The sequence below is a fragment of the Actinoplanes sp. NPDC049681 genome (assembly GCF_044465265.1).
GTDB lineage: Bacteria > Actinomycetota > Actinomycetes > Mycobacteriales > Micromonosporaceae > Actinoplanes.
On record NZ_JBITLP010000004.1, the window covers coordinates 661,955 to 718,165 of the forward strand.

Below are 56,211 nucleotides of genomic sequence, written 5' to 3' on the forward strand. Positions count from 1 at the left end.
GAAGGCCGTCATCGACGCCAAGCGCGGCAAGATGTTCGCCAAGCTGATCAAGAACGTCGAGGTGGCGGCCCGCGTCGGCGGCGGTGACCCGGCCGGTAACCCCACGCTCTACGACGCCATCCAGAAGGCGAAGAAGAGCTCCGTCCCCAACGACAACATCGACCGGGCGGTCAAGCGCGGCTCCGGCCTCGAGGCCGGCGGTGCCGACTGGCAGACGATCATGTACGAGGGCTACGGCCCCAACGGCGTGGCGATGCTGATCGAGTGCCTCACCGACAACCGCAACCGCGCGGCGACCGAGGTCCGCACCGCGCTGACCCGCAACGGCGGCACCTTCGCTGACGCCGGCTCGGTGTCGTACCTGTTCAACCGCAAGGGCGTGGTGATCGTCCCCAAGGGCTCGCTCTCCGAGGACGACGTCATGCTCGCCGTCCTGGACGCGGGCGCCGAGGAGATCAACGACCTGGGCGACTCGTTCGAGGTGGTCAGCGAGCCGGGCGACCTGGTGGCGGTCCGCACCGCCCTGCAGGACGCCGGCATCGACTACGACTCGGCCGAGTCGTCGCTGGTGCCGACGATGACCGTGCCGGTCGACGAGGAGGCCGCCCGCAAGGTCTTCAAGCTGATCGACGTGCTCGAGGACTGCGACGACGTCCAGAACATCTTCGCCAACTTCGACGTCAGCGACGAGGTCATGGCGGCGCTCGACGCCTGAGAACGTCAGCTGGGAAGGGCCGCCCCGGGGCGGCCCTTTCTGCTATCCCGATCCGGACGCCTGCGACATGACCTGGATCAAGCCGCCGACGAGCAGGGCACCGCCGCCGAAGAGGCGGACATAGCGATGCCAGACGTGCCTTCGATACGCGTGCACCCAGGCGATCTCCGCCTCGGCCACGACGCCCGCCTCGTCGCGTACCGTCGTCGGCAGCAGCGGTGCGAGCTGCTGAGCGACCGTCGCCGGCGCCGGCCGGGCATATGCCGCCGGCGGCGGCAGGAATGCAACTTCGACGGGGTAGATCTGCTCCTCGCGCCACTGCTCGGTCCGTTTCGCCAGGCGGCGGACCAGATACTCGCCGCGCACGTCGCGGTGCCGCATCCGGCTCTCCCAGCGCAGGCGGCGCCAATGCCCGGCCACGTCGGTGAGCACGTCCATGGCCAGCGACGTCGCGGACCGGTCGCCGCCGCAGAGCCGCATCGCCTCCCGGTGCAGCAGCTCCAGGCGCGCGGCGACGAAAGCGATGAAGTCCGCCGGCGGCTCGTCGTCCATCGGCGGGAACAAGTACGCCACGATCCCATCGTGCGAGTGACGGCGCTCACCGCACAAGGGTTCGATGTGCGTGTGTCGCTCGAGGCACGCGGGGCTGCTCGTACTAGGGTGTCGAACACACGTCCGAGGAGAAGGGGGCGCTCGTGCGGGTGCTCGGCATCGACCCCGGCCTCACCCGGTGCGGCGTCGGGGTGGTCGAGGGTGAGCCCGGACGCCCCTGCAAGCTCGTCGGCTACTACGTCGTCTACACCGAGCCGGACGAGGACATCGCCCTGCGCCTGCTGCACCTCGACCGCTCGCTCGCCGAGCTCGTGGCCGAGCACCGGCCGGACAGCGTCGCGGTCGAGAGGGTCTTCAGCCAGCACAACACCCAGACCGTCACGGGTACGGCCCAAGCCAGCGGCATCGGCATCCTCGCCGGCGCGCGGGCGGGACTGCCGGTGCAGACGTACACGCCCAGCGAGGTCAAGGCGGCCGTGACCGGCTCCGGAACCGCCGGCAAGGCCCAGGTCACCAGCATGGTGACCCGCCTGCTCGGCCTGGACGGGCCGCCCCGCCCGGCCGACGCGGCCGACGCTCTCGCCATCGCCATCTGCCACATCTGGCGCGGCGGCACCCGCGCCCGCCTCCAGGCCGCCGCCGTGAAGGCCGCCGCCCGCACCTCTCGCAGGACAGGAGCCCGTTGATGATCGCCAGCGTGCGCGGTGTGGTCGCCGCGATCGCCCCGGACAGCGCCGTCATCGAGGTCGGCGGCGTCGGGCTCGCCGTGCAGTGCGCCCCCGGCACCCTCGCCGGGCTCCGGACCGGCACCAAGACCCGGCTCGCGACCAGCCTCGTCGTGCGCGAGGACTCGCTGACCCTCTACGGCTTCGCCGACGACGACGAGAAGCACCTGTTCGAGCTCCTCCAGACCGCCAGCGGCGTCGGCCCGCGCCTCGCCCAGGCCGTCCTCGCCGTGCACCAGCCCGAGGCCGTACGCCGAGCCATCTCCTCCGGCGACATCGCGACCCTGACCCGGGTCCCCGGCATCGGCAAGAAAGGCGCCGAACGCATGGTCCTGGAACTGCGCGACCGCATCGGCGCCGTCTCGACCGGCCCGGACGGCGTGGCCGGCACGCTCAGCGGCGGCTGGCAGGATCAGGTCCGCCAGGGCGTCCTCGCGCTCGGCTGGTCCACCCAGCAGGCCGACCAGGCGGTGGCCGCGATCGCCGAGACCCTCGACGGCGAGACGCCCCCGGTGCCCGTCCTGCTGCGGCAGGCCATCCGCCTGCTGGGCCGGACCCGATGACCGACGACCTGGTCTCCCCGTACGCGGAGGACGCCGACCTGGACGCGGAGGCCAGCGTCCGGCCCCGCCGCCTCGCCGACTTCATCGCCCAGCACCGCGTCCGCGACCAGCTGGAACTCCTCCTCAAGGGAGCGATGGGCCGCGGCACCCCACCCGACCACATCCTCCTCTCCGGGCCGCCCGGCTTGGGTAAGCCGGTGTCGGTGGACGCGCTCGTCCTGATGGCGGACGGCACCCGGCGCCGGCTGGGCGAGGTCGAAGCGGGTGACTTCGTGATCACCCGTACCGGAGACCCCGCCGAGGTGCAGGCGGTGCACGAGCAGGGTGAGCTCGACACCGTCCGGATCCGGACGGCGTCGGGCCGCGAGGTGGTCGCCGCGCCGGACCACCCGTTCTGGACGACCGGGGGTTGGGTCAAGGCCGGTGACCTCACCGTCGAGGACGTGGTCGCCAATGTGTTGTGCGCCGCCACCGTTGCCGATGGCACGGAGACGACCGACGAGTTCCGGCTGGCGGGTTATCTCGTCGGTGACGGGTGCACGAGCAACCAGGTGACGTTCACCGGCGGAGACCCCGCGGTGCTGGACGACTTCCGCGCGACCTGTGACCGCCTCGGCCATCGCTACACGACTCGTCCGAACTCTGCGCGCAGCTCCCTCATCCGGGTGTCCGACCTGAAGCCGTGGCTGCGCGAGACGGGGCTGCTCGACAAGACGGCGGGGACCAAGCGTGTCCCCGAGTTCGTGTATCGCGGTGACACCTGGCAGGTCAGCGCGTTCCTGGCGGCGTATTTCGCCTGCGACGGCACGGTGAGCCGGCGTGGGAGGGACCGCTACGACGTGGTGATCGAGTTCTACAGCGTCTCTCGGGGCCTGCTCGAGGACACGCAGCACCTGCTGCTTCGGCTCGGGATCCAGTCGCGCTTGAAGCTCGAGCGAGGGCGGTTTCAGGGCCGGCCGCACGAGTCCTGGCGGCTGAGCATCACCAGCCAGGATGATGCGGCCCGGTTCGTGGAGCGGGTGAGCCCGATCGGACAGCGCGGCGAACGGCTGCGGGAGTGGGCGCCCCGCCGCGACCGCTTCGACGAGGCACTGGCGCCCGACCGCGTCGTGTCGGTCGAGCCTGCCGGCTTGCACGAGTGCCGCTGTCTCACGGTGGCCGGTGATCACACCTTCACCGTGAACGACCTCGTCGTGCACAACACGACGCTGGCGAACATCGTCGCGGCCGAGCTGGGCACCGGGATCCGGACGACCAGCGGCCCGGTGATCGAGCGGTCCGGGGACCTCGCGGCGATCCTGACCGGCCTGGCCGAGGGCGACGTGCTCTTCATCGACGAGATCCACCGGATCGCCAAGCCGGCCGAGGAGCTGCTCTACAGCGCCATGGAGGACTTCCGGGTCGACGTGGTGGTGGGCAAGGGCCCGGGCGCCACCGCGATCCCGCTGGACGTCGAGCCGTTCACCCTGGTCGGGGCCACGACCCGGGCCGGGTTGCTGTCCGGGCCGATGCGGGACCGGTTCGGGTTCGTCGCCCACCTGGACTTCTACTCGCCCGCCGATCTCGATGCGCTGCTGCACCGGTCGGCGCGGATCCTCGGGGTGCCGATCACGCCCGAGGGTGCGGCGGAGATCGCCGGGCGGTCGCGGGGCACCCCTCGCATCGCCAACCGGCTGCTGCGGCGGGTGCGGGACTACGCCGAGGTGCGTGGCGACGGGATCGTCGACGAACAGACCGCGAAGGCCGCCCTCACCGTGTACGACGTGGACCAGCTCGGCCTGGACCGGCTGGACCGCGCGGTGCTGCGAGCGCTCGTCGACTCGTTCCGGGGTGGTCCGGTCGGCCTGTCGACGCTGGCCGTGGCGGTGGGGGAGCAGTCCGACACCGTCGAGGAGATGTGCGAGCCTTTCCTGGTCAGGGCCGGTCTGCTCGCGCGTACGCCGCGGGGCCGGGTCGCCACGGATGCGGGCTGGCGCCACCTCGGCAGGACGCCGCCGGAGGGCCGGCCCGGGATGCCGCAGCAGCCCGACCTGTTCGCGCGGGACGAGGATTCCTCCCCGTAATGTGAACGTGACGTGTGCCGCTCCGTGACTTCCCAGTAAGAGGGATTAGACTCGCCGCCGTCCAGCGGGATGTATATATCGCCACACCGCGCGCGCCGAGCCGCGGCGGTGGCCCCACGGAAGGTTCTTCCACGTGTTCTACGCAGCTCCGCAGCAGGGTGGCGGCAGTTTCATGCCACTGCTGCTGATCGTCCTGCTTTTCGGCGTCATGTATTTCATGATGATCCGCCCGCAGCAGAAGCGGCGCCGTGAGGCGCAGGCCATGCAGTCGGCGCTGGGTCCCGGCGACGAGATCGTGACCATCGGCGGCCTGCACGCCACGGTCGTCGCGGTCGACGACGAGGTCGTCACGGTGGAGATCGCGCCCGGCGTCAACGCCCGTTTCGCGCGGCCCGCCATCGCCCGGGTGGCCAGGCAGGAGTCCGTGGACCTGGCCGAGGAGCCCGTCGTGGCGGAGCCGGTGGCCGAGGAGCCGGTGCAGAGCCCGGTCGTCGAGACCCGCAAGAACAAGGACTGACGTTCCGTGGCCCGCCGCCGGCGGGCCACGGCGTCGCGGATTGGCAACGGGCCGCGGGGCGGGGCACCCGGACGGCCCGTTGTTGTGAATAATCGTCGCCGGGCAAATCGGCCGGAAGTCCTCTGCCGGTCCGGCGCCGCATGCCCCGCCCTTTCCCCACCTGCGGCCGCGCTCCCGCGGCAGCTCTCAGCACGAGGAGATCGACAGTCGTGGCACGACCACCACAGGGACAACCGCATCCCGGGCGGCAACTCGCCGTGCTCGGTCTCCTCTTCGCGATCCTCTACGTGCTGGTGTTCTGGGGCCCCGGCACCAAGGGGCTCGGCTATCAGGACCGCCTGCACCCGAAGCTCGGCCTGGACCTGATCGGCGGCACCCAGGCGACGTACGTCGCCTCGCTGGCCAACGGTCAGGCGCCGAGCCGGGAGAGCATGGAGGAGTCCCGGAAGATCATCGACCAGCGGGTCAACGCGCTGGGCGTCGCCGAGGCCGAGGTCGTCGTCGAGGGCAACCGCAACATCGTGGTGTCCGTCGCCGGTGAGGCGAACGACCAGCTCAAGAACGTCGGCCAGGCGGCGCAGATGCGCTTCCGCAAGGTGCTCAAGGCGACCGGCGACACGGCGGCCGTGGCGGTGAACCCGCCCGCGGTCACGCCGAGCGCGGCCCCGAGCGGCAGCGCGGCGCCGAAGCCGAGCGCCTCGGCGGGCAAGAAGGCGCCGGCCGTCACGGGCAGCGCCACGCCGGCGAAGTCGACCGGCGGCCAGGGCGGCGGCGAGCGGGCTCCCGCGCCGAGCGCCAGCGCGTCCGCCCCGGCGGCGGCACCGTCCGCCCAGCCGGCCCCGGCACCGTCCGCGTCGGCGGCCGTACCGGTCACCGCGGACATCAAGGAGCGGCGCGCCGCGATCGAGAAGAAGGTCGGGGCCGAAGCGTGGGCCGCGGCCGAGAAGCTCACCGACCCGGTGGACCTGTCCAGCAATCCCAAGGCCGGGCTGCCGTTCAAGGCGTTCAGCACGCTCAGCGGCGACGAGGTCAACGCGCTGACCCCGGAAATGCAGTTCAACGTACCGACGATCAGCTGCGAGCAGCTCGACAAGCGGCCGGCCGGCGCGATCGACAACGAGAAGTCCAAGGTCGTCGCCTGCCAGAGCGGCGCGAAGATGTACCTCGACGTCGCCAAGGTGGTCGGCACGGACATCGACACCGCGACGCCGCAGCTGGACCAGCAGCAGGGGCAGTGGGTCGTTTCCCTGGACTTCAAGAGCGAAGGCCAGAGCAAGTGGACGGCGCTGACGCGCGAGGCGTTCCAGCCCGCTTCCAACGACACCTGCCTGACCGCCGCCCAGGCGCTGTCGACGGGTGCCACGCACTGCCTGGTGGCCGTGGTCCTCGACAAGGAGGTCATCTCGGCGCCGGAGATCCAGGGCGTGCTCAGCGGCCAGTCGCAGATCACCGGCCAGTTCGACGCCGCCTCGGCGCGACAGCTCGCCGACCAGATCAAGTACGGCGCCCTGCCGGTCACCTTCGAGCCGGGCACCACCCAGACGGTCTCCGCGACGCTGGGCATCGCGCAGCTCCAGGCAGGTCTGATCGCCGCCGCGATCGGCATGGGCCTGGTGGCGATCTACGCGTTCTTCTACTACCGCCTGCTGGGCTCGGTGATCTTCCTGAGCCTGCTGCTGTCCGGTCTGCTGACCTTCGGCGCGCTGGTCGTGCTCGGCCGCACCACGGGCTTCACGCTGACGCTCGCCGGCATCGCGGGTTTCATCGTGTCCCTCGGTGTGGCAGCCGACTCGTTCGTCATCTACTTCGAACGTCTCAAGGACGAGATCCACGAGGGGCGCAGCGCTCGTAGCGCCGTACCCCGGGCGTGGGCGCGTGCGCGGCGTACCATCATCTCCGCCAACACCATCACCATCATGGCGGCCTTGGTGCTGTACATCGTGTCGATCGGCGCGGTGCGGGGCTTCGCGTTCGCGCTGGGCCTCTCCACGGTGCTGGACCTCGTCGTGGTGTTCCTCTTCCGCCACCCGATCATGACGATGTTCGCGAACACGAAGGCGTTCCTGTCGCCGCGGGTCAGCGGCCTCGGCCGCGCCCTGAAGCGGACCCCGACCGAGAAGGAGGCCTGACATGGCCAAGGGCCTTGCCGAACGCCTCTACATGGGCGAGGCGAACCTCAACATCGTCGGCCGCCGCAAGATGTGGTTCGCCATCGCCGGCGCGCTGGTGGTCCTCGCCATCGGCAGCTTCCTGATCCGGGGCTTCGAGCTCGGCATCGAGTTCTCCGGCGGCACGCAGTTCGTGCTGCCGGCGAGCGTCGGCAGCGCCGAGCGGGCGCACGACGCCGTCGAGAAGGCGGTGACCACCGCGGGCGTCGCCGAGAAGGCGAACGTCGGCGCGGCGCAGCAGGTCGGCTCCGGCGGTTCCGAGACCTACAACGTCCGGACCGCCGCGCTGAAGCAGGACGAGGCGAACGCGGTGAAGGACGCGCTCGTCAAGGATCTGGGCGTGCCCGCCGAGAAGATCAGCGACGACCGGGTCTCCGCCGCCTGGGGTGGCCAGGTCACCCAGCAGGCGCTGCTCGGTCTCGGCATCTTCCTGGTGCTGGTGCTGGGCTATCTGGTGATCCGCTTCGAATGGCGGATGGCGGTCGCGGCGGTGTCGTCGCTGCTGCTCGACCTGGTGCTGACGGCCGGCGTCTATTCGCTGGTCGGCTTCGAGGTCACCCCCTCGACGGTGATCGGCTTCCTCACCATCCTCGGTTTCTCGCTGTACGACGTCGTCGTGGTGTTCGACAAGGTGCAGGAGAACACCCGCGGCATCACGGCCGGCAGCACGAGGACGTACAGCGAGGCCACCAACCTCGCGGTCAACCAGACCCTGATGCGGTCGATCAACACCGGCCTGGTGGCGCTGCTGCCCGTCGGTGGCCTGCTCTTCATCGGCGCCGGCCTGCTCGGTGCCGGCACGCTGAAGGACCTCGGCCTGGTCCTGTTCGTCGGCATGGGCCTCGGCGTGCTCTCCTCGATCGTGTTCGCCTCGCCGATGCTGGCCGCGCTCAAGGACCAGGAGCCGCGGATCAAGTCGCACAACGCCCGCGTGCTGAACCGCCGTGCGGCGGCCCGCTCCGGCGACGTCGCCCGGGGCGAGCGGGGCCGTGCCGCCAACGTGACCGCCTCCGACGAGGTTCCGGCGCTGGCCGGCAGCACGCCCGGCACGCCGCGTCCGGGTTCGCGCCCCGCCGGCAAGCGCGGCTCGAACCGTGGCGGTGGCGCGGGCAACCGCCCGAGCGGCGGCCAGAAGCGCCGCTGAGCATCGCGGGACGGCCCGCCACCGGCGTCGGTGGCGGGCCGTCGCCATGTCTAGGCTGTGCCACGTGACGTTTACTGCTGCACAGGTACGCGGGGACAGCGGCCCGGAGATGGCGGCGCTGGTCGCCGCCCAGGTCGTGGACGTGCCCGACTTCCCCAAGCCCGGCATCGCGTTCAAGGACCTGACGCCGCTGTTCGCCGACGGCCCGGCGTTCCGCGAGGTCGTCGAGGGGATCGTGGCCCACCACGGCGCGGACTCCTTCGATGTCGTGGCCGGCATCGAGGCGCGCGGGTTCGTGCTCGCCGCGGCCATCGCGTACGCCACCGGCACGGGCGTCGTCCCGATCCGCAAGGCCGGCAAGCTGCCCCGGGAGACGTTCTCCGCCTCGTACGCGCTGGAGTACGGCGAGGCGACGCTGGAGGTGCACCGGGACGCGTTCGGGGCCGGGCAACGTGTGCTGGTGGTCGACGACGTGCTCGCCACCGGGGGGACCGCCGGGGCGGCCCTGGACCTCGTCGAACGGGCCGGCGGCGCGATCGCCGGCTTCACGGTGGTGATGGAGCTGGGGTTCCTGAAGGGGCGGGAGCGGCTCGAGTCGCGTCCTGTGCATGCCCTGCTGACCGTTTGATACCTTTCGCCGGTCATAGCGGAACTCTTTCGGACTTTCGGGCCGGGCCATCGGGGAACCCTGGGCGGGTAGGATGGCGTTTCCAATCAGGTGAGCAGTAGCGACGTGAGGAGGCCGGTGTCCAGCGACGTCGCCCCTCCGACGGAGGGCACGGTGCAGCCGACCGACGCGACCAGGGCTTCCACCACGCCGCCGAGCGACTCGGCGGCGGCGAAGTCCGACGCAGCTTCACCGACCAAGCCCGGCGCGGCCCCGAACGGGGTGGCCGCGGGTGAGAAGTCGTCCCAGTGCCCGGCCGCGGCCGGTAAGGAAACCCCGGCCGCGGGCGCCGCAGCTAACGGCGCCGCGCCCGCGCGTGCGGCCGCCGACGGCAAGGGCCCACGGCCGGACGTCCGGCCGGCCCCGATCGATGCCGAGGCCACCCAGCCGCTGACGCCGGGCGACGATTCCGCCGGCGGTTTCGGCCTCGCGAGCGCCCCGACCGGGCGGCGGGTGCGGGCGCGCCTGGCGCGGTTCAACGCGCCGTGGCAGAGCACCCAGGTCAGCGAGGTTCTCGAGCCGCTGATCGCGACGCACCGCGCCAGCCACCCGAAGGCCGACGGCCGGGCGTTGCAGCGTGCGTTCGACGTCGCCGCACGCTGGCACTCGGGGCAGTATCGCAAGTCCGGCGACCCGTACATCACCCATCCGCTCGCGGTCGCCACGATCCTGGCGAACCTGGGGATGGACACCACCACGCTGGTGGCGGCGCTGCTGCACGACACCATCGAGGACACCGACTACGGGCTGGACCAGATGCGCGCCGACTTCGGCGGCGAGGTCGCGTTGCTCGTCGACGGCGTGACGAAGCTCGACCGGGTCAAGCTCGGCGACGCCGCCAAGGCAGAGACCATCCGCAAGATGGTCGTCGCGATGGCCAAGGACCCGCGGGTGCTGGTCATCAAGCTGGCCGACCGGCTGCACAACATGCGCACCCTGACCTTCTTGCCCCGCGCCAAGCAGGAGCAGAAGGCTAAGGAGACGCTGGAGATCCTGGCGCCGCTGGCCCACCGGCTCGGTATGAACACGATCAAGTGGGAGCTCGAGGACCTCGCCTTCGGCACGCTGTTCCCGAAGCGGTTCGAAGAGATCAACCGGCTGATCGGCGAGCACCAGCCGCAGCGCGAGGCACTGCTGCGGCAGGTGACCAACCGCGTCCAGCTGGATCTGAAGTCCGCGAAGATCAAGGCCGAGGTCACCGGACGGCCGAAGCACCTCTACTCGATCTATCAGAAGATGATCGTGCGGGGCCGCGACTTCAACGACATCTACGACCTGGTCGGCGTGCGGATCCTGGTCGACACGGTGCGCGACTGCTACGCGGCGCTGGGCGTGATCCACGCCAACTGGCAGCCGGTGCCGGGCCGGTTCAAGGACTACATCGCGATGCCGAAGTTCAACATGTACCAGTCGTTGCACACGACGGTCATCGGGCCGACCGGCAAGCCGGTCGAGATGCAGATCCGCACGTTCGCCATGCACCGCACGGCGGAGTTCGGCATCGCCGCGCACTGGAAGTACAAGGAGCAGAAGGGCGCCACGATCGTGGGCCCGCCGGCGCACATCGACGAGATGACGTGGCTGCGCCAGCTGCTCGACTGGCAGCGCGAGGCGAGCGACCCCAGCGAGTTCCTGGACGCGCTGCGCTTCGACCTGTCCAGCCAGGAGGTGTACGTCTTCACGCCCAAGGGCGACGTCATCCCGCTGCCGACCGGTTCGACGCCGGTGGACTTCGCGTACGCGGTGCACACCGAGGTGGGCCACAAGACGATCGGCGCGCGGGTCAACGGCAAACTGGTGCCGCTGGAGTCGACGCTGTCCAACGGCGACGTCATCGAGATCTTCACGTCGAAGTCCGCGACGGCCGGCCCGACGCAGGACTGGCTCGGCTTCGTCAAGAGCCCGCGGGCGCGTACGAAGATCCGCCAGTTCTTCAACAAGGAGCGCCGCGAGGAGGCGATCGAGGCCGGCAAGGAGGCGATCGTCAAGGCGATGCGCAAGCAGGGCCTGCCCCTGCAGCGCATGCTGACCAGCGAGAACCTCACCACCATCGCCCGCGATCTGCATCTGGCGGACGTGTCCTCGCTGTACGCGGCCGTCGGCGAGAACACGGTCTCGGCGCAGTCGGTCGTGCAGAAGCTGGTGGCCGGCTTCGGCGGCGAGGAGGGCGCGGTCGAGGACATCGCCGAGACCGCCGTCGCCACCCGCCCGCCGCGCAACCGCAGCACCGCCAACGACCCCGGCGTCGTCGTCAAGGACGTCAGCGACGTGTGGGTGAAGCTCGCCCGCTGCTGCACCCCGGTGCCGGGCGACGCGGTCTTCGGCTTCGTCACCCGTTCCGGCGGCGTCAGCGTGCACCGCGAGGACTGTGCCAACGCCGAGGACCTGCGCGAGCAGAGCGAACGCGTGGTCGAGGTGAGCTGGAAGCCGACCTCGGCGTCGACGTTCCTGGTGGCGATCCAGGTGGAGGCGCTCGACCGGCACAAGCTGCTGGCCGACGTCACCCGGGTGCTGTCCGAGGAGCGGGTCAACATCCTGTCGGCGACGGTCACGACGACCCGGGACCGGGTGGCGGTCAGCCGCTTCACCTTCGAGATGGCCGACCCGAAGCACCTGGGACACCTGGTGGCCGCCGTGCGCAAGGTCGACGGTGTGTTCGACGCCTACCGGGTGACCTCGGGCGCCTGACGCGGAGACGACTGAGGGGCGGGCCCGTCCGGGCCCGCCCCTCAGCAACCGGTGATCAGGCGGCGCTCATCGTCAGCGTCTTGATGTCGACTTCCTTCTTCGGGTGGCCGTCACCCTTGCCGTTGGCGTTGTCGCTGCCCGCCTTGGCGACACTCTCCACGATGTCCAGACCCTTGGTGATGGTGCCGAGGACCGTGTAGTCGGCGGGGAGGTCGGTGTCTTCGTACACGATGAAGAACTGGCTGCCGGTGGTGCTGGGAGCCTGGGTCTTGGCCATCGCGATCGTGCCCTTGGGGTACGCCGGCTTCGCGTTGGTGGGGAGGTTCTCCTCCGGGTACTTGAAGTTGGGGCCGCCCTGGCCGTCGGTGTCGCGGTAGCCCTTGCCCGAGGCGGAGGGGTCGCCGCACTGCAGCACCTTGATCCCCTCGGTGGTGAGCCGGTGGCACTTGGTGTTGTCCCAGAACTTCTTGCCGGCCAGGTACGTGAACGCCGCCCCGGTGCAGGGGGCCTTCGCGAGGTCCACCGTCGCCGTGATGGCGCCCAGGTTGGTGTCCATGGTCAGCGTGCTCTTGCCGGTGTTGGGCACGTTGGCCGGTGGCAGGCCGCCGGTGTCCTTGATCTTGGCGCCGCTGCTGCCGTCCTCCGGGATCCAGTTGCACGCCACGGTGCCGGGCGGCGGCGGCGGGGCCGCGGCCGGGGTCTTCTTGTCGTCGTCGTTGCCGAGTGCGGCCACGATCCAGACCGCCGCACCGGCGATCACGACGACCGCGAGGGCCGAGCCGATGACGGCCTGGCGCTGCCGGCGCTTCTTGGCAGCGGCGGCCCGCTCGGCCATCTCCTTCTCCAGGCGGGCCCGCGCCGCCGCGCGCTGCCTGTCCTTGATCGACGACACGGTGTTCCTCCTGATATGCCTGCGTGCGGTGAGGGGCTGCGGTCGGGTGCTCCGGAAAACTTAGGACTGACTGGACGCCGAGGGTGCCGCGGCCGACGGGGTCGCGACGGGTGCGGTGCCGGGCTCGCCGACGGTGATGCTCCGGACGGTGATCTTCTCCTTCGGCTTCACCTTGTCGCCCGCGTCGTTGGCCACGGTCGCGATCTTGCCGATCGCCGCGACCGTCTCCATGCCGCCGGTGACCTTGCCGACGATCGGGTACTGCGGGGCGCCCTTGGGCGTGAAGTCCTTGAAGAAGATGAGGAACTGGCTGCCGTTGGTGCCGGGCGGGTCGCCGATGAGCGCCACCGTGCCCTTCGGGTACACCGGCGCCGCAGGCTTCTTGGACGGGGCGGCCGAGGCGCTGGGGGTCGGCTCCGGCGCCGCCGGCAGGTTCTCGTTGTAGACGCTGTACGTCGGCCCGCCCTGACCCGTGCCGCTGGGGTCGCCGCAGCGGATCGCGCCCTCGGTCGTGATCTCGTGGCAGGTCGTGTTGTCGTAGAACTGCTTGCCCGCCAGGTAAGACAGGTCGGCCGCGCTGCACGGCGCGTTCGTCAGGTCGAGGCTCACCACGATCGGGGCGCCCTTGTCGGTGGTGATCGTCATCGGCCGGGTGCCCTCGGTGGGGATGCCGGAGGTCGGCGGCTCGCCGACGTCCTTGAGGCTCGTGTTCGACTCCGCGTTCTGCGTCGTCCACGCGCAGACGTCGGTGTCGCCGGCGGCGTCCGTCGTCTTGTCGTCGCCGTCGAACGCGCCGCCGAGCCAGGCGATGCCGCCCACGATGAGGATCAGGGCCACGGCCGCGCCGACCCCGGCCTGGATCTGCCGCCGCCTGCGCTCCCTGGCGGCCCGGCGGGCCAACTGGCGATCAAGCTTCTCCCGCGCCAGCTTCCGCGCCCGATCCTTGCTGGAGACCACCTAGGGCTTCCTTCCTCACCTTGCGCACTCCGTGCGCCACGCCACACGCCCGCAAGAGTGTACGGGTAACGCCTGAGAAAGTGGTGTGCGAGGTTGCGTGCCGGTGTGTACGGTGCGTCCGGCTAGGCTTTCGGGGGAATGCGACCGCTAGAGAGGGGTGCGGAGTGCTCGTCACCGGCTTTCCGGCCGATGCCTTCGGCACCAACTGCTACGTCGTGGCCGCGGGCCCGGGCGAGCAGTGCGTGGTGGTCGACCCCGGCGTCGGCGTGCTGAACCGGCTCGACGAGGTGCTCGCGCAGCACCGGCTGCACCCGGCCGCGGTGCTGCTGACCCACGGCCACCTCGACCACACCTTCTCCGTCGCGCCGGTCTGCGGCGCCCGGGGCATCACCGCGTACGTGCACCCCGCCGATCGTGAGCTGCTGGCCGACCCCGGCAAGGGCCTCGGGGTGAGCCTGGACGAGCTGTTCGGCGGCCGGTTCACCTATGCCGAGCCGGAGGACGTCGCCGAGCTGACCGACGGCGCCACGCTGAGCCTCGCCGGTCTGGAGATCACCGTCGACCATGCGCCCGGCCATACCGGCGGGTCGGTGCTGTTCCGGCTGCCCGGCGCGGGCACGTCGTGGGAGGCGGAGCAGATCTGCCTCTCCGGCGATGTGCTCTTCGCCGGCTCCATCGGACGCACCGACCTGCCGGGCGGCAACACCGAGACGATGCTGACCAGCTTGCGGGAGAAGATCCTGCCGCTGGCCGACGACACCGTCGTGCTGCCCGGCCACGGACCCGAGACGACGATCGGCCGCGAGCGCTCGGTCAACCCGTATCTGCGGGAGCTGACCGGAGCGCCCAGCCGAGGCCTCTAGACCCTCGCTAGGAGAACCGCACCATGAGCAAGCCCACGCCCCTCTCCGGGTTCCCGGAATGGCTACCCGCCCAGCGGATGATCGAACAGAACGTCATCGCGAGGATCCGCGACACCTTCGAGCTGTACGGCTTCGCGCCGCTGGAGACCCGCGCCGTCGAGCCGCTGGACCAGCTGCTGCGCAAGGGGGAGACCTCCAAGGAGGTGTACGTCCTGCGCCGCCTGCAGGAGGATCCCGCGTCCGGAGGCGGCGACGACGCCCTCGGCCTGCACTTCGATCTGACCGTACCGTTCGCCCGCTTCGTCCTGGAGAACAGCGGCAAGCTGCAGTTCCCGTTCCGGCGCTACCAGATCCAGAAGGTGTGGCGCGGCGAGCGCCCGCAGGAGGGCCGCTATCGCGAGTTCCTCCAGGCCGACATCGACGTGGTGGACCGGGACACGCTGCCGTTCCACTACGACACCGAGATGCCCCTGGTCATCGGCGACGCGTTCCGGTCCCTGCCCATCCCGCCGGCCACGATCCTGGTGAACAACCGCAAGGTGTGCGAGGGCTTCTACCGCGGGCTCGGCCTGGAGGATCCGGACCAGGTGCTGCGTACCGTGGACAAGCTCGACAAGATCGGCCCGGAGAAGGTCGCCGCCCTGCTGGTGGAGACGGCGGGCGCCACCGACGCTCAGGCCGCCGCCTGTCTGAAGCTGGCGGAGATCGCGGCGGAGGACGCGTCCTTCGTGGACGCCGTGCGGGCACTGGGGGTCGACAACGCGTTGCTCGACGAGGGCCTGGACGAGCTGGTCCGCGTCGTCGACACCGCCGCCGAGCACGCGCCGGGACTGATCCGCGCCGAGCTCAAGATCGCCCGCGGGCTCGACTACTACACCGGTACGGTCTACGAGACGCAGCTGCGCGGATACGAGCGCTTCGGCTCGATCTGCTCCGGCGGCCGGTACGAGAACCTCGCGTCCTCGGGCACCGAGCGCTTCCCCGGCGTGGGCATCTCGATCGGCGTGTCCCGGATGCTCGGCCTGCTGTTCGGCCACAACGCGCTCACCGTCTCGCGAAGCGTGCCGACATGCGTCGTGGTCGCACTGCCCAATGAGGACCTGCGGGGGCGCTGCGACCGGATCGCTCAGGCGTTGCGGGCGCGGCGGATCAGCACGGAGGTCGCGCCGTCGGCGGCCAAGTTCGGCAAGCAGATCCGCTTCGCCGAGCGGCGCGGCATCCCGTACGTCTGGTTCCCGGGCGCGGACGGGGAGCCGGACACCATCAAGGACATCCGGTCGGGGGAGCAGGTCGAGGCGGATGCCGCGACGTGGACGCCGCCGGCGGACGACCTGCACTCGCTGATCGCCGCGGAGTAGCCGCGAGCAGGCGCCCGCCGCCGGATTGCGGCGACGGTCAGTGCGGCGTGGTGGTGGTCGGCGAGTTTGCCGGCGGCCAGCACCACGCCGCGCTGTTGCTTCAGCCGGCTGACGCAGCGTTCTGCCACGCTGCGCTGTCGTCCGTCCCAGGAGCCGAGTTCGGAAGTGCGGCTTGATCGGAACCCACATGTCACCCGGGCGTCCGGCCAGAGAACCATCTCCGAATGTTAAGTCTACTTGACGTCAAGGAGACTTAACGTCAGGATTGACGCATGACGATGACCGCGGCGTCCGGGGGACGCATCGCCATGACGGAGCGCATCGCACGCTGGGCGCTCGACCCGGATGGCGACATGTACGGCGACGAGCGGGAGCGGCTGCGCTGGTACGAGGGCATCTCCACTGCCGCCGGCATCCAGTGGCTGGCCGTGCCGTGGGCCGCCGCCGTCGGGGTCTGGATCTACGGTCGGCCCGTCGTCGCCGCGCTGACTGCGGTCCTGCTGGTGATGTACGTGCCCTGCGTACTGTGCACCGCCTACGTTCGCCGGCGGCGCGTGGACACCACACCCAGGAGCTGGTCGCGCAAGCGAATCCTCGTGACCCTTTTGAGCGTCCTGCCGTATCTGCTCTTCACCTTCGGCGCCGCGCACGCCATGGACAGCGACGGCTCTGCCACGGCCGGCGCCGGCGTGGGTTTGGTCATCGGCGGTGGACTGGCTGCCCTGTGGTGGGTCTTCCAGAGGAGCCGGCGCCGTCGGCAGGAGGCTGCCGGACTCCAGGACGCCGACTGATGGCTCCTCCGGCCGGCCCTGTGCGGTCGAGTACACACGACGGGGCAGCCGGTGCACGCATACGCAGCATCCGCCGAGAGGGCGGTCTCACCCAGCAGGATCTCGCGACTGCCGTACAGGTCAGCAGGCAGACGGTCATCGCGATGGAGACGGGAGACTACGCCCCATCGGTGTACCTCGCCCTCAAGGTCGCGAGAACCCTCGGGGTGACAGTCGAAGAGCTGTGGGGGGCGTCAGCGTCCTGAGCCGGTGGCCGCCACGGGGGCGGCCAATGCTCGAGATCTGCCCGGGTCCGTCGGTTTCGCGGTCTCCGTTCCGGCCGCGCCTCCGGTTGCGCGCCGCACTTCCTAGGCGCCCGGCACCTCGAAGATCATGCAGCTGGAGGTGGCGTGCGCGACCAGCCGGCCGGCGCTGTCGGTCATCCGGGCCTCGGCCAGGGCCGTGCGCCGGCCTCGCTGCAGCACCGAGCCGGTCGTCTGCAGGCGGCCGGACTCCACCGTCACCGGGCGCAGGAACTTCACGGTCAGGTCGAGGCTGGTGTAGCCGACCCCGGCCGGCAGCGTCGAGTGCACGGAGCAGGCGGCGGCGGTGTCCAGCAGCGTGGAGAGCACGCCGCCGTGCACCGTGCCGAGCGGGTTGTAGTGGAACTCCTGCGGGTCGAGGTAGACCGTCACGCTGCCCTCGGCCACGTCCATGCCGGCCATGTCGAGCAGGTGCATGACCGGGGGAGCGGGCAGCTCGCCGGCCGCCATGGCCCGGAGCAGCTCGAGGCCGGACCGGTGCCCGAGCAGGCTCGCGTGCAGGGCGGGATCGGTCCACTCGAAGGTCCGCGAGCGAGCTCCGGTCTGAGTCTGTGTCATAGACGCAGGCTGTCACCCGCTTGCTGCGTCTGTCAACGAGACCTAGCCTCTAGGGTTATGAGCCCCGCCACAACGCGTCCCGAGGCCCTGGACTGGTCCATGGAGACCTGCACGATCGGCCGCGCCATGGCCGTGCTCGGCGAGAAGTGGACGTTCGTGGTGCTGCGCGAGGTGTTCAACGGCGTCCGGCGCTTCGCCGACATGCGCGAGCACACCGGCATGCCCCGGCAGGTGCTGACCCACCGGCTGGCGTCGCTCGTGGAGCACGGCGTGCTGCGCCGTGAGCCCTACCAGGAGCCCGGCGCACGGGTGCGCCACGAGTACCGCCTGACCCGCAAGGGCTTCGACCTCTACCCGGTCCTGGTCGCGGTGAAGGAGTGGGGCGACCGCTACCTCGCCGAGCCGGAGGGCCCGCCGCTGATCATGACGCACCGGGACTGCGGCGCCGAGATCCGCACCGAGCTGCACTGCGCGGACGGCCACCCGGTGGCGGAGAACCGCGAAGTCGTGCCCCGTCCCGGGCCGGGAGCCCGCCGCCGGTGAGCCCCGGTCCACCGGTGCGCTGATTAGCCAGATGTTTCGGATTTGTTCCGTTTAACCTCATAGCTGAGCCGCTTTCCCCGCAGCGCCTTCCCGGCCCCACGGCCGGCGACGGGCCGCCGCAACGCCCCCGGCGACCCCGCCGGCGACGGATCCGTAGCAGCGGCGCGCGGAGGAGGTGGAACGTGGCGGCCCGGTTGCTGATCATCGGCGGCGCCGAGCGCCACGGTACCGGCGGGACGGCCATCCTGCGCCGCTTCGTCGAGATGGCCGGTGGGCCCGCCGCCGACATCGTGATCATCGCGACGGCCAGCGGCGAGCCGGACGTCCTCGAGGCGGAGTACGCGCAGCTCTTCACCGGGCTGGGCGCCGGCAAGGTCCGCGGCCTGCGGATCGCGAGCCGGGCCGAGGCCAACGAGCCTGCGGTCGTACCGGCCCTCGCGACCGCCACCGGCGTGTTCTTCACCGGTGGCGACCAGACCCGGCTGACCACCGTCCTCGGCGGCACCCTCACCGACTCCGCCCTGCAGCGGCTCGTGCAGGGCGGCAGCATCGTGCTCGGCGGCACCAGCGCCGGCGCCGCCATGATGTCCGGGACGATGATCCTCGGCGGCGCCGCCCCCGGTGTGACCAGGGCCGCGGTGCGTACCGGCCCGGGCCTCGAGTTCCTGCCCGGGGTGGTCATCGACATGCACTTCGCCGAGCGGGGCCGGCTCAACCGGCTGCTCACCGCCATCGCGCTCTACCCGCACGAACTCGGCCTCGGCATCGACGAGGACACCGCGATCCTCGCCGCCGACGACCGCTTCGAGGTGATCGGCTCGGGCGCCGTCACGGTCGTCGACGCCGGTGGTGCCACCGACATCCGGGTGCCCGCCCAAGGACCCATCGCGCTGACCGGCGCGCGCATCCACGTGCTTCCCGCGGGGAGCACTTTCGAACTGTCCAGCCGCCGCCCCTCCATCGCGGACGGGGCAGCCGGGGAACGGGGAGCCGCACGATGAAGATCCTCAGCCTGCGTCACCTGCGCGGCCCCAACGTCCACCTGTCCCGGCCCGCCGTGGTGGCCCGGCTCCGTCTCGACGACCTCACCGGGCGGGAGACCAGCGACATCGCGGGCTTCCCCGAGCGGTTGCTGCGGGCGCTGCCGGGGCTGGCCGAGCACCACTGCGCGGCCGGCGTCCCGGGCGGCTTCGTGAGCCGGATGCGCGGCGGCACCTACTTCGGGCACGTCACCGAGCACGTGATGATCGAGCTGTCGCAGCGGATCGGGCGGGACGTCAGCTTCGGGCGTACCGTATCGGCCGGCGAGCCCGGGCTCTACGACCTGATCGTGGAATGCCCGCGGGACGAGTCGCCGGATTCGACCCTGCCGGCCCGGCTGCTGGAGGCGGCCGTCGACCTGGTGACCCGGGTGGCCGCCGGAGCCTGTGTCACCGCGGCCGAGCTGCGGGAACCCCTCACCGTGCTGAGTGCGCTGGCCGAGCGGGAGGCCACCGGCCCCAGCACGACGGCGATCATCACCGCGGCCCGGCGTCGCGGCATCCCGGTCGAACGGTACGGCGACCTGAGCCTGCTGCGTCTCGGCTGGGGCACCCGCCGCCGGCTGGCGTGGGCGGCGATGACCGACCGGACCGGCGGGGTGGGCATCGACATCGCCGCCGACAAGCAGGTCACCCGCCGGCTGCTGACCGACGCCGGCATCCCGGTCGCGCCCGGCGGCGCGGCGCGTGGACCCGAGGAAGCCGTACGCCTGCTCGCCGAGCTGGGCGCGCCCGTCGTGGTCAAGCCGCGGTGCGGGCGCCAGGGCGAGCACGTGGCGCTGAACCTGCGTACCCGGGAAGAGGTCGAAGCCGCCTGCGCGGCCGCCGGCGGCGACGTGGTCGTGGAGCGGCAGCTGCCGGGGCGTGACTACCGGGTCCTGGTCGTGGCGGGTGAGGTGGTCGCCGTCGCCGAGCGGATCGCGGCACACGTCGTGGGCGACGGCGAGAGCACGATCGCGGAGCTCGTGGACCGTACGAACGCCGACCCGAGGCGCGGCGAGGGCCACTCGCGGGTGCTGACCCGGATCACCCTCGACGACCTCACCGACGCGGTGCTGGCCCGCCAGGACTGCACCCTCGACACCGTGCCCGCCGCCGGGATGACCGTCTGGCTGCGCGACAACGCCAACCTCTCGTCCGGCGGTACCGGCCGCGACGTCACCGACCGCCTGCATCCCGATGTGGCACGGCTCTGCCTGCGGGTTGCCGGGCTGGTCGGGCTCGACATCGCCGGCATCGACCTGCGGCTGCCGGACATCGCGGCCCCTGTCCCGCCCACCGGCGACCCCGACGAGATCACCGCCGGCGTCATCGAGGTGAACGCCGTACCCGGGCTGCGGATGCACCTCGCGCCGGTTCAGGGCCGCTCCCGCGACGTGGGCGACGCGATCGTGCGTGCCATGTTCCCCGGTGGCTCCGACGGGCGCATCCCGGTCGCCGCGGTCACCGGGACCAACGGCAAGACGTCGGTCGCCCGGATGGCGGCCTACCTGCTCTCGGGCAGCGGCCTGCGGGTCGGGCTGACCACCACCGACGGGGTCTCGCTGGACGGCCGGACGGTCTACCGCGGCGACGCCACCGGCCCGCGCTCGGCCCAGATGGTGCTCGGGGACCCGCTGGTCCAGGCGGCGGTCCTGGAGACCGCCCGCGGCGGCACGCTCCGTCGTGGACTCGGGTACGACTGGAGCGACGTCGGCGTGGTCACGAACATCACCGCCGACCACCTGGGCCAGGACGGGCTGGAGTCGATCGAGGACATCGCCCACGTCAAGGCGCTGGTGGCCGAGCGGGTCCGCGACGGCGGCACGCTCGTGCTCAACGCCGACGACCCCTGGGTGCGCAGCCTGGCCGAGCGGCCCCGGGTACGCGCGGACCGCAAGCGCGTCGTGTGGGTGGGCGCCGACCCGCATCAGCCGGTGCTCGCGCATCACCTCGCCCGGGGCGGTTCGGCGTACCTGCTGCAGGACGGCTGGCTGGTGCAGGCGACCGGGGCGCGCCGTACGCCGTTGCTGCGGGTCGCCGAGGTGCCCGGGACGTTCGGAGGCGCGGCGCCGTACGCGGCCGTCAACGCCCTCGCCGCGATCGCCGCCGCCCGCGCGATGGGCGCGCCCTCCGACCTGGTTACCGAGCGCCTGCTGGACTTCGACCCGCGGGTGCACAACCCCGGCCGGGGCACCGTGCTGCGGCTGCGCGACGTCACGCTGTTCGTCGACTACGCCCACAACCCGGCGGCGCTCGCTGCGGTGCTGCGTACCCTCGAACGCCTCTACGGCCGCGACCGCTGTGTCGCGGCGGTGACGCTGCCGGGTGACCGCCGCGACGACCTGCTGGCCGCGTCGGCGCAGGTGATCGCGGACGGCGTGACCCGCGCGGTGCTCTACGACGACGAGGATCTTCGCGGCCGCGAGCCCGGTGAGGTCTCCGCCCTGGTCGAGCGCGAGATGCGCGGCCGTCGGCCGAATCTGCGCGCGGTACGCGCGGACTGCTACCGGACGGCGGTGGACGAGGCGCTGCGCCTGGCCGCGCCCGGCGACGTGGTGCTGGTCCTCTACGAGAAGCTGACGCCGATGCTGACCCACCTCGAGGAGCTGGGCGCCGTGCCGGTCGCGGCGCCGCCGGTCGGTGGTCTGCGTCCCGCACCGGTCCGGCTCGCCGGCATCACGCGGCCCGGGGTCCTCGATCCCGCCGCGGGGTGAGCTGACCCGGTTTGTCCCACGTTTCGGTGAGCGTGACCAACAAAGCATGATCGTTGGCCAACATTCATCCGATCGGGCAGGGTGACCCAGGTCATTGCCTTTCGGCAAGGAAGGGCGAGCACCGTGCGTGAGCAAGGCTCACGAACGGTCCAATGTCACCGCAGCGTGATGCAAGAGCCACTGCACGTGCAGAATCCCTTGTAGATGCGCCCCCATCGGGGGATACCCGCAAGTTCCGACGAAAGTGGGCAATAACCGCGCCGACCGCCCACCACGATCATCTATCCGCTCGTGACCAGGGCTTTCGTTCGCGCGTACCGATGCACACCGCTGGCGCATGGCGCGAAACGGACCGTGACGAGCCGCAGGTCATCCGCGCCCTCGATCAGTCGAGACAGAGGCCGGATGTCGGCTACGATCCTCGCCGTCGATGGGGAACGCCCGGTCCGAACGGCGGACCGGGAACCGTCCCGGCACCTGGACACATGGCGGTGTGCTTCCGGTGTTCATCCGATCGCGCATGTGGGGGCACATGAGCACGACGGACCTGCCCGGTTCGAGTCTGCTGGCCGGTCGCTACCGACTGGTCGAGCGGCTCGGCGCCGGCGGGATGTCAGTGGTGTGGAGGGGCTTCGACGAGGTCCTCGGGCGGCAGGTGGCGGTCAAGGTGCTGCCCCCGTCGACGAGCGCCGATCCCTCCTTCAGGCGGCGCCTGCGCGCGGAGGCCCAGGCCGCCGCGCGTCTCAGCCACCCGCACATCACCAACGTGTACGACTACGGCGAGGCCACCACCGTCGACGGCGAGCCGGTCCCGTACGTCGTGATGGAACTGGTCGACGGCGAGTCCCTCGCGGCCGTCCTGGCCCGCGTCCGGCGCCTGCCCTGGCCGGCGGCCGTACGCATCTGCTCGGAGGTCTCCGCGGCCCTGGCCGCCGCGCACGCCCGCGGCATCGTGCACCGCGACGTGACCCCGGCCAACGTCATGCTGACGCCGGCGGGCGCCAAGGTCGTCGACTTCGGCATCTCGGCCCTCATCGGCGAGAACGACATCGACCCCGACGGCAGCCTGCTCGGCACCCCGGCCTACCTCGCGCCGGAGCGCCTCGAGGGCGGCCAGGTCAGCCCGGCCACCGACGTGTACGCCGTCGGCCTGCTGATCTACCGCACCCTCATCGGCCAGCTCCCGTGGGACGTCGGCACCACGACCGCGCTGCTGCGCGCCCACCAGTACACCGAGCCCGAGCCCATGCCGCCGGTCGAGGGCCTGCCGTCCGCCGTGTCGGCGCTGATCGCCCGGTGCCTGGAGAAGCGACCCTCGGACCGGCCGTCGAGCGCCGAGCTGGCCCACGTGCTGGGCACCGTGTCGGCCGGGGTGCCGGCGGCGCGCGCGTTCGTGCCGGACTGGGCGGACAACGGCGAGGACACGACGATTCTGCCGTCGGCGCGGTCGTACACCGACGGCCTCGGCCGGCTTCGGCCCGGTCACGCTCGCGTGGCCGATTCCGCGCCGCCCGGCCGCGGGGTCGCTTCGGTCCCGGGTACGGCTGGTGGTGCCGCGGCGGCGGGTGGCCTTTCAGCCGCCGGTGGATCGGCCGCCGGTGGGCTTGCCGCGGCCGGTGGTCACGCGGCAGGTGGCCTGGCGGCGGCTGGTCATGCGGCTCCTGACTACGCGGCGCGCGGCCATGCCGCGCCTGGTGGGGTCGCCGCGGGTGGCTACGCTGCGGCGGCCGGTGGCGGCGCGTCCGTTGCGGAGATGTCGCCGGAGGCTGACGCCCCGGTCTCGCCCGCACCCGGGAGCCCGGCCCACGCGGTGTCGGTCGACGAGGTCGAAGCCGCAGTCGGTGCGGCCGCGCAGCCGGTCGCGAACAGCGCACCCTCCGTCCCGCTCGCGCCGCCGCAGCGCGGTGGACGCAACAGCCGCTTCGGACCGGTTCCGCCCGCGGCGCCGGTGCCCTCCGGCCTGGCCGGTCCCGGCGCCGGTACCCACGGCCCGGCCGGTTCGGACGGCAGTGGCGACGACGCTCCTGCGCTCCGCTCCGCGCTCGGTGCGGGTCCGGCCGGACCGCCGGCACGGGCCGACGAGGCCGGTGCGCCACCGTCCCGCGCGGCCGGCGTGCCGCCCCTCCAGCGCCCGCCGGGAGCGCCGCCCGCCGGTGCCACCCGGCCCGGCGGCCGGGCGGGCACGACCAAGCGCCGAGCACTGATCATCGCCGCCGGCTCGGCCGCGCTGGTCGTCGGCGGCGGCGCCTGGGCCCTCGCCCAGGGCGACAACTCTGCGCGTACGGTCGTTCCCGACGCCGTCGGCACCCAGCCGGCGCAGCTGGTCGGGGCCAACAAGTGCGTGGTCAGCTACGCGGTCTGGTCAGACGACGGCGGCCGGTTCAAGGCGGCCGTCACGATCGCCAACCGCGACATCAAGGCGGTCCGCAACTGGAAGCTCTGGTTCCTCATGCCGGGCGACCAAGTGGTTTCCGGCAACGGCAAGCTGAAGCTCGACCAGCAGGCCCGCGCCGTCACCGTGGACACCGGCCGCACACTGAACCCGCAGGCGACCGAGACCATGCAGTTCACCGGCCGCTACAAGGCCAGCAACGCCGCTCCGATGGTGTTCCAGCTCGACGGGCAGACCTGCGAGACGTTCGTGTCGCCCAAGCCCGGTGAGCCGTCACGCCCGGTCGAGCGCCTGAGCAACGGCACGGTACGCCTCGGCCCGGTGCCCACCCGCGACACCCCGCTGCCCGGCATATCCATCGACCCGAGCGGCGTGGTCGTGCCGGTGCCCGTGAAGCCGGGTACGGGCAGCGCGCCCCCCGGCTCGCCCCCGCCGACGTCGGGCCCGCCCGCCATCGACCCGCCGCCGAACACCGACGACCAGGACGACGACGACCCGCCGGCGCCCGAGCCTCCGACGACGCCGCCGTCGTCCTCGGCGAGCCCGAGCACCGATCAGAGCACCGGCACCAACTCGCCGCCGCCCGTGGACACGACGTCACCGGACCCCGTGGACCAGGATTCGCCGCCCGCGAACTTCGGGTAACGGCGTCGGCCGCGTTCCGCGGAGCGGGACAGCCACCGTCAGAATCTGGACAGAACACGCTTTTACGCCAGGCGGTCGACCGGAGTACCGGTCGGCCGCCTGGGCGCGCGTTAGAGTCGAAACGGATGCCGCAGGCATATTCGTCCCCGGCAGGGACGCGCCGCCCCGGATGGACGGGGCGGTCGCCGGAGACGTGCGAAGCGGAAAAATGCATTCCGCCCCGGCGTGCCTGCGGGCCGGCGCCGCGCTCGTGAGGAAGATGGTTGATACCGGTCCGCAACCTGAGCGGGACCGGCCCGCACCGCCGCGAGCGTTAGCTGGATCTCGAGCAAGTCGTCGTACATCGGGGAGTCCGACATGATCAGCACCGTTCAGGAACTGGCTGCGGAGGCATTGTTCGTCTCCCACCTCCAGCCGTCCGAGTGCCCGAGCCGCAAGGCGGTGGAAGAGGCGGTCACCGCCATGATCCTGCGCCACGGCAGCGACGGGTGCGCGGCGGGCGTCGCGGAGGAGTTCGGCGACCACCCCGAGGTGGCGGTCCGCCGGATGCACTGGGTCCGTGAGGAACTCAGCAACGTGATGGCGGCTCAGCGCAGCCCGCACTTCGCCAGCTGATTCGCAGCCGTAAAGACCGGTCCCGGTGTTACAGGGGCCATCGGCGCGGGCGGTATGTCCTGCGCCACGCGCCGCGGGGGATGCCCGGGCCATAACGACCGCCGCGGGCGATGCCCGCGCCATTAAGGGACCGCCTTGGCCTATGTCGCGCCATTGAGCGACTGCCCTGAGCTAGATCGCGCCGTGCCGCGACTGCCCTGAGCTAGATCGCGCCGTGCCGCGACTGCCCTGAGCTAGATCGCGCCGTGCCGCGACTGCCCTGAGCTAGATCGCGCCGTGCAGCGACTGCCCTGAGCTAGATCGCGCCGTGCAGCGACCGCCCTGAGCTAGGCCGCGCGCGGGAGCGATCGCCGTCGGTTCGCGTCAAGCATGACCGCCATCGGCAGGCCCTGCGTCCCATGATCGCCATGTGTGACGGCCTTCCCACTCCATGACTCCGATGAGGCCCGCGCTCAGGAAACTGTTTCGGGCTGGGTTTGCGCCGTCCTGCGCAGGGCAATTTGACCGTATTGCTCCGGGCCTGCCCGGCACGCCGCGACGCCTTGCTTGCGGGCCGAGCCGAGTGTCGGCCGAGGAGAGCGCCGAGCCGCTCGTCGGCCGACTCGAGCAGACGACCGGTCAAGCCGCTCGCCGGCCGGGCCGTCCGTCGGCTGGGCCGTCCGTCGGCTGGGCCGTCCGTCGGCTGGGCCGTCCGTCGGCTGGGCCGCTCGCCCGCCGGCTAGGCCGTCGGCCGGCTGGGCCGCTCGGCCGCCGACTGGCCCGTCGGCCGGCTGGGCCGCTTGTCGGCCGCCCGCGGGCCGCTCGCGGGCTGGGCCGTCCGTCGGCTGAGCCGCTCGCCCGCCGGGGCCGCCGGCGCCAGAACCCTGCACCGAGGGCGGGAACGCCTCCCAGCACCTGAGCCTTTTCATGAAAAAACTCCATAAAAGCAACCGAGTTCGGCCACCACTGCACCCGTAGGCCGCAAATGTCTTCCTCATCGGCCGGTTCACCTACCGGCCCTGTACGAGCGAGGAGGACCACGTGACCGCCACGACCGAACTCCCCGCCGCCATCGGCACGACCCACGACGCGCCGTCCGCGCGCGACATCGAGGACCTCGTCCGCGAACACATGCCGATGGTGGGCCATCTGGTCCGGGAGCTGCTCAACCGCGTGCCCGGCCATGTCCACTCCGACGACTTGTCGTCCGCCGGGTTCGCAGCGCTCCTCGGGGCCGCGCGCTCCTTCGATCCGAGCCGCGGGATTCCCTTTCACCGGTTCGCCGCCGTGCGGATCCGGGGTGCGTTGCTCGACGAGCTGCGAGGGCAGGACTGGGCGAGTCGTTCCGTACGCGCCCGGGCCCGCAAGACCGCGCAGGCTCGTCAGGAGCTCACGGCCGCGCTGGGGCGGACCCCGACCGAGGCCGAGGTTGCCGAGATGCTCGGTATCGGGGTGGCCGAGCTCGCCGCCGTCGAGGACGACGTGCAGAAGGCGGCCCTGTTGAGCCTGCAGGGGTTCCCTACGGGCGCGGCCGAGGAGATGGTGCCGGAGCTCTCCGAGGGGCCCGAGGACCTGCTTCTGAAGCGGGAACGCCTCGGCTATCTGCACCAGGCGATCCAGGCGCTGCCGGAGCGGCTGCGCATGGTCGTCACCCAGTCGTTCCTGCAGGAGCAGCCGCTCAGCGAGGTGGCCGCCGAGCTGGGGGTGACCGAGTCCCGGATCTCCCAGCTGCGCACCGAGGCGTTGCGGCTGCTGCGGGAGGGGCTGAACAGTTCGCTGGCGCCGGAGCTGCTGACGGTGGCCGCGGGGGGCCCGCGTACGCGCAAGGGCTGCCTTCAGCGCCGCCGCACCGAGTATTTCGCCCGGGTGGCGGAGCAGGGCAATCTGCACACCCGGCTGGCGCTGACCGACAGTCACGGCGTACCGATCGCGTTCGCTGCCTGACCCGGGACGGCCGCATGGTCCGCAGTGACCATGCGGCCGTTTCGTCAGGCGAAGACGTCCTGCTGGTAGCGGCCGCCGGCTTCGAGTTCACGCAGCCACTCGTCGGCCTGCTCGGCTGTCCCGCCGGTCCGGCGCCGGTGCAGGGCCATCAGTTCGGCCCGGACCGCCGGAGCCATGAAAGCCCCGTCGCCGCACAGGTAGACGTGGCCGCCGGCCTCGATCAGCTCCCACACCTCGTCCCCGGCGGCGGCCAGCGCGTCCTGGACGAAGCGGTGCGGGTGGTCGGGCACCGCCGAGAACGCCAGGTGCAGGTCCACCACCCCTGACTCGGCCCAGCCGCGCATCTCGTCGGCGTACAGCCAGTCGTGCTGGGGGTGGCGGCAGCCGTAGAAGAGCAGTGACCGGCCGTGGTCCGGTTGCAGCGCCCGTTCCTGGAGGAAGGCGCGCAGCGGGGCGAAGCCCGTGCCCGGTCCGATGAGGATCATCGGGGTGCGGGGGTCGGCCGGCGGCCGGAACGGGGGTGCCGGTACGCGGACATGGCCGTAGATCGTGTCACCGGGCCGCAGCCGTGCCAGGTACTGCGAGCACATTCCGCGGTAGCGGCCGCGGCCGGTCAGGGCGGGCCCGTCCACGAGCCCGACGGTGAGCGTGACCAGGCCGGGGTCCAGCAGCGGCGACGACGAGATCGAGTAGAACCGGGGCTTGATCGTGCCGGCCAGCGACAGGAACACGCCGAACGGCAGCTCGATCGCCGGGAAGCGTTCGAGCAGGCTCAGCACGGACACGCGCTTGGCGAGAATCTCGTCCGCATACGCCTCGTCCGTGTCGCCGGTCCACTGGCGCAGCTGCCCGGTGGTCCACGGGCAGTCGGTGTGCTGCGCGAGCACGGTCAGCTGGTGCCGCGTTGCCGGCTCCTGCAGCTCCACGAACTCGGTGAGCAGCAGTTCCGCCGTCACGGGTACGCCGATCGGCAGCGAGCTCGGGCGGTCGCCGTCCTGGCTCAGCCGGATCACCCGGTCGCGGGGCATGCGCAGGCAGTCGAGCGCCCACGCGACCAGCTCGGGATCGTTCTTCGCGTAGACGGCGAGGTGGTCGCCGGCGTGGTATTCGACGCCCTCGGGCAGGCGTACGGTGACGGCCTTGACGCCCGGGCGCGGTGCCTCGCGGCGGAAGTCCCAGAGCCCGGCGGGGTCGCTGACCAGTTCCTCCACCGAGACCACGGTCATCGGGTACGCCTGTGCCGACACGACCGCGGGCCGCACCTGGTCCTCGCCGAGCACCTCCACCCCGTAGCGCTCGCCCGCCGGGGTGTCGGCGGCGCCGGCGCCGTAGGCCTCCGCCAGGGCGGACCAGAGCCGGTCGAGCCAGGCGGTGGCCATGCCGTCGAAGTCGCCGGCCGCGTCCGTCTCGCCGCGCGGCACGACGGCCGTCGCGCCGGCCGCGGCGAGCGCCGCGTCGACCCGCTTGGGGAATGCCTGGTAGGTCGCCCACTGCGTGTTGCCGTTCCCCAGGACCGCATACCGTACGCCGGTGAGCGCGCCGGCCGGGATCTCGAGGTCGTCGAACCGCCGGGCGTTGTCCGGTGCCTTGCCGTTGTAGCTGGAGGTCACCACCGCCAGCAGGCCGTCGGCGGGCAGGTCGCCGGCCAGCTCGTCGAGGCTCTGCACGGTGGCGTCGAAGCCGGAGCGGCGGGCGCGGTCGGCGAGCTGCTGGGCGAGGTCCTCGGAGGTGCCCAGGTTCGAGCCGTACGCGACGCGCATCCGTACCCCCGCCGCGGCGACCTCGGCCGCCGACGGCACGGACTCGGTCTCCGGGCCGGCCACGACGGACAGCCGCTCGTGTTTCTGCCGGGGCCGCACCCGCAGGGTGAGGCCGTCCGGCTTGATGGTCAGGGTCTGCTTGATGCGCAGCTGGTGGCCCTCCGGGTCGGAGATCGCGAAGCGCTGCAGGATCATCGCGAGGGCCAGCCGCGCCTCGGTGAGCGCGAACTGGCGGCCGATGCAGGCGCGTTCCCCGTTGCCGAACGGCTTGTACGCGTGCGGGTGGTGCGCCGCCTTGCGCTCGGGCAGCCAGCGGTCGATGTCGAAGGCGAGCGGATCGGGCCAGGCCCCCGGGTGGGTGTGCAGGGGTTTGAGCAGCAGCCCCACCTTCTGGTTGCGGGCCACGGGGTACCTGCCGCCGATGACCGTCGCCTCGCGCGCCTTGAGGCCGAAGCCGGGGATGGGGGAGAGCAGGCGCAGCGTCTCGTCGAGGATCCGCGGGATGACGTCCAGCTTCATGATCGTGTCGTACGTCGGCACGGTGTCACCGGGCAGCATCCGGTCCACCTCGGCGTACGCCTGGGCCAGCACGTGCGGGTTGCGCATCAGCAGGTGCAGCGCGAAGGAGAGGGTGCCGCTGGTGGTCTCGTGGCCGGCGATGAGGAACGTCAGCACCTGGTTGCGGATGTTCGCGTCGGACAGCCGGCCGCCGGTGACCGGGTCGGCGGCGTCGAGCATGAGGCCGAGCAGGTCCCGCGAATGCGTGCCGGCGGCGCGGCGCGACCGGATCACCTCGTCGACCAGCTCCTGCATGAGCGCGATGTCGGCCCGGTACGCCGCGTCGGCCTTCTTCTTGAGCCCGGTGATCACGGGCAGCTGCCGGGTGCGGTCCATGGCCTCGGTCAGCGCGCGCCCCATCGCCTGGAGGAACGGGTGCAGCTCGGGCTTCTCGAAGGATCGGAACGCGTGGCCGAACCCGGTCAGCGCGATCGTGTCGAGGGTCAGCCGGGTCATGTCGCCGGTGACGTCGACCTCCGTGCGGTTCTCCCAGTGCCGGACGAGGGCCTGGGCCACCTCGAGCATCTGCGGGTAGTACGCCTTCATCGACCGCTGGCTGAACGCGGGCAGCAGGATCCGGTGCGCCTGCCCCCAGCTCTCCTCGTCCTCGCGGGCGGTGAAGAGGCCGTCGCCGGCGAAGTCGCGGACGTGGATGAGGGGCGGGTCGATCGGCTTGTAGAAGCGGCTCTCGTCGCAAACCTCGGCGACCAGGTCGGGGTCGTAGACCATGAGGACGTGCCGGCCGTTGAAGTTGAGCCGGTAGATGCCGCCCGGGTGCTGCGCGGCGAGGTCGGCGAAGAACCGGTGGGTGCCCTCGACGGGGAGCTGCAGTCCATTGCCGACGATCGGCAGGCCGCGGGGTGCGGGGATGGTGGCGGGCACGTCGCTGTACCTCCTCAGCCATACGGTGTATGGCTGCTACCGTACGTCGTATGGGCGAGCGCGCAAGGCCTCGAGACCTCCGTCTCACCCGTGAACTGATCATGAACACAGCGCTGAACATCGTCGATACGCAGGGTGTCGAGGCGCTGAGCATGCGCAAGCTCGCGGCCGAGCTCGGCGTCAACCCCATGTCGCTTTATCACCATGTGGAGAACAAGGCCGCGGTGCTGAACGGCATCGCGGCGCTGGTGACGGAGGGTGCCCGCGACGTCGAGATGGGGTCCGGCACCTGGCAGGAGAACCTTTACAAACTCGCGTACGAGTTCCGCGAGCTGAGCCTGCGGCACCGCAACCTGGTCCGGCACGCGTTCACCAGCGAGGAGTTCATCCAGCGCGAGGGCCCGATGTGGCACTCGCTGTGCGCCCTGCTGCGCGACGCCGGGCTGCCGGAGGCCGAGGTGCCGAAGGTCGGCGCGGTGGTCGCCGCGCTCATCGGCGGCCTGCTGCTCACCGAGGTCAACGGGACCATGCGCCGCCTGATCGGCGAGGAGGACGCCGACGACACCGGGTTCCACCTGGCCGTATGGCTGCTCATCGACGGCGTGGCCGCCCGGGTCTGAGCCCGTACCCGTGCTTTGATTGCAGCGATCAGGGGGTCCCTTTGTTCCTCAGCCAGCACGAGCAGGAACGGCTGCTCATCCATGTCGCGGCGGACGTGGCCCGGCGGCGGCAGGAGCGCGGCCTGCGCCTCAACCATCCCGAGGCGACCGCGATCATCACGGCGTTCCTGCTCGAGGGTGCCCGCGACGGGCGCACCGTGGCCGAGCTGATGGACGCCGGGCGCCGGGTGCTCACCCGCGACGACGTCATGGAAGGCGTGCCCGAGATGCTCACCGAGGTGCAGGTCGAGGCCACGTTCCCGGACGGCACCAAGCTCGTGACCGTGCACGGGCCGATCTCGTGATCCCGGGGGAGATCCTCGCCGGTGCCGGCGACATCGAGATCAACCCGGGCCGGCCGGTCCGGACCCTGACCGTACGCAACACCGGCGACCGCCCGGTGCAGGTCGGGTCGCACTACCACTTCGCCGAGGCCAACGCCGCCCTCGAGTTCGACCGCGACGCCGCCTGGGGCCATCGCCTGGCCGTGCCGGCGGGCACCTCCGTACGATTCGAGCCCGGCATGCCCCGCGACGTCACGCTGGTGCGGCTGGCCGGCAACCGGATCGTCCCCGGCCTGCGCGGCCTGGCGGGCGGTCCGCTGGACCCGTCCCCGCGCGAGGACATCGAGCCCGCGGGCGCCCTGGACGAGGAGCTGCCGGAGAACGGGAGCGCCCGGTGACCGCGCTGGACCGTGGCCGGTACGCCGCCCTCTACGGCCCCACCGCCGGGGACCGGATCCGGCTCGCCGACACCGACCTGCTCGTGGAGGTCGAGGAGGACCGCAGCGCCGGACCCGTACCGGGCGACGAGGTGGTCTTCGGCGGCGGCAAGGTCATCCGCGAATCCATGGGCCAGTCCCGGGCCAGCCGCGCCGAGGGCAGCCCGGACACCGTGATCACCGGCGCGGTCGTGCTGGACCACTGGGGCATCGTCAAGGCCGACATCGGCATCCGCGACGGCCGGATCGTGGCGCTCGGCAAGGCCGGCAACCCGGACACCATGGACGACGTCCACCCCGATCTCGTGATCGGTCCCGGCACCGAGATCATCGCCGGCAACGGCAAGATCCTCACCGCCGGCGCCGTCGACAGCCACGTGCATCTGATCAGCCCGACGATCCTGAACACCGCGCTCGCGAGCGGCGTCACCACGATCATCGGCGGGGGCACCGGACCGGCCGAGGGCACCAAGGCCACCACGGTCACGCCGAACGCCTGGCACCTCGCCCGGATGCTCGAGGCGCTCGACACCTGGCCGGTCAACGTCCTGCTGCTCGGCAAGGGCAACACGATGAGCGAGGAGTCGCTCTGGGAGCAGCTGCGCGGCGGGGCCGGCGGCTTCAAGCTGCACGAGGACTGGGGCACCACCCCGGCCGTCATCGACGCGGCGCTGCGGGTCGCCGACGCCTCCGGGGTCCAGGTGGCCATCCACACCGACACGCTCAACGAGGCCGGGTTCGTCGAGGAGACCCTGCGCGCCATCGCCGGGCGGTCGATCCACGCGTACCACACCGAGGGGGCGGGCGGCGGGCACGCGCCGGACATCATCACCGTCGCCTCGCATCCCCATGTGCTGCCCTCGTCGACCAACCCGACCCGGCCGTACACGCGCAACACCCTGGCCGAGCACCTCGACATGCTGATGGTCTGCCACCACCTCAACTCGGCGGTGCCCGAGGACCTGGCGTTCGCCGAGAGCCGCATCCGGCCGTCCACCATGGCCGCCGAGGACCTGCTGCACGACCTCGGCGCGATCTCGATGATCGGCTCCGACTCGCAGGCCATGGGGCGCGCCGGCGAGGTGATCATGCGTACCTGGCAGACCGCGCACGTCATGAAGGCCCGCCGCGGCGCCCTGCCCGGCGACGGCGCCGCGGACAACCTGCGGGCCCGGCGTTACGTGGCCAAGTACACGATCAACCCCGCGGTCGCGCACGGCATGGCCGAGCAGATCGGCTCGGTCGAGCCCGGCAAGCTCGCGGACCTCGTGCTCTGGGACCCCGCGTTCTTCGGCGTACGCCCGGCGCTGGTGATCAAGGGCGGCATGATCGCGTACGCGCAGCTGGGCGACGCCAACGCCTCGATCCCCACGCCCCAGCCCGTGCTGCCCCGCCCGATGTTCGGCTCGTACGGGGTGGTGCCGGCGGTGACGTCGCTGGCCTTCGTCGCCCCGGCCGCGATCGACGCGATGCTCGGCGACCGGATCGGCCTCAAGCGGGCCCTGGCCCCGGTGGCGAACACCCGCTCGATCGGCAAGGCGGACCTGCCGCTGAACGACGCGACGCCCCGCATCGAGGTCGAGCCGGACACGTTCACCGTCCGCGTCGACGGGGAGGTCGTCGAGCCGCATCCGGTGGACGAGCTCCCCATGGCCCAGCGCTACCACCTCTTCTGATGTCCCTGGCGACGCTGCTGGTCCTGGCCGACGGGCGGCTTCCCGCCGGCGGCCACGCGCACTCCGGCGGACTCGAGGCAGCCGTGGCCGCGGGACGGGTACGGGACGTCGCCGCGGTGGGGGAATTCCTGCGCGGCCGGCTGCACACCGCCGGGCTGGTTGCTGCCGCCTTCGCCGCCGCAGCCTGCGCCGCCCCGGCGCGATGGGCGGAGCTCGATGCCGGTCTGGACGCCCGGACCCCGGCCCCCGCGCTGCGCCGCGCATCCCGGGCGCAGGGCCGCGCGCTGCTGCGGGCCGGCCGGGCGATGTGGCCCGTGCCGCCGGCCGGCCGCGAGCCGCACCAGCCCGTCGCGCTCGGCATTCTCGCCGCGGTGGCCGGGCTCGGCCCCACCGAGGCCGCGGTCGCCGCGGCGCACGGCACCGTCACCGGCCCGGCGAGCGCGGCGGTCCGGTTGCTCGGCCTCGACCCGTACGCGGTGCACGCCCTGATCGCCCGCCTCGCCCCCGACTGCGACCGGATCGCGGCCGCCGCGGCGGAGCGGATCGACGACCCGGCCGACGACCTGCCGGCCGCGGGAGCGCCCCTGCTCGACATCGGCGCCGAACTGCACGCCACCTGGGAGGTGCGTCTCTTTGCATCCTGACAACCACACCCCGCTCCCCGCCGGGCGCCGGGCGCTGCGGATCGGCATCGGCGGACCCGTCGGCTCGGGCAAGACGGCGCTGGTCGCAGCCCTGTGCCGGGCGCTCGGGGGCGAGCTGCGGCTGGCCGTCGTGACCAACGACATCTACACCACCGAGGACGCCGATTTCCTGCTGCGCAACGGCGTCCTGCCGGCCGAGCGGATCCGCGCCGTCGAGACCGGCTGCTGCCCGCACACCGCGATCCGCGACGACATCTCCGCCAACCTGGACGCGGTCGAGGACCTGGAATCGGCGCTGGGCCCGCTGGACCTGGTGCTGGTGGAGAGCGGCGGCGACAACCTGACGGCCACGTTCAGCAAGGGCCTGATCGACCAGCAGATCTTCGTCGTCGACGTGGCGGGCGGCGACAAGGTGCCGCGCAAGGGCGGCCCCGGGGTGACCACGGCGGACCTGCTGGTCATCAACAAGACCGACCTCGCCCCGCTGGTCGGCGCGGACCTGTCGGTGATGGACCGCGACGCCCGCGCGCGGCGCGGCGACCTGCCCACGGTGTTCCTGTCGCTGACCGAGGACCGGGCGGCCACGCCGGTCGCCCGGTGGATCCGCGAGCTGGTCGCGGTCCGCGCCGGCTGACGCCGATGCGTGCCGAGGCGTCGATCGTCGCGGAAGCGGACGGCACCGGCGGCACCCGGCTCGCCGTCCTGCGCGGTGAGTCGCCGCTGCTGCTGCGCCGCACCGGTGCGCGAACCGGGCGCGGGGCGATCGTCCACCTCGTGGGCGGGGCAGCCGGTCCGTTGCGCGGCGACGATCTGCGCCTGACGATCGCCGTCGGGGCGGGGGCGACGTTGTCGGTACACAGCGTCGCCGCCCAGCTCGCCCTGCCCGGACGGCCCGGGCCTGCGTCGCGGCTCGTCGTCTCCGCGACGGTCGCGCCGGGTGGATCCCTGCTCTGGACGCCCGAGCCGCTGATCGCGGCGGCCGGCTGTGACCACGTCGCCGTCACGGACGTCACGGTGGCCGAGGGTGGCACCCTGGTGTGGCGCGACGACCTCGTCTGCGGCCGGCACGCCGAGGAGTCCGGCGACGTCCGGGCGGACGTGACCATCCGCTACGCCGGCCGAACCCTCTACCGGCATGAGCTGGCCGTGGGCCCGAGCGCGCCGGGCTGGTCCGGCGCGGCGGTGCTGGGCGGCGGCCGGGCGGTCGGTGCGCTGGTGCTCGCCGGCCCGGCGCTGCCCGAGCCGCGTCCGCTCGGCGGCGACGCGATGCTGATGCCGCTGGCCGGACCGGGACTGCTGGCGAGCGCGGTGGGACGGGACATCCGCCAGGTGCGGGCCGCGCTGGATCCGCTGACCGCCCTGGCGGACGCCCCGGCTCCCGGGCCGGATCATTCAACAGGGAACGAGTTCAGCGCCAGGTCGTAGTCCTGCGACCCCTGGGCGCGCTTCACCACGCAGGCGTGGAAGAGAAGGTTGCCCGAGGGCGGAACGACGTGGTCCACGTTCCGCGCGGTGGTCTGGAAGACCAACGTGGGGGCGCTCTGCGACGAAACCGAGAACACCTGCCACGTCAGGCTGGGCTGACCGTTCGTGAAACCGGAGATCTGTACGCCGGGCTGCTGCCCGCCGGGATCCGTCCCGGGCGAGAGCGGCCCGACGCAGACCGTACTGCCGTTGGCGATCGTGCCGAACGATCGCTCCTGCACGAGGGCACTGGCTGCCAGTGCAGGGTGGTCGGCTGCCAAAGCGCCGGCACCCAGCGTCAGGAGGGCCAGGCCCGTCGACACCAATAACTTCATCGGTGCCTCCTTGACTTCGAGAGTGGCGTCGTTCAGCCTCCCAGGTCACTGTCGTGATCGGACGGTCGCGGTTGGCGGCATCCGTCAACTCGGGCACGCGCCCCGGGCCGGCATCACGGTCCGGTGTAGAGGACGGCGTCGATCTCGATGTCGAAGCCGACCAGCGGAACCGGCAGCGTGGTGCGTACGGGAAGGTGCTCGCCCTTGATGTATTGCGGGTAGATCTCGTTCAGCTCCGCGAAGTCGGCGAAGTCGCGCAGGTAGACGCCGACCCGGACGGCCTGGTCGAGGCTCGCACCGGCGGCCTCGGCGGTCGCCGCGAGGTTGCGGAACGCCGCGTGCGTCTGGTCGGCGAAGCTGCCGGTGACCCGGGTGCCGTCCGGCAGGGCCGGGATCGCGCCGGCCAGATAGATCGTGTCGCCGGCGATCACCGCGTGCGAGTACGGGCCGCCCGCCGGGGCCGCCTTGTCGGTCACGATCGCGCGCTTGGGCATGTCAGGTGCTCCTTGTCGTCGGTCTCGGGAACTGCTCCGCCAGGCCGTCCGCGCCCACCAGGGGCGTGGCCAGCACGGCGCGGATGTCCTGCTCGCGGCGGGTGAGGGCGGCGCGCTGGGCGTCCGTCAGCGGGATCCACGGCGGCGAGGGCGCGGGCAGGCGTGCGGGCAGGGGCCGGCCGTCGACGTACGTGGCCTCGTTGATCAGCCGCAGCGGTGCGTGCCGGACCTGCCTATGGGCGTCGACCACCTCGTAGCGTCCCTCCTCGACGCGGAACACCGCGATGTCGGCGGGGACGCCCACGTCGAGGGTGCCGCCGGGCAGGTTCAGGGCACGTGCCGGGTGCACGGTGACGGCGGCGAGGGCGTCGTCCAGCGGCAGCCCGACGGCGACGAGTTTGGCGATCGTCGTGGGCAGGTCGAAGACCGGGCCGTGCACCGAGCGCGCGTGCAGGTCCGTCGAGATCGTGTACGGCGTGAGCCCGATCCCCAGCTGCGCCTCGGCCACCTCGAAGGCGAACCCGCCCGAGCCGTGGCCGATGTCGAACAGCACGCCGCGCTCGTACGCGTCCCGCACCGCCGGCCCCAGCGGCGCCGCGATCCCGCTGGCGCAGTGCGTCACGATGTCACCCGGCCGCAGCAGGCCGAGGACCTCGTCGAGCCCGGGCGGGGTCGTACCGATGTGGACCATGACCGGGATGCCGCAGGTCCCGGCCACGGCCAGCCCGCGCCGCAGCGGTTCGACGCCGTTCGCGCCGACGGTTTCCTGGTCGATGCGCACCTTGATGCCGCGGACCAGGTCCCGGTTGGCGAGCACGGTGTCGACCGCCAGCCCCACGTCGCAGTTGGCGAGGTCGCGGCTCTCGCCGGTGCGCCCGGCGAGCCCCACCGCCGAGACGTTGAGCAGCGCCGGCACGCGTACGCCCACCTGCGACGCCGTCCGGCGCAGCCCGTCGAGCGTGTACGCCCCCGCCGACCCGGCGTCCACCCACGTGGTGACGCCGGTGTACCAGGCGACCGGGTCGGGGTCGATGCCCCAGTACCCGGGCCCGACGTGCGTGTGCAGATCGATCAGCCCCGGCGTGACCAGGCGGCCGGTGACGTCGTGGACGACCGCGCCGGCCAGGCCCGGACCGACCGCCGCGATCCGTCCTCCGTGCACGGCCACGTCGGCGTTCCCGTGGCCGAGCACCCGCCCGCCGGTCAGCACCAGGTCGTACGTCACGGGGTGCCCTCCAGGGCCGCGGTGATCGCCAGGCGGTACAGCCGGGTGGGCCGGCCCTTGCGGTGCACCTGGGAACTGCCGTCGCCCACGGCGAGGTCCGACTCGCTGAGCTTGCGGATCAGCCGGCGTCCGCTCGGGTCGGTGATGCCCAGCGAGCGGGCCAGCTCGCTGGGGGAGACGGGCCGCCCGCCGAGGTTGCGCTCGATGGCGGCGAGGCGGGAGAGCGTCGCCGGGCTCAGCCCCACCCGGCCGGCGAGCGCCTCGATGGTGCCGTGCTCGCGATACGTGAAGGTCAGCGGAGCCCCGGAGGCACCCATCGGACCGATCATCATGCCGTTGTCGGAGATCAGGTACGCGCCCGGATCGGCGTCCTGCTCGGCCCGCGCGGCGGCGCGCTCGGCCAGCGCCACGCACAGCCGGGCGGAGCCGCCGATGCCGAAGCCGGCCACCGCCCGTACGCCCAGGGTGTCCCGGGCCTCCGCCAGCACCGGCAGGCCGACCCAGTGACGGGTGACCGCCTCGAAGAGCGCGGCGTGCGCGAAGACGACGACCCCGCGCCGGCCCCGGGTGTCGATCCACGCGTCGGCGAACTCGGGGGTGTTCAGCAGCAGGTGCAGCAGCCCGACGCGGGCGCGGTCGAGGTCGGCGATCCGGTCCGGCCGGGCGATGAGGAAGACGGCGGCGGCGAAGCGCTGGCCGTCGGCCTTCCTGTTGCGTACGCGCAGCGCCAGCTCGTGCAGGTCGGCGCGGATCGTGCCCGGCGTGGCCAGCGCGTTCAGCACGGCGACCCGCCCGTCGAGGGCGGCGGCCACCCCGGTGCGGACGCTGATCACGTACGGCGCGCCGGTCGCCGCGACCCGCTCGCGGTGGAAGGCGACGACGTCGGCGACCGGCTGCTCCGGGTCGAAGGGCAGGCAGGCGATCGCGTGCCGGTCGAGGTCCAGCGCCGTCGCCACCTCGTCGACGGTCTCCTGCGGGAACGTGTCGATGCTGACGGGGGTCGCCGGCCAGCCGTTGCCCCGGGCCCGCGACCACGCCAGGGCCAGATCCAGCGCGGCCGAGCGGGTCACCGTCACCGGCAGGCCGGCGGGGAGCAGGTCGCGGCAGCGGGCGTACGGGACCAGGCCCAGCAGCAGCCCGTCGAGGTGCGCGGTGGCCAGCAGCTCGGTGACCCGGCTCCGGATCTGGTCCTCGCGCTCGTACGTGGCCCAGGCGAAGGTGACCCCGTTGAGCGTGCGCGTGGCCTGCTCGAACCGGGGCCGGTGACTGGCGTGCAGCACCAGGCCGATCACCATCGCCGCCGCCGGCACGCCGCCTCCCTGCCCCGGACCTATTGGTTCGTAAGTGGTTCGTAGTAGCTTCCATACGATGCGCGACGGCGCTGCGGCGGTCAAGGAGGACCCATGATTCTCGACGTCCCCGACGAGCTGCTCGACTGGCGGGCCAAGGGATTCTGGCTGCCGGAGGGCCGGGTGCCGGCCCGCGCCTTCGCCGCGGCGCGGCACTCCCTCTTCGACGGGTCCTTCACCTGGCCGCTGCTGGTGGTCCGGGATTCGGCGGTACGCGCCAACATCGCCACCATGGCCGGGTACGCGGACCGGCACGGCTTCTCCTTCGCCCCGCACGCCAAGACGACGATGGCCCCCAGCCTGCTGGAGGCGCAGCTCGCCGCCGGGGCATGGGCGCTGACCGTGGCGACGGCGAGCCAGGCGCTGGTGCTGCGGCGCCTCGGCGTGCCACGGGTGCTCATCGCCAACGAGGTCCTCGACCCCACGGCGCTGCGCTGGCTCGCCGCCGAGTCGGCAGGCGGCTGGGAGGTGCTCGTCCAGGTCGACTCGGTCGCCGGGGTGACGGCGGTGGCGGCGGCCGGCGGCCTGCCGGTGCTCGTCGAGCTCGGCCATGCGGGTGGGCGCACGGGTTGCCGTACCGTCGCCGAGGCCGTCGAGGTAGCACAAGCCGCCGCGGAAGCGCCCGGGGTGACCCTCGCCGGGGTGACCGCCTACGAGGGTGCCCTGCCCGACGTGGCGGCGGTCGACGCCTTCCTGGCCACGCAGGTCGACGCGGTCCGCGCGATCGCCGGCCTGCTGCCGCCCGAGGTGATCGTCTCCGCCGGCGGCAGCGCCTGGTTCGACCGTGTGATCAAGGCCCTCGAGGGTCAGTGGCTCGACGGCCACACCGTCCGCGCGGTGCTGCGCAGCGGCGCCTCGGTCACCCACGACGAGGGCTTCTACCGCGAGCGCACGCCCTTCAACCGGGAACCGGGCGAGGGCTCGCTGGCGTCCGGCCTCGAGATGTACGCCCAGGTGCTGTCCACTCCGGAACCCGGCCTCGCGATCGTCGGCATGGGTAAGCGCGACGCCCCGTTCGACGAGGGACTGCCGGTCACCGAGGCGGGCGAGGTCACCAGGATGAACGACCACCACACGTACGTCCACGGCACGACGGCGGCGGTGGGCGACGTGATCCGGTTCGGCCTGTCACACCCGTGCACGGCCTTCGACAAGTGGCGATTCATCCCGGTCGCCGACGATGCCGGCGTGGTCGTGGACGTGCTGCACACGTACTTCTGAGCCGTCGCTGGAGGAGCAGCGGGCCCCGGAGTCGAGGTCGTCGGCGACCTGCAGGTCGTAGGTGCCCGCGGTCACGACGGCCAGATTCGCGTACGCCTCCACTCCGCCGATGTCCCTGCGGGCGCACAGCACGGCCGAGCTGTCGCCGGGTGACGGCACCCGATCCGCCACACGCCAGCCGTCCTGCGCCAGCGCGCGCCGGTAGAAGTCGACGACCTGCTGCTCCACGACGCCGTTGAACTGCCGTCCGGCGTACGCGACGACGCGTTCCTCGTCGCAGCCGCTGTACGCCCCGGTCGGCTGGAGAGAGTCCGGGTACGTGCCCAGGAGCGCGAGATTCGCCCATTCGGCGGCGCGCTGATGGCAGTGCCCGACCCGATCCTGCTGCCGGCGTCCGGCGCCGGTCAGGCCCCCGACCAGGAGCAATCCGCCGACTATGACGATCGCTAGCTTCCGCACCGGCGGACCGTAACAACATTTCCCCGGCCCTGCCAGGGCGGACGTCTCCGAGGGTTGACGGGCGGGGGTGTGCGCCGCACGATGAGGGCGCCCGATCAACGAACTATTTACGAACGTGGGGCGGTGAATGAGTGATCCCCCGCCCGAACCTCGTCCGTGAGACCGGGGGTTCCTTCCCCCTGACCGGGACCACGACGTCGCTCGACCCCGGGCTTCCGGCGGAGGGCTACGTGCTCGACGTGGGCGCCGACGGCATCTCCGTACGCGGTGGCTCTCCCGCCGCCATCTTCTACGGCACCCAGACGCTGCGGCAGCTCAGCGACTCCGGGACCGCGCCGGGCGTGCACATCGAGGACGCGCCCCGCTTCGGCTGGCGCGGGGTGCTCCTCGACGTGGCCCGGCACTTCATGCCCGTACCCGATGTCCTGCGCTTCATCGACCTCGCGGCCTTCCACAAGCTGAACGTGCTGCACCTGCATCTCACCGACGACCAGGGCTGGCGCATCGAGGTGCCGGGATGGCCGCGGCTGACCTCGATCGGCTCCCGGCGGCCCCGCACGATGCTCGGCGCCCGGCAGCACGCTCTGTACGACGACCGCCCGCACGGCGGTCACTACACCGACGACGACCTGCGCCGGATCGTCGCGTACGCGGCGGAGCGGCACGTCACCGTGGTGCCGGAGATCGACATGCCCGGCCACATGCAGGCGGCGATCGCCGCGTACCCGGAACTCGGCAACGGATTCGCCGGAGAGGTCCGCACCTCGTGGGGGATCTCGCCGCACGTGCTGAACATGCGGCCGGCGACGCTCGACTTCTGCCGCCAGGTCCTCGACCACGTCTGCGCTCTCTTCCCGTCCCCGCTGATCGGCATCGGCGGCGACGAGTGCCCGGTGGACGAGTGGGCGTCATGGTCGGACGAGCCGCACACGATTCAGCCGCGCTTCACGGCCGAGATGGCCGCCCACCTCGCCACGCACGGCCGCCGGGTGCTCGGCTGGGACGAGATCCTGGCGGGCGGCGCACCGCCCGACGCGGTCATCGCCGCATGGCGCGGCGTCGCACCGATCGCCGTCGCGGCGGCCGCCGGGCACGACGTCGTGGCCTGCCCCGACACCTCGGTCTACCTCGACTACCGCCAGTCGGACGACCCGGGGGAGCCGACGCCGGTGGGCACTCTCCTCACCCTCGCCGACGTGTACGCATTCGAGCCGCCACCCGCCGACCGCCTCCTCGGCGCGCAGGCGAACGTCTGGACCGAGCACATGGAGTCGGCGCGCCGGGTCGACTACATGGCGTACCCGAGGTTGTGCGCGTTCGCCGAGGTGGTGTGGAGCTCGGGCCCCCGCGACTTCGCGGAGTTCGGCGATCGGCTGAGGCCGCACCTGGCTCGCCTCGACGCCCTCGGCGTGAACTACCGGCCGTTGTCGGGACCGCGGCCGCAGGACGCCCGGCCGGGAGCGCCGGGCCACCCCCGAAGCCTCGAGGACCGGCTCGCCGAGCTGCACCAGATGACGGCCGACCTCCGCCGGGTGTAACGGAAACCGCGGCCCCGGCGCTTGATCCAGAGCCGGGGCGGAGATCACCGTCCCGGACATTGTGCGCAGAAGGGTATTCGCGGGCGGGGATGGAACAGTCGAGGCCGGAACGACGGGCGCATTGGACCGAGTTGCTTCCCCAGGGGGACGCCGAGCACACCAGCCACCCGGCGCCGCCGGAGAGGAAGGCCGGCTCGCCCAGGCTGCGGATCGTCACGATGATCGTGGCCGGTGCGGGCACCCTGGCCGTACTGATGATCGGTGCGGTCTCGGGGTGGAGCTCCGACGCCTCCGCACCTCCGCTCGCGCACTACCAGCCGGCTCCGACGATCGCCTATGCCGGTCCCTCGCTGGTCGCGTCGGCCGGCCGTGCGCCGTCCGGTCCGACCAGCCGGGCGCCGGCCGCCCCGGCCAGCCCCGCGTCGGCCGCTCCGACCAGCCGGGCGCCGGGCCGCCCTGCCTCCCCGCGGCCCGTCAAGGTCACCTCTGCCGCCCCCGCGCCGTTCTCGGCCTTGGCCGGGTTCCGTTGCCCGGAGACCGACAGCAGCGGCTACGTAGAGCACGTCGGCACCGACGGGTGGTACCTCGTCACCGGCGGCGGCTGGGCCGGCGACGGCTGCCGGGGTCACATGGTCGCCATGCCGATGTCCGGCAGTTCCGACGATCCCCGCAACGTCATGCTCTGGTGGTTCCGGATGCCGTCCCGCGAGCAATGCGGCGTCGAGGTCTACGTCCCGCGCACCGGAAACGTCCGTGATGCTGCCGGAACGCCCGCGACCTATCACGTGTACGGCACGGCCGACGGGAGCGGGTCACGGATCGGCCAGTTCACCATCGACCAGGTACGCGACCAGGGCCGGTGGGTGTCGGCCGGCAAGTTCCCCGCGCGCAGCGGCCGGTTGTCGGTGCGGCTGACGAGTCGCGGCGAGTCGGACATCCGCGGCGCCCGGCTGGGCGGCTCCGCCGTGCGGATCTCCTGCTGAGCTTGCCGCGAGAAGTGTCGTACCCCGGGAGGAGCATGACGGCATGCACCTCGAACCGTGGGACGAGCGGGGCCTCGACCTCGAACGCCGGGCCAACGTCCCGGAGATGAAGCGCCACCTCGGCGGCGTCGAGCCGGACGAGCGGGTGGTGGCCCGGCACGAGCGCATCCTGGCGTACGCGACATCCGGCCAGGGCCGCAACTTCCTGGTCATCGTCCCCGACGCCCCGGACCCGGCCGGCAGCGTGGGCTTCTGGGAGCGCGAGTGGCGCGGCGAGACGGTGTGGGAGATGGGCTGGCAGATCCTGCCCGGCTTCCAGGGCCGGGGCCTGGCCGCCGCGGCGACGATCGCCGCCCTCGCGGAGGCGGCGACGGGCCGGCATCGCTGGGTGCACGCCTATCCGAACATCACCAACGCGGCGTCGAACGCGGTGTGCCGCAAGGCGGGTTTCGTGCTGCTGGGGGAGGAGCCGTTCGAGTACCCGCCGGGAAACCCGATCCACTGCAACGACTGGCGCTACGACCTGCGCGCGGGGCCGGCGTAGCGGGCTGGCGGTCTCCGGGCTCAGGCTCCGGGTGCGGGCTCGATCAGCAGGCGGGCGTAGTTCGCCATCGAGCGCTGGTATCGGGGCAGGTGCGCGGCCAGCGCGCCGACCGCGATCGAGACCGCCTCCCGCTCGCGGCCGACGTCGGTCAGCGCCAGCGCGAGCACCGTCTTCACCGCGTCGTCGAGCTCGTCGGACGGAGCCCGCAGCTCCTGCGTGAGCAGCTCGACGCTGCGCGCCGAATCACCGAGGTTCCGCAGCGAGCTCGCCATCTGGATCACCGCCCGGCGGCGCCGGATCCCGGTGACGCCGGCTCGCAGCGCCTGCTCGTAGAGCGGGACGGCGAGGTCACTGTGGCCGGTCGAGTCGAGGGAGCAGGCGCGCTCGAAGAGGCCGACCGGATCGCCGGCCGGCAGCTCGGCGACGAGTCGCCCGATGCGATCGAGGAACTCGTCCTCGGGACTGCCGTCGAGCGACGCCCACGCTGCGGCCAGCCGCTGCTCCCACTCTGGCGTGATCATGCCCGGAAGCCTGCCACAGCCTGCCGGTCCGGACACTTCCGTGGGATTGACCGGGCTCGAGGACACCGTAGGCTTTCAGTAGGTTTTGCCCCATACATTCTTTGCTCTGCGTGGCCTTTGAGGAGTTCGCGTGGGTGCTGCTGATCTTCGGGACGTGGTCGTCGCCCGGCAACGGGAGCTGGCCACCCGCCACGACGTCCTCGGACGCGCCGGGCGGGATCCGAGCCGCTACGAGGACCTCCTGCTGCGCGTCTTCGACGCCACCAACGACCTCATACGGGATCTCGACCGGATGCGTGCCCGCTCGGCCCGCCGGCGCCTGCTGGTGGCAGGCGGGCTGCTGGTGGCTTCGCTGGTCCCGGCCGGGTTGGTCGGTACCGGTCGCATGCCCGTCCAGGGCCTCGTCGTCACGGCCGTCGCGATCGCCGCGGCTTTCGTCCTGTGGCTGACCGCGCGGGCCGGCATGCCGAACACCCCGGCCCGCCCCGCCCCGCCGAACGCGGCTCGTCCCAAAGGGCCGGACGCTCCGGCCGGGGCGGTCGGCCCGAATGCGTCGGCCGGCGAGGACGGCTCGGCCGCCCCGGGCGCTCCCGCTCGTCCGGGCACGCCGGATACTCAGGCTCGCCAAGCCGAGCCGGCGGCTTCCGTCCGCCCGGCGGCCCCGGCCGCCGAACCCCTGCGCAACCCGCCGGCGCCTCGCACCTCCCCGCCCTCCACACGAGACGGACGTTTCGAGCTCCTGCAGGGCGAGCTCGTCGCACCGGACCTACCCAAACCGCGAAGAACCGTGACGTGGCAGGACGACTCCGAGGCGGGCGCATGAGCAGCAGCACCGAGACCCCCACCGACCTCGCCCGCGTCGCCGAGGCTCTGCGTAACGAGTTCCGGCGCAAGCTCAACACCCTCCGCCTGCAGCTCGGCGAGGACCTGCGTGAGGTCGCCCGTACCGCCGAGGAGCGCAGCCGGCACCTGACCCTGCGCCTCGACGAGACCGGTGAGCGGGTCACCACCCTGGCTCAGGCCCAGGACGAGCTCCGCCGGCAGACCGAGATCGAGTTGCGGGCGGCGCGGCAGGCGAATGCGCGGCTGACCGGGGAGATCCAGCTCATCGAGGGGCGGCTGCGGCTGGAGCACGGCGTACGGCCCGTCGACCTCGACGCCGTCCCGCCGGAGCTGGCCGGGCTGGTCGCCCAGGTGCGGGAGGCGGAGGAGATCCGGTCCGGCATGCTCGACGACCGTACGCGCGCTGATCATCATGCCGTGCTCGACGCGTACGCGGAGCTGCGACGTCTCTCCGCGGAGAGCCGGTCGCGCGCGCTCGACGCCAGTGCGGTCCTGGCTCGCGCGAAGGTCGGTGGCCGGGACTTCCGGAAGGCCGCGGGTTCCTACCGGCACCACTGGCAGCGGCTCTGCGCGCAGAACGCGGAGCTGGCCGCCGTCCGGGACGACGTCGCCGTGGCCGAGCGGGATCTCGAGCGGGATCTGCGGCGGCAGGAGGAGTTCCGCACGCATCGGGGTTCGGCGGCCGTCGAGCAGCTCACCGCGCATCTGCGCAGCCGCATCGACGCGGCGGTGGAGTCACATGCCCTGTTCCCGCCGTGGTTCACGATCACCGAGCTGGGGCACCGGCCGAGCGCGGCCCTGGCCGGGGTGTGGCGGGACGTGGCCACCCGGGTCGTCCTCTACCGCATCACGTACGGGGTGACCGACGGCGTCTCGGCGCTCGGCGAGCCGCCCGGGGGCGGGCACCGCGCGCAACGGTATGCCGAGGTCCGGGCCGCCCTCGCGGAGCTGGCGGCGTAGAAAGATCTCCCTCATCGGGGGATGGGCCTCGGCGGCGGCTCCTTTTAGGGTCGATCACTACCGGTACGTGGCGTTTTGCGCCCATCGCCGGTCCTGTCGGCGCTTCCAGCGAGTGGAGTCGTCCATGTCGGTTTTCCGCGCCTCGAACTCGCCCACCGCCTGGCCGGAGGGCCCCGATCCGTTCCCGGACGACGGCCCCACCGAGCGGCTCGGCGGGCCCGACGCCGGCCCGGCGCCGGCACCGCCCCGCCGCGGCGTGGTGGTCGCCGTCTCGCTCGCCATGCTGGCGCTGCTCGTGGCCGCCGCCTCGGCGCTGCTGGCGTGGCGGGCGATCCAGCGCTCCGAGCAGGCGTACGCCCGGTCGCTGACGGCCGCGGCGCCCGCACCGACGCCGGCCGCCGGGTACGGGGAGGAGACGCTGCGGATCCAGGCGGGCTGCACCGGCGTGACGTTCCTCGACCTGGACGAGCCCCGGGTCAACGCGGCCGGGCAGATCAGCGACCTGCGCTACGACAGCCGCTGCGGTGACGAGCAGCCCCGGATCACGCTTGCGCCCGGGGCGGTGGCGGGCAGCGACGTCGGCGACGCGGACGTGGACGGCCCGGGCTGTGCCAAGGCGATCCGCACCAGCCCGCTCGGCGGCGGCGTGATCGTGCCGGTCCACCCGGGGCTGGTCCTGTGCGTGCTCACCGGTACGGGCACCCCGCCGGCCACCGGGGTGCGGCTGGTCCGGGTGGAGGTGACCGAGACCGCCGGGGACGGCCGGGCCACCGTACGGGCGACCTCCTGGCCCGCGGCCTGAGCGCCCGGCCACTCCTGACAGAATGTCGGATGCGCCCCGTGAACCTGTGTGAGGAGACGTTCCCGTGATCCGTACCCATGACGCCGGCAGCCTGCGGGCCGACCACGCCGGCCAGTCGGTGACGCTCGCCGGGTGGGTCGCCCGCCGGCGCGACCACGGCGGCGTGATCTTCGTCGACCTCCGGGACGGCTCCGGCGTCGTCCAGGTCGTCTTCCGTGAGGAGGACGCGCACGCGCTGCGCAACGAGTTCTGCGTCAAGGTGACCGGCGAGGTCACCGCGCGACCCGAGGGCAACGAGAACCCCGAGCTGGCCACCGGCGCGATCGAGGTCGTGGCGAGCGAGCTGGTCGTGCTCTCCGAGGCCGCGCCGCTGCCGCTGCCCGTCGACGACAACGTCGAGGCCGGCGACGACCTGCGCCTCAAGTACCGCTACCTCGACCTGCGGCGTTCCGGCCCGGCCAAGGCGCTCAAGCTGCGCAGCCGCGCCAATCAGATCGCCCGCGAGGTGCTGCACGCGCGCGACTTCAACGAGATCGAGACGCCGACCCTCACCCGGTCGACCCCCGAGGGCGCCCGCGACTTCCTCGTTCCCGTGCGCCTGCAGCCCGGCACCTGGTACGCCCTGCCGCAGTCCCCGCAGCTGTTCAAGCAGCTGCTGATGGTCGCCGGCATGGAGCGCTACTACCAGATCGCCCGCTGCTACCGCGACGAGGACTTCCGCGCCGACCGGCAGCCGGAGTTCACCCAGCTCGACATCGAGATGTCGTTCGTGACCCAGGACGACATCATCGAGCTCGGCGAGGAGCTCGTCACCAAGCTGTGGGGCGAGCTCGCGGGCTACACCGTGCCCACCCCGATCCCGCGGATCACCTGGCACGACGCGATGAACCGGTACGGCTCCGACAAGCCCGACCTGCGCTACGGCGTCGAGCTGACCGAGCTGACCGACTACCTGCGCGGCACCGAGTTCCGGGTGTTCGCGGGCGCCATCGACGCGGGCGGCTACGTCGGCGCGGTCGTCATGCCCGGCGGCGCCTCGCAGACCCGCAAGGAGCTCGACGGCTGGCAGGACTGGGCCAAGGCGCGCGGCGCCCGCGGCCTCGCGTACGTCGTCCTCGACGCCGAGACCGGTGAACCTCGCGGACCGGTCGCCAAGAACCTGTCGCAGGAACACCTGGCCGGCCTCGCGGACCAGGTCGGCGCCAAGCCCGGCGACGCGGTGTTCTTCGCGGCCGCCACCGAGCGCCGTGAGGCCCAGGAGCTGCTCGGCGCGGCCCGCATCGAGATCGCCAAGCGCGCCGGCCTGATCGACGAGTCCGCGTGGGCGTTCTGCTGGGTCGTCGACGCGCCCATGTTCGAACGGACCTCGAACGAGGATGGAACAGCGGGCGGCTGGACGGCCGTGCACCACCCGTTCACCTCGCCCAACGCCGAGTGGCTGGACCGCTTCGAGGAGGCGCCGGACCAGGCGCTGGCGTACGCGTACGACATCGTGGTGAACGGCAACGAGATCGGCGGCGGCAGCGTCCGTATCCACCAGGCGGACGTGCAGAGCCGGGTCTTCGCCCTGCTCGGCATCACGCCGGAGGAGGCGCAGGACAAGTTCGGCTTCCTGCTCGAAGCGTTCAAGTACGGGCCGCCGCCGCACGCCGGCATCGCGCTCGGCTGGGACCGTACCTGCATGCTGCTGTCCGGCAACGAGTCCATCCGCGAGGTCATCGCCTTCCCGAAGACCCGCGGCGGCTTCGACCCGCTGACCACTGCGCCCACCCCGATCACCGCCGAGCAGCGCAAGGAAGCCGGCATCGACGCCAAGCCCAAGGCCACCACGGCCACGCCGGGCACGGACGGCCAGGCCGTACCGGTCGAACGCTCCAACTGATGCGCACGCTGGTCGTCGGCGCGAGCGGCCACCTCGGCGGTGAGGTGGCCCGGCTCGCGTCGGCGGCCGGCGGCGAGGTGGTGGGCACGGCCACGACAGGGGCAACCGGCTGGTCGCCCCTGGACGTCACCGACCGGGCCGCGGTCCACACCCTGATCTCTTCGGTACGCCCGCAGCTGATCGTCAACACGGCCTACCGAGCCGACAGCTGGACGATCTGCGCGGACGGTGCCGCGAACGTGGCCCTGGCCGCGTCCACAGTGGGCGCCCGCCTCGTCCACGTCTCCACCGACGCGGTGCACGCCGGCCGCCCCGACCCGTACGGCGACGACGAACCCCCGTCCCCGGTCTACCTCTACGGCGCGGCGAAAGCGGCAGGCGAGACGGCCGTCCGCGCGATCGACCCCGCGGCGGTCGTGGTCCGCACGTCCCTGATCATCGGCGACCAGCGCAGCAAGCAGGTGCAATTGGCGCTGGACCTGACGACGGGCCGCAAGCAGGGAGCTCTCTTCACCGACGAGTACCGCTGCCCGATCGACGCCACCGACCTGGCCGCGGCGATCCTCGAGCTGGCGGCCTCCGGCTATGCCGGCGCCATCAACGTGGCAGGCCCCGAGGCGCTGAGCCGAGCCGGCCTCGGCCGGCTGGTCGCAGCGGCCCACGGCCTGGACCCGGAGGCGGTACCCACCTGCACGATCGCGGAGGGCGGCCTGGGCGCCCGGCCGGGCAACCTCCTCCTCGACTCCACCCGGGCCGCCGGCCTCCTCAAGACCCCGCTGCGACCGGCGTCGGAGGCGCTGCGGCGGTAGACCCGGCATGATGGACCGCATGCTGGCGGAACCCACCATCGTCGAACGGCCCGAGCAGGTCTACGTCGGGCGGCGGGAATCGATCACCATGACCGAGTTCGCCCTGGTCGCGGACCATCTGCCGACGATGTTCGGGTGGCTGGGGGAGCGCGGAGTCACGCCCGTCGGTGCGCCGTTCTTCCGCTACCGGGTCATCGACATGTCGGCCGAGCTGATCGTCGAGGCCGGCATCCCGGTGGCCGCGCCGATCGACGTGGCCGAACCGACCTTTGTGGACGTGCTGCCGGCCGGCCGGTATGCCACTGTCTCCCACGTGGGCCACCCCGGCGAGCTCATGGCGGTGACCGCGGACCTCCTCGACTGGGCCCAGCGGCGCGGCCTGGAGTGGGACCGGACGCCGACGCCCGAGGGTGAGGTGTGGGGTGCGCGGCTGGAGGTCCTCATGACCAATCCCGCCGAGGAGCCCGACATGCACAAGTGGGAGACCGTTCTGCTGTTCAAGCTCGCGGACTGATCAGCTCCGTGGCGTGGCAGCCGGCAGCCAGCAGCACCGGGTCGCCGGTGCCGGTCCAGGCCTCGACCGCCGCGTCCGCGAACTTGATGGCGTGGGCGTCGCCGGACGTGACGGCGTTGTCGATCACCGAGCCGGGGTCGAGCGAACCCGCCGGTGCCGGCGCCGATGCCGTCGCGGGGGAGTAGGCCGCTGTCACGGCCGCGCTTGCCGCCCACGCGGCCTCGAGGCTCGCCGCGTGCAGGGATGGTGGCAGGGCTGGGAGGGTTCGCAGGACGGCTGCCGGAGCCGTCGCCGCGTGGACGAGCATGACCGGGCTCCCGTACCCGTGGGTGGTGTGCCTTCGGACCGCGGCCGCGACGATCGCCGCGATGCGGGTTGCCGGGTCGCCCTCGCCCGGCACGGCACCGGCTGCTTCCGCCCAGTCCGGCAGGTGGGCGAGCTGGGCGAGCCGGTTGCGGATGCCGAACCGCTGATCCGGTACGCGCGGCACGGCGTCGAGCGCGGCCCGCGGGTCGGTGCGACGGTACGGGCCGCGCCCCGCGGGAGCCAGCGGCTGCCAGCGTGCCGCCCAGTACGCCAGCCCGTCCCCGAGTTCCGCCACGCGGGCCGGCGTCTCCTCGTCGAGCAGGGCGCGGACCGCATGACCGACCCGGATCACGCCGTGGGTCGCGCCGGCGGCGATCCCGGGCAGTAGTCGAGGCCACCAGGTGGCGAGCACGTCACGCCACGGCGCAAGCGAGGCCTCCCGCTCGAAGTAGGTGAGCCAGTCCCCGGTGCGTACCGGATCACCGAGCGGGTCCCGCCACTCCTGCGCCGGAATCCGTGCTATCCCGCGCGGCCGGTCTTCCAGCCGTGCCGAATAGGTGTCGAGCCAGCGGTGCACGGTCGCCTGGCGGCCGTGCCGGACCAGGGCCTCCACCGCCATCGGGGCATGGTTGGACAGCCAGCCGTCGCGTTCGGGACCGGTGCGGCGAAGGCGGATGAGCGCGTCGTCGAGAACCATGACGGCAGCCTGCATCTTGAAGCGAGGTTGAGGTCAAGGCGCCGGCAGATGGAGGCGCATCGCGGGTTCATCGGTACGGCGGAAGCCCAGCGCCGCGTAGAGCGGTTCCCCCTCGGCCGAGGCGCGCAGGTCGACGGCGGAGACGCCACGGGTGGCGTACCAGTCGATGAGGGCGTTCATGCAGGCTCGGGAGTAGCCCCTGCGACGGTACGCGGCGTCGGTCGCGACGTTGTACACGTACCCGCGAAGTCCGGTCGGGTCCCGCGGATTGGGGAGCCGCTGATCCACCGCGCCCACGACGCAGACCGCGAGGCCCGTGCCGTCCGGGCGGTCCACGACGAAGGCGGCGAGCATGCCGTCCCGACCGCTCAGCTGCCTTTCCAGGATGGTCACGCCGGTCCGCTCCCACTCGCCCGAAGGTGCCGGGTCGTCGCCCATCGAGTCGAGCATCACCTTGCGCAGGCGGATCAGCTCCCGCGCGTCCTCCGGCACCGCCTGGCGTACATCGATCATGGCGACATCGTTGCACAGAATCCTTGCACAATTTCTGTGCACAAGTATTGTGCAAGGTATGGAGCAGAGGGAAGTGCATCTCGACGCCCGCCAGATCCGGGTGCTGGCGCATCCGTTGCGCTTCCGGCTGCTGGGCCGGCTGCGCCTCGACGGGCCGGCGACCGCGACGCGGCTGGCCCAGGCGCTGGGCACCAACACCGGGGCGACCAGCTATCACCTGCGGCAGCTGGCCGACGTCGGCCTGGTGCTGGAGGAGGAACGGCCCGGCCGCGGCCGGGAACGCTGGTGGCGCTCGGCGCACGACATGACCAGCTGGCAGCGGGACGCCTTCGCCGGTGACCCCGACGCCACCGCCGCGGCGGACTGGCTCGAGGGGTCGTGGCTGCGCGGCTTCGTCGAGCAGGCGGAGGCCTGGCGGCGCATCCAGGGCGACGAGCCGCCGCAGTGGCGGGAGGCCGCGAGCTTCTCCGACTACTGGCTGAACCTCTCGGCCGACCAGCTCAACGCCCTCAACGCCGACCTCGCCGAGGTCATCGAGCGCTATCGCGCCGCCGGTCCGGCCCCGGACGCCCGGCAGATCGTCTTCTATCTGTACGGCATGCCGAGAGTGGAGCCCTCATGAGCACCCTCACCCCCGCCCGCGCCCAGCGGCGTTTCCTGCTGCTGCTCGCCCTGCGCTGGCTGCCCGTGGGCCTGATGATCCCCGTGATCGTCCTGCTGCCGCTGGAACGCGGCCTCACCCTGGCCCAGTACGGCTCGGCCGCCGCCCTGCAGGGCATCACCGTGTTGCTGCTCGAGCTGCCGACCGGCGGCCTGTCCGACGCGATGGGCCGGCGACCGGTGCTGCTGCTCGCGGGCCTCGTCGACATCGCGTCGCTGTGCCTGCTGACCGTCGCCGACTCGGTCCTGCTCTTCATGACCTTCTACATCTTGCAGGGCATCTACCGCGCGCTCGACAGTGGACCGCTCGAGTCGTGGTACGTCGACCAGGCCCTGGCCGCCGACCAGCACGCCGACATCGAGACCGGCCTGAGCCGCAGCGGCGTGGTGCTCGGGGTGGCCATCGCCGCCGGAGCCCTGATCACCGGCGGGCTGGTCGCCCTCGGCCCGTTCGGCCCGGTCAGCGCGCTCAGCGCTCCGGTGTACGTGGCGCTCACCCTCCAAGTCGTCTCAGTGGTCGCCGTGGCCACGCTGATGACCGAGCCGCGCTCCCGGCGGGGCTTCGGCGCCCTGGTGGCCTCCGTACGCGCGGTTCCGGGGGCGATCGGGGGAGCCGTCGCGCTGCTGCGCCGGTCCCGGGTGGTCGTCGCCCTCGTCGCCGTCGAGGTGTTCTGGGGGTTCGGCATGGTCGCTTTCGAGAGCCTCACGTCCGTACGCCTCGCCGACGTGCTGGGCGACCCTGACCGCGCCTCGGCGCTGATGGGCCCGGTCGGCTCGGTGGCGTGGCTGGCCTCGGCGGCCGGCGCCGCACTGGTTCCCGTGCTCGCCCGCCGCATCGGCGCACCGTGGACCGGCTTCACGCTGCGGATCGTCCAGGGGGTCACCGTCGCCGGGATGGCGCTGCTGGCCGGACCTGCCGGGGTGATCGCGGCGTTCCTGCTCTGCTACACCGTGCACGGCGCGGCCAACCCGGTGCACAGTGGCCTGCTGCACCGGCAGGTGGAGGGGCCGTACCGGGGGAGCCTGGTCTCGCTGAACTCCATGGTGGCCCAGCCGGCCGGCGCCCTCGGTCTGGTCGTGCTGACGGCGATCGCCTCGGGGGCGAGCCTGGTGGTCGCGCTGCTGGTGGGGGCCGCCGTCCTGGCCCTGGCCGCGCCGCTCTACCTCGTCGCGCGGCAAGGCGCCCCGGAGGTCGTCCTCGCCGGTACGCCGGAGGTGGTGCCGGCGCCCTGAGCCGTGGTTTGCGCGCGATCACCCCAGGGGTATCAGCAGGCCAGTGCTCTCACCCCCCACTGGAGGCCCACCATGCTCGCGATCGCCGCGGCCGTCGTCTTCGGCATCTACCTGCTGCTCGACCTGTTCGACGTGCACACCTCGGACCTGTTCAACTTCCCGACGTTCGCCTCCCTCGGCCTGCTGCTGCTCTCCCTGTACCTGGCCGGCGTCGGCAGCGGCCCGCGCGCCGGCACCGGCAGCGGCCGCCGCTTCTACGGCCGCCGCCCCGGCCGCGGCTGACCATCCGGTCGTTTCCTATCCACGCAGGGTTACCGTCCGGCCCGCCCATACTGGTGCATTTCCGGCACCGGAGGGCGGGCCGGTACTGTCGTTGCCGATGGAATTCGACGGACTCTTCCCCCTGACCGGACCGGGCGGCGTGGACACCGCGGCCCCGGCCGGCGCGGAGTCCGGATTCACCCGCCCGTCGGCCGACTCGCCCCTGCCCGTGCGCATGCGCCCGGCGACCCTCGACGAGCTCGTCGGCCAGCAGCACCTGCTCGCGCCCGGTGCGCCGCTGCGCCAGCTGGTCACCGGCACCACCCCGATGTCGGTCATCCTCTGGGGCCCGCCCGGCACCGGGAAGACGACGATCGCCCACCTGGTCGCGGCGGCCACCGACCGTACGTTCGTCGCCATGTCCGCCCTGACCGCGGGCGTCAAGGACGTCCGGGCCGTCATCGACACCGCCCGCCGCCGGCGCCGCGCCGGCGGACCGCCCACGGTGCTCTTCATCGACGAGGTGCACCGCTTCAGCAAGACCCAGCAGGACTCGCTGCTCGCCGCCGTCGAGGACCGCACGGTAACGCTGCTCGCGGCCACCACGGAAAACCCGTACTTCTCGGTCATCTCGCCGCTGCTGTCCCGCTGCGTGCTGCTTACCCTCCAGGCCCTCGACGAGGACGACGTCCGCGGGCTGATCCGCCGCGCGGTCACCGACGAGCGCGGGCTGGGCGGTGCGGTCACCCTGAGCGCGGAGGCCGAGGATCATCTCGTACGGCTGGCGGCCGGCGACGTCCGCAAGGCGCTGACGGCGCTGGAGGCCGCGGCCGGGTCGGCGGCCGCCCAGGGTGTCACCGAGATCGACCTCGCCACGGCGGAGAAGGCCGTCGACGTGGCCGCCGTCCGCTACGACCGCGACGGCGACGCCCACTACGACGTGACCAGCGCCTTCATCAAGAGCATGCGCGGCTCCGACCCCGACGCGGCCCTGCACTGGCTGGCCCGCATGCTGGTCGCCGGCGAGGACCCCCGCTTCATCGCCCGCCGCATCGTCATCTTCGCCAGCGAGGACGTCGGCATGGCGGACCCGCAGGCCCTGCTCGTGGCGACCGCGGCGGCCCAGGCGGTGCAGTCCGTCGGCCTGCCGGAGGCCCAGCTCAACCTCGCCCAGGCGGTCGTGCACCTCGCCACCGCCCCCAAGTCCAACAGCGTGACCACCGCCATCTCCGCGGCGATCGCCGACGTCCGCGCGGGCCGCGGCGGCGCGGTCCCCGCCCACCTGCGCGACGCCCACTACCCCGGATCGCGTGGCCTGGGTCACGGCAAGGGCTACCGCTATCCACACGACGACCCCAAGGGTGTTGTTAGGCAGCAGTACGTGCCGGATGATCTGATCGGCGCCGACTACTACACCCCGACCGACCACGGCGCCGAGCGAGCGGTGGCGGACCGCTTGCCCCGGCTGCGCAGAATCGTCCGAGGCACCCCGCCGTCCACCGGCGGCGCGACATCCTCCGGGATACCGCAGGCCCCGACCTCGCAGCACGACGACAGCGGCCCCGCCGCCGGAGAGGACCAGCCGTGAGCAGGCGCGGCGCCGAGCCCAGCGACCACGACGACCAGCGCACCGACCAGACCGGCCGCAGCCGCCGTCTGTTCGGCCGCGGCCGTCCGGAGCCGGTCGCGCCCGAAGAGGTCCCCCGCGAGGAGACGGGCTGGCTCGACGACCTGCGCACGGCCAAGGAGAAGGGCGGCGCCATCGGCCCGGGCGCAGCCCCGGGCGAGGCCCGCACCAGCAAGAGCGGCCGCCGCGCGCCGGGCCCGGACGACGTACCCGACGACGATCCCTTCCCCGCGCTGCCGTCGTCCGCGCCCCCCGCTCCGGCCCCCCGTGGCGGCAGCCCCGCTCCGGCGAGTCCCGGCTCGCCCGCCGCGCCGTCCCCTCCCGGTCGCCGCGCGGCGCCCCCGGGTCGCCGAGCCGCACCCGCCCCGGAAGCCGCCGATCCCGGTCACGGCCGTCGCCACATCGACCGGTCCGGCTCCTTCCCGGCGGTCGGTACGCCGTCCGGCGGCTACCCGCCGGTCGAAGGCCCGCCCGGCAGCTCTCGTCCGGTCGACGGTCCGTTCGGCAGCTCTCGTCCGGTCGACGGTCCGTCCGGCAGCTTCCGTCCGGCCGACGGTCCGTCCGGCAGCTTCCGTCCGGCCGACGGTCCCTCCGGCAGCTTCCGCCCGGTCGACGACGGTCCGTCCGGCGCCTTCCCGTCCGTGGGCGGTCCGTCCGGCGGCTATCCGTCCGTCGAGGGTCCGTCCGGCGGCTA

Annotated in this window: 53 protein-coding genes and 1 pseudogene (1 of these 54 running past the window's edge); 41 read left to right on the forward strand and 13 right to left on the reverse strand. The window is 72.5% G+C overall.

Annotation, left to right across the window (positions count from 1 at the left end; genetic code table 11):
• On the forward strand, positions 1-715 hold the 3' portion of the coding sequence (locus ACIBO8_RS17495) for a YebC/PmpR family DNA-binding transcriptional regulator (RefSeq protein ID WP_396116246.1). It extends 38 nt beyond the left edge of the window; only the last 715 of its 753 coding nucleotides appear in the window; its start codon lies off the left edge, out of view; it ends in the stop codon at positions 713-715.
• A gap of 42 nt (positions 716-757) precedes the next feature.
• Here the strand turns inward: ACIBO8_RS17495 and ACIBO8_RS17500 are convergent, their stop codons facing one another.
• On the reverse strand, positions 758-1,288 hold the full coding sequence (locus ACIBO8_RS17500) for a hypothetical protein (RefSeq protein ID WP_396116247.1): 531 nt from the start codon (positions 1,286-1,288) through the stop codon (positions 758-760).
• 122 nt (positions 1,289-1,410) lie between these two features.
• Here ACIBO8_RS17500 and ruvC point away from each other — a divergent pair, with 122 nt between their 5' ends.
• From ruvC to ACIBO8_RS17545, 9 genes and pseudogenes are all read left to right on the forward strand, one after another.
• On the forward strand, positions 1,411-1,953 hold the full coding sequence (gene ruvC / locus ACIBO8_RS17505) for a crossover junction endodeoxyribonuclease RuvC (protein WP_396116248.1): 543 nt from the start codon (positions 1,411-1,413) through the stop codon (positions 1,951-1,953).
• On the forward strand, positions 1,953-2,555 hold the full coding sequence (ruvA, locus tag ACIBO8_RS17510; RefSeq protein WP_396116249.1) for a Holliday junction branch migration protein RuvA: 603 nt from the start codon (positions 1,953-1,955) through the stop codon (positions 2,553-2,555). Before ruvC ends, ruvA begins: the two co-directional genes overlap by 1 nt.
• Positions 2,552-2,752 (forward strand): annotated as a pseudogene (locus tag ACIBO8_RS17515) (Holliday junction branch migration DNA helicase RuvB); the annotation flags it as partial. The gene ruvA and the pseudogene ACIBO8_RS17515, both read left to right, overlap by 4 nt.
• A gap of 24 nt (positions 2,753-2,776) precedes the next feature.
• Positions 2,777-4,618 (forward strand): Holliday junction branch migration DNA helicase RuvB, encoded by a 1,842-nt coding sequence (gene ruvB, locus ACIBO8_RS17520; protein ID WP_396116399.1) that lies wholly within the window; start codon positions 2,777-2,779, stop codon positions 4,616-4,618.
• Between the two features lie 133 nt (positions 4,619-4,751).
• Positions 4,752-5,135 (forward strand): preprotein translocase subunit YajC, encoded by a 384-nt coding sequence (gene yajC / locus ACIBO8_RS17525; RefSeq protein WP_396116250.1) that lies wholly within the window; start codon positions 4,752-4,754, stop codon positions 5,133-5,135.
• Positions 5,136-5,344: 209 nt separating this feature from the next.
• On the forward strand, positions 5,345-7,264 hold the full coding sequence (gene secD / locus ACIBO8_RS17530; protein WP_396116251.1) for a protein translocase subunit SecD: 1,920 nt from the start codon (positions 5,345-5,347) through the stop codon (positions 7,262-7,264).
• Position 7,265: 1 nt separating this feature from the next.
• Positions 7,266-8,447 (forward strand): protein translocase subunit SecF, encoded by a 1,182-nt coding sequence (secF, locus tag ACIBO8_RS17535; RefSeq protein WP_396116252.1) that lies wholly within the window; start codon positions 7,266-7,268, stop codon positions 8,445-8,447.
• 109 nt (positions 8,448-8,556) lie between these two features.
• A complete protein-coding gene (locus ACIBO8_RS17540) occupies positions 8,557-9,075 on the forward strand; it encodes an adenine phosphoribosyltransferase (RefSeq protein WP_396116400.1) in 519 nt (172 codons plus the stop codon).
• Positions 9,076-9,192: 117 nt separating this feature from the next.
• Positions 9,193-11,802, forward strand: coding sequence for a RelA/SpoT family protein (locus tag ACIBO8_RS17545; protein ID WP_396116253.1), 2,610 nt, complete (start codon positions 9,193-9,195; stop codon positions 11,800-11,802).
• 55 nt (positions 11,803-11,857) lie between these two features.
• Here ACIBO8_RS17545 and ACIBO8_RS17550 read toward each other — a convergent pair whose 3' ends face one another.
• Positions 11,858-12,694 (reverse strand): peptidylprolyl isomerase, encoded by an 837-nt coding sequence (locus tag ACIBO8_RS17550; protein ID WP_396116254.1) that lies wholly within the window; start codon positions 12,692-12,694, stop codon positions 11,858-11,860.
• 60 nt (positions 12,695-12,754) lie between these two features.
• Positions 12,755-13,651 (reverse strand): peptidylprolyl isomerase, encoded by an 897-nt coding sequence (locus ACIBO8_RS17555; RefSeq protein WP_396116255.1) that lies wholly within the window; start codon positions 13,649-13,651, stop codon positions 12,755-12,757.
• 164 nt (positions 13,652-13,815) lie between these two features.
• Between ACIBO8_RS17555 and ACIBO8_RS17560 the strand changes: the two genes are divergently transcribed.
• From ACIBO8_RS17560 to ACIBO8_RS17575, 4 genes are all read left to right on the forward strand, one after another.
• Complete coding sequence (locus tag ACIBO8_RS17560) at positions 13,816-14,514, forward strand: MBL fold metallo-hydrolase (protein WP_396116256.1); 699 nt, start codon at positions 13,816-13,818, stop codon at positions 14,512-14,514.
• 23 nt (positions 14,515-14,537) lie between these two features.
• On the forward strand, positions 14,538-15,872 hold the full coding sequence (gene hisS / locus ACIBO8_RS17565; protein WP_396116257.1) for a histidine--tRNA ligase: 1,335 nt from the start codon (positions 14,538-14,540) through the stop codon (positions 15,870-15,872).
• Positions 15,873-16,144: 272 nt separating this feature from the next.
• On the forward strand, positions 16,145-16,663 hold the full coding sequence (locus ACIBO8_RS17570; protein WP_396116258.1) for a hypothetical protein: 519 nt from the start codon (positions 16,145-16,147) through the stop codon (positions 16,661-16,663).
• Positions 16,663-16,908 carry a helix-turn-helix transcriptional regulator gene (locus ACIBO8_RS17575; RefSeq protein WP_396116259.1) on the forward strand — a complete coding sequence of 82 codons (246 nt, stop codon included), beginning with the start codon at positions 16,663-16,665 and terminating at the stop codon, positions 16,906-16,908. The genes ACIBO8_RS17570 and ACIBO8_RS17575 overlap by 1 nt, the downstream gene beginning before the upstream one ends.
• A 102-nt stretch (positions 16,909-17,010) precedes the next feature.
• Here the strand turns inward: ACIBO8_RS17575 and ACIBO8_RS17580 are convergent, their stop codons facing one another.
• Complete coding sequence (locus ACIBO8_RS17580; RefSeq protein ID WP_396116260.1) at positions 17,011-17,523, reverse strand: PaaI family thioesterase; 513 nt, start codon at positions 17,521-17,523, stop codon at positions 17,011-17,013.
• A gap of 57 nt (positions 17,524-17,580) precedes the next feature.
• Here ACIBO8_RS17580 and ACIBO8_RS17585 point away from each other — a divergent pair, with 57 nt between their 5' ends.
• The 6 genes from ACIBO8_RS17585 (at position 17,581) to ACIBO8_RS17610 (ending at position 27,377) form a co-directional block, all read left to right on the forward strand.
• The gene (locus tag ACIBO8_RS17585) at positions 17,581-18,066 is read left to right on the forward strand and encodes a winged helix-turn-helix transcriptional regulator (protein WP_396116261.1); all 486 of its coding nucleotides are present in this window, start codon (positions 17,581-17,583) and stop codon (positions 18,064-18,066) included.
• 182 nt (positions 18,067-18,248) lie between these two features.
• Complete coding sequence (locus ACIBO8_RS17590; RefSeq protein ID WP_396116262.1) at positions 18,249-19,067, forward strand: cyanophycinase; 819 nt, start codon at positions 18,249-18,251, stop codon at positions 19,065-19,067.
• Positions 19,064-21,802, forward strand: a complete 2,739-nt coding sequence (gene cphA, locus ACIBO8_RS17595) for a cyanophycin synthetase (RefSeq protein WP_396116263.1) — start codon at positions 19,064-19,066, stop codon at positions 21,800-21,802. The genes ACIBO8_RS17590 and cphA overlap by 4 nt, the downstream gene beginning before the upstream one ends.
• 532 nt (positions 21,803-22,334) lie before the next feature.
• Positions 22,335-24,839, forward strand: a complete 2,505-nt coding sequence (locus ACIBO8_RS17600; RefSeq protein ID WP_396116264.1) for a protein kinase — start codon at positions 22,335-22,337, stop codon at positions 24,837-24,839.
• 357 nt (positions 24,840-25,196) lie between these two features.
• Entirely contained in the window at positions 25,197-25,454 is a 258-nt protein-coding gene (locus tag ACIBO8_RS17605; RefSeq protein WP_396116265.1) for a hypothetical protein, read from the forward strand.
• 1,020 nt (positions 25,455-26,474) lie between these two features.
• Positions 26,475-27,377: a sigma-70 family RNA polymerase sigma factor gene (locus ACIBO8_RS17610; protein WP_396116266.1), complete on the forward strand. Its 903-nt coding sequence runs from the start codon at positions 26,475-26,477 to the stop codon at positions 27,375-27,377.
• Between the two features lie 44 nt (positions 27,378-27,421).
• On the opposite strand, the gene ACIBO8_RS17615 is transcribed toward ACIBO8_RS17610, so the two are convergent.
• Positions 27,422-30,577 carry a bifunctional cytochrome P450/NADPH--P450 reductase gene (locus ACIBO8_RS17615; RefSeq protein ID WP_396116267.1) on the reverse strand — a complete coding sequence of 1,052 codons (3,156 nt, stop codon included), beginning with the start codon at positions 30,575-30,577 and terminating at the stop codon, positions 27,422-27,424.
• A gap of 101 nt (positions 30,578-30,678) precedes the next feature.
• On the opposite strand from ACIBO8_RS17615, the gene ACIBO8_RS17620 reads away from it, so the two are divergent.
• From ACIBO8_RS17620 to ACIBO8_RS17650, 7 genes are read left to right on the forward strand one after another with little or no spacing between them, the layout of a single operon-like run.
• The gene (locus ACIBO8_RS17620) at positions 30,679-31,197 is read left to right on the forward strand and encodes a TetR/AcrR family transcriptional regulator (protein ID WP_396116268.1); all 519 of its coding nucleotides are present in this window, start codon (positions 30,679-30,681) and stop codon (positions 31,195-31,197) included.
• A 41-nt stretch (positions 31,198-31,238) separates the two neighbouring features.
• The gene (locus ACIBO8_RS17625) at positions 31,239-31,541 is read left to right on the forward strand and encodes an urease subunit gamma (protein WP_396116269.1); all 303 of its coding nucleotides are present in this window, start codon (positions 31,239-31,241) and stop codon (positions 31,539-31,541) included.
• Entirely contained in the window at positions 31,538-31,918 is a 381-nt protein-coding gene (locus ACIBO8_RS17630) for an urease subunit beta (RefSeq protein WP_396116270.1), read from the forward strand. The genes ACIBO8_RS17625 and ACIBO8_RS17630 overlap by 4 nt, the downstream gene beginning before the upstream one ends.
• A complete protein-coding gene (locus tag ACIBO8_RS17635) occupies positions 31,915-33,633 on the forward strand; it encodes an urease subunit alpha (protein ID WP_396116271.1) in 1,719 nt (572 codons plus the stop codon). The genes ACIBO8_RS17630 and ACIBO8_RS17635 overlap by 4 nt, the downstream gene beginning before the upstream one ends.
• Positions 33,633-34,277 carry an urease accessory protein UreF gene (locus tag ACIBO8_RS17640; RefSeq protein ID WP_396116272.1) on the forward strand — a complete coding sequence of 215 codons (645 nt, stop codon included), beginning with the start codon at positions 33,633-33,635 and terminating at the stop codon, positions 34,275-34,277. The genes ACIBO8_RS17635 and ACIBO8_RS17640 overlap by 1 nt, the downstream gene beginning before the upstream one ends.
• Positions 34,267-34,911 (forward strand): urease accessory protein UreG, encoded by a 645-nt coding sequence (gene ureG / locus ACIBO8_RS17645; RefSeq protein ID WP_396116273.1) that lies wholly within the window; start codon positions 34,267-34,269, stop codon positions 34,909-34,911. Before ACIBO8_RS17640 ends, ureG begins: the two co-directional genes overlap by 11 nt.
• A gap of 5 nt (positions 34,912-34,916) precedes the next feature.
• Positions 34,917-35,702 carry an urease accessory protein UreD gene (locus ACIBO8_RS17650; protein WP_396116274.1) on the forward strand — a complete coding sequence of 262 codons (786 nt, stop codon included), beginning with the start codon at positions 34,917-34,919 and terminating at the stop codon, positions 35,700-35,702.
• On the opposite strand, the gene ACIBO8_RS17655 is transcribed toward ACIBO8_RS17650, so the two are convergent.
• The 4 genes from ACIBO8_RS17655 to ACIBO8_RS17670 all read right to left on the reverse strand — a co-directional run bounded on the left by ACIBO8_RS17655 (position 35,666) and on the right by ACIBO8_RS17670 (position 39,105).
• On the reverse strand, positions 35,666-36,076 hold the full coding sequence (locus ACIBO8_RS17655; protein ID WP_396116275.1) for a hypothetical protein: 411 nt from the start codon (positions 36,074-36,076) through the stop codon (positions 35,666-35,668). The two genes, ACIBO8_RS17650 and ACIBO8_RS17655, sit on opposite strands and share 37 nt — an antisense overlap.
• A 113-nt stretch (positions 36,077-36,189) precedes the next feature.
• Positions 36,190-36,570 carry a RidA family protein gene (locus ACIBO8_RS17660; RefSeq protein WP_396116276.1) on the reverse strand — a complete coding sequence of 127 codons (381 nt, stop codon included), beginning with the start codon at positions 36,568-36,570 and terminating at the stop codon, positions 36,190-36,192.
• A gap of 1 nt (position 36,571) precedes the next feature.
• Positions 36,572-37,795 (reverse strand): amidohydrolase family protein, encoded by a 1,224-nt coding sequence (locus ACIBO8_RS17665; RefSeq protein WP_396116277.1) that lies wholly within the window; start codon positions 37,793-37,795, stop codon positions 36,572-36,574.
• Positions 37,792-39,105, reverse strand: coding sequence for a transcriptional regulator (locus tag ACIBO8_RS17670; RefSeq protein WP_396116278.1), 1,314 nt, complete (start codon positions 39,103-39,105; stop codon positions 37,792-37,794). The genes ACIBO8_RS17665 and ACIBO8_RS17670 overlap by 4 nt, the downstream gene beginning before the upstream one ends.
• 93 nt (positions 39,106-39,198) lie before the next feature.
• Between ACIBO8_RS17670 and ACIBO8_RS17675 the strand changes: the two genes are divergently transcribed.
• Positions 39,199-40,365, forward strand: a complete 1,167-nt coding sequence (locus ACIBO8_RS17675; RefSeq protein WP_396116279.1) for an alanine racemase — start codon at positions 39,199-39,201, stop codon at positions 40,363-40,365.
• Here the strand turns inward: ACIBO8_RS17675 and ACIBO8_RS17680 are convergent.
• Positions 40,273-40,824: a hypothetical protein gene (locus tag ACIBO8_RS17680; RefSeq protein WP_396116280.1), complete on the reverse strand. Its 552-nt coding sequence runs from the start codon at positions 40,822-40,824 to the stop codon at positions 40,273-40,275. The two genes, ACIBO8_RS17675 and ACIBO8_RS17680, sit on opposite strands and share 93 nt — an antisense overlap.
• Positions 40,825-40,955: 131 nt before the next feature.
• Here ACIBO8_RS17680 and ACIBO8_RS17685 point away from each other — a divergent pair, with 131 nt between their 5' ends.
• The 3 genes from ACIBO8_RS17685 (at position 40,956) to ACIBO8_RS17695 (ending at position 43,889) form a co-directional block, all read left to right on the forward strand.
• The gene (locus tag ACIBO8_RS17685; RefSeq protein WP_396116281.1) at positions 40,956-42,362 is read left to right on the forward strand and encodes a beta-N-acetylhexosaminidase; all 1,407 of its coding nucleotides are present in this window, start codon (positions 40,956-40,958) and stop codon (positions 42,360-42,362) included.
• Positions 42,363-42,451: 89 nt separating this feature from the next.
• Positions 42,452-43,345: a hypothetical protein gene (locus ACIBO8_RS17690; RefSeq protein ID WP_396116282.1), complete on the forward strand. Its 894-nt coding sequence runs from the start codon at positions 42,452-42,454 to the stop codon at positions 43,343-43,345.
• Between the two features lie 43 nt (positions 43,346-43,388).
• Positions 43,389-43,889, forward strand: a complete 501-nt coding sequence (locus ACIBO8_RS17695) for a GNAT family N-acetyltransferase (protein ID WP_396116283.1) — start codon at positions 43,389-43,391, stop codon at positions 43,887-43,889.
• Positions 43,890-43,909: 20 nt separating this feature from the next.
• Here ACIBO8_RS17695 and ACIBO8_RS17700 read toward each other — a convergent pair whose 3' ends face one another.
• Positions 43,910-44,410, reverse strand: coding sequence for a tetratricopeptide repeat protein (locus ACIBO8_RS17700; protein ID WP_396116284.1), 501 nt, complete (start codon positions 44,408-44,410; stop codon positions 43,910-43,912).
• Between the two features lie 130 nt (positions 44,411-44,540).
• Between ACIBO8_RS17700 and ACIBO8_RS17705 the strand changes: the two genes are divergently transcribed.
• The 6 genes from ACIBO8_RS17705 to ACIBO8_RS17730 all read left to right on the forward strand — a co-directional run bounded on the left by ACIBO8_RS17705 (position 44,541) and on the right by ACIBO8_RS17730 (position 50,220).
• Complete coding sequence (locus ACIBO8_RS17705) at positions 44,541-45,233, forward strand: hypothetical protein (protein WP_396116285.1); 693 nt, start codon at positions 44,541-44,543, stop codon at positions 45,231-45,233.
• On the forward strand, positions 45,230-46,213 hold the full coding sequence (locus tag ACIBO8_RS17710) for a hypothetical protein (protein WP_396116286.1): 984 nt from the start codon (positions 45,230-45,232) through the stop codon (positions 46,211-46,213). Before ACIBO8_RS17705 ends, ACIBO8_RS17710 begins: the two co-directional genes overlap by 4 nt.
• A gap of 124 nt (positions 46,214-46,337) precedes the next feature.
• Complete coding sequence (locus ACIBO8_RS17715; protein WP_396116287.1) at positions 46,338-47,015, forward strand: hypothetical protein; 678 nt, start codon at positions 46,338-46,340, stop codon at positions 47,013-47,015.
• A 64-nt stretch (positions 47,016-47,079) separates the two neighbouring features.
• Positions 47,080-48,897, forward strand: a complete 1,818-nt coding sequence (aspS, locus tag ACIBO8_RS17720; protein ID WP_396116288.1) for an aspartate--tRNA ligase — start codon at positions 47,080-47,082, stop codon at positions 48,895-48,897.
• Positions 48,897-49,706, forward strand: coding sequence for an SDR family oxidoreductase (locus tag ACIBO8_RS17725; RefSeq protein WP_396116289.1), 810 nt, complete (start codon positions 48,897-48,899; stop codon positions 49,704-49,706). Before aspS ends, ACIBO8_RS17725 begins: the two co-directional genes overlap by 1 nt.
• A 19-nt stretch (positions 49,707-49,725) precedes the next feature.
• A complete protein-coding gene (locus tag ACIBO8_RS17730) occupies positions 49,726-50,220 on the forward strand; it encodes a GyrI-like domain-containing protein (RefSeq protein WP_396116290.1) in 495 nt (164 codons plus the stop codon).
• Here ACIBO8_RS17730 and ACIBO8_RS17735 read toward each other — a convergent pair.
• Together ACIBO8_RS17735 and ACIBO8_RS17740 are read right to left on the reverse strand one after the other, a co-directional pair.
• A complete protein-coding gene (locus ACIBO8_RS17735) occupies positions 50,204-51,223 on the reverse strand; it encodes a hypothetical protein (protein ID WP_396116291.1) in 1,020 nt (339 codons plus the stop codon). The two genes, ACIBO8_RS17730 and ACIBO8_RS17735, sit on opposite strands and share 17 nt — an antisense overlap.
• A 33-nt stretch (positions 51,224-51,256) precedes the next feature.
• Positions 51,257-51,736 carry a GNAT family N-acetyltransferase gene (locus ACIBO8_RS17740; protein ID WP_396116292.1) on the reverse strand — a complete coding sequence of 160 codons (480 nt, stop codon included), beginning with the start codon at positions 51,734-51,736 and terminating at the stop codon, positions 51,257-51,259.
• A gap of 58 nt (positions 51,737-51,794) precedes the next feature.
• On the opposite strand from ACIBO8_RS17740, the gene ACIBO8_RS17745 reads away from it, so the two are divergent.
• The 4 genes from ACIBO8_RS17745 to ACIBO8_RS17760 all read left to right on the forward strand — a co-directional run bounded on the left by ACIBO8_RS17745 (position 51,795) and on the right by ACIBO8_RS17760 (position 55,478).
• Positions 51,795-52,358, forward strand: coding sequence for a helix-turn-helix domain-containing protein (locus ACIBO8_RS17745; RefSeq protein ID WP_396116293.1), 564 nt, complete (start codon positions 51,795-51,797; stop codon positions 52,356-52,358).
• On the forward strand, positions 52,355-53,629 hold the full coding sequence (locus ACIBO8_RS17750; RefSeq protein ID WP_396116294.1) for an MFS transporter: 1,275 nt from the start codon (positions 52,355-52,357) through the stop codon (positions 53,627-53,629). Before ACIBO8_RS17745 ends, ACIBO8_RS17750 begins: the two co-directional genes overlap by 4 nt.
• Before the next feature lie 72 nt (positions 53,630-53,701).
• The gene (locus tag ACIBO8_RS17755; RefSeq protein WP_396116295.1) at positions 53,702-53,911 is read left to right on the forward strand and encodes a hypothetical protein; all 210 of its coding nucleotides are present in this window, start codon (positions 53,702-53,704) and stop codon (positions 53,909-53,911) included.
• Positions 53,912-54,008: 97 nt separating this feature from the next.
• The gene (locus ACIBO8_RS17760; protein WP_396116296.1) at positions 54,009-55,478 is read left to right on the forward strand and encodes a replication-associated recombination protein A; all 1,470 of its coding nucleotides are present in this window, start codon (positions 54,009-54,011) and stop codon (positions 55,476-55,478) included.
• Positions 55,479-56,211 lie beyond the last annotated feature (733 nt).

Bases quoted from the DNA above. Each gene is read 5' to 3' on its own strand.
- ACIBO8_RS17675 (WP_396116279.1), top strand. From the start codon at position 39,199: ATGATTCTCGACGTCCCCGACGAGCTGCTCGACTGGCGGGCCAAGGGA.
- ACIBO8_RS17735 (WP_396116291.1), bottom strand. From the start codon at position 51,223: ATGGTTCTCGACGACGCGCTCATCCGCCTTCGCCGCACCGGTCCCGAA.
- ACIBO8_RS17620 (WP_396116268.1), top strand. From the start codon at position 30,679: ATGAACACAGCGCTGAACATCGTCGATACGCAGGGTGTCGAGGCGCTG.
- ACIBO8_RS17580 (WP_396116260.1), bottom strand. From the start codon at position 17,523: ATGACACAGACTCAGACCGGAGCTCGCTCGCGGACCTTCGAGTGGACC.
- ACIBO8_RS17660 (WP_396116276.1), bottom strand. From the start codon at position 36,570: ATGCCCAAGCGCGCGATCGTGACCGACAAGGCGGCCCCGGCGGGCGGC.
- ACIBO8_RS17695 (WP_396116283.1), top strand. From the start codon at position 43,389: ATGCACCTCGAACCGTGGGACGAGCGGGGCCTCGACCTCGAACGCCGG.
- ACIBO8_RS17655 (WP_396116275.1), bottom strand. From the start codon at position 36,076: ATGAAGTTATTGGTGTCGACGGGCCTGGCCCTCCTGACGCTGGGTGCC.
- ACIBO8_RS17650 (WP_396116274.1), top strand. From the start codon at position 34,917: ATGCGTGCCGAGGCGTCGATCGTCGCGGAAGCGGACGGCACCGGCGGC.
- ruvA (WP_396116249.1), top strand. From the start codon at position 1,953: ATGATCGCCAGCGTGCGCGGTGTGGTCGCCGCGATCGCCCCGGACAGC.
- ACIBO8_RS17755 (WP_396116295.1), top strand. From the start codon at position 53,702: ATGCTCGCGATCGCCGCGGCCGTCGTCTTCGGCATCTACCTGCTGCTC.
- ruvB (WP_396116399.1), top strand. From the start codon at position 2,777: ATGGCGGACGGCACCCGGCGCCGGCTGGGCGAGGTCGAAGCGGGTGAC.
- cphA (WP_396116263.1), top strand. From the start codon at position 19,064: ATGAAGATCCTCAGCCTGCGTCACCTGCGCGGCCCCAACGTCCACCTG.
- ACIBO8_RS17585 (WP_396116261.1), top strand. From the start codon at position 17,581: ATGAGCCCCGCCACAACGCGTCCCGAGGCCCTGGACTGGTCCATGGAG.
- ACIBO8_RS17750 (WP_396116294.1), top strand. From the start codon at position 52,355: ATGAGCACCCTCACCCCCGCCCGCGCCCAGCGGCGTTTCCTGCTGCTG.
- ACIBO8_RS17745 (WP_396116293.1), top strand. From the start codon at position 51,795: ATGGAGCAGAGGGAAGTGCATCTCGACGCCCGCCAGATCCGGGTGCTG.
- ACIBO8_RS17715 (WP_396116287.1), top strand. From the start codon at position 46,338: ATGTCGGTTTTCCGCGCCTCGAACTCGCCCACCGCCTGGCCGGAGGGC.
- ACIBO8_RS17760 (WP_396116296.1), top strand. From the start codon at position 54,009: ATGGAATTCGACGGACTCTTCCCCCTGACCGGACCGGGCGGCGTGGAC.
- ACIBO8_RS17730 (WP_396116290.1), top strand. From the start codon at position 49,726: ATGCTGGCGGAACCCACCATCGTCGAACGGCCCGAGCAGGTCTACGTC.
- ACIBO8_RS17605 (WP_396116265.1), top strand. From the start codon at position 25,197: ATGATCAGCACCGTTCAGGAACTGGCTGCGGAGGCATTGTTCGTCTCC.
- ACIBO8_RS17690 (WP_396116282.1), top strand. From the start codon at position 42,452: ATGGAACAGTCGAGGCCGGAACGACGGGCGCATTGGACCGAGTTGCTT.
- secF (WP_396116252.1), top strand. From the start codon at position 7,266: ATGGCCAAGGGCCTTGCCGAACGCCTCTACATGGGCGAGGCGAACCTC.
- ACIBO8_RS17725 (WP_396116289.1), top strand. From the start codon at position 48,897: ATGCGCACGCTGGTCGTCGGCGCGAGCGGCCACCTCGGCGGTGAGGTG.
- ACIBO8_RS17570 (WP_396116258.1), top strand. From the start codon at position 16,145: ATGACGATGACCGCGGCGTCCGGGGGACGCATCGCCATGACGGAGCGC.
- ACIBO8_RS17700 (WP_396116284.1), bottom strand. From the start codon at position 44,410: ATGATCACGCCAGAGTGGGAGCAGCGGCTGGCCGCAGCGTGGGCGTCG.
- ACIBO8_RS17575 (WP_396116259.1), top strand. From the start codon at position 16,663: ATGGCTCCTCCGGCCGGCCCTGTGCGGTCGAGTACACACGACGGGGCA.
- ACIBO8_RS17640 (WP_396116272.1), top strand. From the start codon at position 33,633: ATGTCCCTGGCGACGCTGCTGGTCCTGGCCGACGGGCGGCTTCCCGCC.
- ACIBO8_RS17710 (WP_396116286.1), top strand. From the start codon at position 45,230: ATGAGCAGCAGCACCGAGACCCCCACCGACCTCGCCCGCGTCGCCGAG.
- hisS (WP_396116257.1), top strand. From the start codon at position 14,538: ATGAGCAAGCCCACGCCCCTCTCCGGGTTCCCGGAATGGCTACCCGCC.
- ACIBO8_RS17540 (WP_396116400.1), top strand. From the start codon at position 8,557: ATGGCGGCGCTGGTCGCCGCCCAGGTCGTGGACGTGCCCGACTTCCCC.
- ACIBO8_RS17600 (WP_396116264.1), top strand. From the start codon at position 22,335: ATGAGCACGACGGACCTGCCCGGTTCGAGTCTGCTGGCCGGTCGCTAC.
- ACIBO8_RS17740 (WP_396116292.1), bottom strand. From the start codon at position 51,736: ATGATCGATGTACGCCAGGCGGTGCCGGAGGACGCGCGGGAGCTGATC.